Genomic DNA, 57,671 nt, shown 5'->3' on the forward strand with positions numbered 1-57,671 from the left:
TTCACCCAGCTGGAGGGGATGAAGAAAAAGGATACGCTCTTTCACCTGGTGACCCGCGATTATCAGGAGGCGAATCTGTGGGTGCAGCTGAAAAGCGGAGACAACAAGTACATGGAACAGGTGGTCAGGGATGTCGACGCCTTCGTCGTCGCCAACCCGCCGCCTTTCCCGGTTAAGCACGCCTGGGCCGGATTGACCTATCTTAATGTTGTCTGGCAGGATAAGATGGTTCGCGGCATGCTCTGGTCGCTGGGCAGTTCCTTCGTGGTGGTGCTGCTGATGATGGTGGTGCTGTTCCGCTCGCCGCTGTTCGGCATTCTTGCCATGCTGCCGTTGACGGTGACCATCGCTTTCATCTACGGCCTGATCGGTCTGGTCGGCAAGGACTACGACATGCCGGTCGCGGTCCTCTCGGCCATGACCCTCGGCCTGTCGGTTGATTTCGCCATCCATTTCCTGGAACGCGCCCGGCAGCTGCAGCGTAAACTCGGCAGCTGGCAGGCGGCCGCCATTGAAATGTTCAAGGAGCCGGCGGTGGCCATCAGCCGCAATGCCCTGACCATTTCCATCGGCTTTACTCCGCTGCTGGTCGCGCCTCTGGTCCCCTACCGGACCGTCGGCTTCTTTCTGGCGACCATCATGGCGGTTTCCTGGCTGGCCACCCTGTTTCTGCTGCCGGCCCTGCTGACCCTGTTCCGCCGCAAGGCCTTTGGTGAAACAGATGAGCAGAGCCTTGAGGAGAAAGGATAAGGACCATGAAACGTTACGGAATACTTGTTTTACTGCTGCTCTGGCCGGCGCTGGCGCTGGCCGCGCCGTCCGCCGACGAAATTGTCGCCCGTGCCAACAAGGCGGCTTACTATGCCGGAAAAGACGGTCAGGCCGAGGTCAAAATGACCATCTACGATGCCCACGGCGGCACCCGCCGGCGGGAATTCAGCATCCTGCGGCTCAATGTCGCCGGAGAGGATCAGAAATTCTACGTCTATTTCAAGAAACCGTCGGATGTGCGCAAGATGGCTTTCCTCGTCTGGAAGCACGTCGGCGGTGATGATGACCGCTGGCTCTGGCTGCCGGCGCTGAACCTTAAAAAACGGATTGCCCCGGGCGACAAGCGGACCAGCTTCGTCGGTTCCGACTTCTTCTACGAGGATGTCTCCGGACGCGGGCTGGAAGAGGATGTTCACCAACTGGTCAAGGAGACTGATGATCAGTGGGTGATCAAGAATACTCCCAGGGATCCGGACAGCGTCGAATTCTCCTGGTACCAGGTGTGGATCGACAAGGCGACCAGCCTGCCGGTCAAAGCGGAGTATTACGACAAGGAGGGCCGACTCTACCGCCGGGTCAGTGCCGAGAAGATCGAAACCATCCAGGGCCATCCGACGGTTGTCGAAGCGGTGGCTGAGGACCTGCTCGCCGGCACCCGCACCGTCAACCGTTTCAGTAAGGTGAAATATGATATCGGCCTGAAGGAAAGGCTTTTTACCGAACGCTTCCTGCGCCGTCCGCCCCGTGAGGTCACCCGGTGAAACTGAAAATGAATCCATGGGGACTGCTTCCCGTTTTACTGCTGCTGGCCGGGTTGATGCCGGGATCGGTGTCCACTGCCCGGGCCGGCCTGCTCGACGATGTCGACCTGCACGGGTTTTTCGACACCCGGGCAGGGATACGAACCACCAGCGATGTCACCCAGCGTCAGACCAGCCTGCTGGAGTCACGGCTGCAGCTCGATTCCCTCTACCAGGGAGATGCCCTGACCCTGCAGCTGCGCGGTGATTTCATTGCTGACGACGTTGAGCAGGATCGCAGCATCGACCTTGAACAGGGCCGCGGCTGGTTTGACCTGCGCGAGGCGAACCTGCTGGTTTCGCCGACCGACTGGATGGATCTCAAGGTCGGTCGGCAGATCCTCACCTGGGGGACCGGCGACCTGCTGTTCCTCAACGACCTCTTTCCCAAGGACTGGCAGGCCTTTTTTATCGGGCGCGACGTCGAATATCTCAAGGCGCCGAGTGATGCCGTGATGGCGAGTTTTTTTCCCGAGTGGGGCACCATCGATGTGGTCTACACGCCGAGTTTCGACGCCGACCGTTACATTCGCGGTGAGCGGCTCTCCTACTACAACCCGCTGCTCGGCCGGACCGCCGGTCGTGATGCCGTGGCGCGGGTCGATGAACGCAACGGCTGGTTTTCCGATGACGAACTGTCGCTGCGCTTCTCTCGCAACATCGGCAGTTTTGAAACCGCCCTCTACGGTTACCTCGGCTACTGGAAGAGTCCGGTCGGGTTTGATCCGGGCAGCGCCCGCAATACCTTTCCGCGCCTCAATGTCTGGGGTGCCAGTCTGCGCGGTCCGCTGGCCGAAGGCATCGCCAACCTGGAGCTGTCCTGGTACGATTCGCGCGATGACCGCGGCGGCAATGATCCCTTCGTTCCCAACAGCGAGCAGCGGCTGCTGCTCGGCTATGAACGGGATCTGGGGCACGATCTGACGGTCGGCGTGCAGTATTACCTGGAACATCTGGTGGATTATTCCGCCTACCGGAACAGCCTGCCCGCGGGTATGCCGGAGCGTGATGAAAACCGCCATCTGTTCACCCTGCGGCTCACCAAGCTGCTGTTGAACCAGAACCTGACCCTGTCATTTTTTGCCTACCTGTCGCCGAGCGACCGGGATTTCTACCTGCGCCCCAAGGCGAGCTACAAGCTGACTGACAACTGGCGCCTGAGCGGTGGCGCCAATTTCTTCGGCGGCAGCGATGATCACACCTTTTTCGGCCAGTTTGAAAACAATTCCAATGTCTACGCGGCTCTCCGCTACAGCTTCTGACAGGCTGATGAAAAATGCCCATCTGCTGTGTCCTCCCCCCGCGTCAACGACGTACCTTCCGCTACGCCTTTTGCCGCGGGGGTACGGACGCCTTGCATCTGGACATTTTTGCGCAGCCCGGGGAACGCAACTTTATCAACAACTTGCTATGGAGGTTTTCCCATGACCGTCAATCGTTATCTGCGCCTGATCGCCGGCTTTTTCGTCATGCTCAGTGTTGCTCTCAGCCAGCTGCACAGCCCCAACTGGCTCTATTTCACCGCCTTCGTCGGGCTCAACCTGTTCCAGAGCGCCTTCACCAACTGGTGTCCGATGATTACCATCCTGCGCAAGCTGGGAGTGCAGGACGGCTGATAAGGGGAGCCTTCAGAACAGGCCTCTTGCCGGGCGGGTGAGAGGCAACGAGCTGCCGCGGCAGGATAGCGATTCCGCAAGATTTCGTTGAGGTCGGGACTCCCGGTCATCGGCTTCCCCGTTGCGGCATGCACTTGCCGCTGAATCGGGTAGACTGGATGTCATGGCCGGAATAGACCTGATACACAGGAGTGCCGAAAAGCTGCTCGACAACTTTTGTCACCATCGGGTGGTGCGTCCGGAGAGACCGCGCGGGCGATTGACCTGGGAGCGGCTGAAGGACGGCTATCAGCTGGTCGAACAGTCTTTTGATGGTCGCAGGCTGCGGCAGGATGCCATCGCCCGTTTCATCTACCTGCCGGAGCTGCGCCAATGGACCCTGCATCAACAGACGCAGGATCACTGGCAGTTCTGTACCAACGTTTCCCCCAATCTCAACCTGCAGAAACTGCTCGACTTTGTCGATGCGGATCCCTTCGGCCAGTTCTGGCGGTAAAAACAGGGCTCAGGGCTCAGGGCTCAGGGCGAAAGGCGCAAAAAGGTTGCGGGGGGATTGCTCCGGCTCTGCGTCTCAAGGGAGTGTCAGCGTACGGGCGTGAGGTCGCCTTTCTCTCAGAGAGCCAGACCTACCAGTTGCCGCGCCAGTTCCCGGCTGAATTTCTCCAGCAGTTTCCCGTAGCCCTTGACCAGCGCCTCGGCCGAGGTGTCGGTCAGGGTGTCGTCGGCATCGAAGCGTCCCCGGGCGAGCTGTTCCCCCTTGCGGTTTTCAAGTTGCCAGTGCAGGGAGAGGCGTATCCGGCGAGCTTCCGCGTCGAGACGTTGCAGGTTGAGGGTCAGCCGGTAGTTGCCATTGCCGACGAGGAGGAAACGGGGCGTCAGGCGTTCGAGGTTTTCGGCGACCACCCGCCCGAGCTGCTCGCCGAGGGGTCCTCCCCAGCGGTCGAAGGGGGCTGGTTCGATGCGGTCACCGTTGCGTCGTACCAGCTGCGGGCGGTCGAGGTAGCCCGGCAGGGTTACCGGGCCGATGGTCAGTGAGGCGGCACCGGCATCTGGTTCGGGCACCTGCGGGACCTGGTCCGCAAGCGAGGGGATCAGGTAGTGGCGACTGGGCGAAGTCCCCTGCCCGACATTGACACAGCCGGCCAGCCCGAGCAGCAGCAGGAACAGCAATGGTCTCATGGTTTCTCCTCCAGGCCTCTGCCGCGCAGCAGCATATCGGGGTGCTCTTCCAGGGTTTCACTCAGAATCCGCAGTGCCCGTGCCGCGCGCCGCAGTTCCACCAGCGTTCGCCGCAACTCCGCTCCGAGGGCGGAATTTTTTTTCAGCATCGCCTGGGCCTCGCTGAGGGTGCTGGTGGCCCGATCGAGAGTCCCGTCCAGCTTGCCGAGAGTCTGCTGTGAGCGCTCCGCCATGCCGGCAACCTGTTTTGCCACGCTGTCGGCCGAGTGACGGACCGCCGTCGACGCGCTTCTGAAGTCCTGCAGGGCCGGGCCGAAGCCGGCGTTGCCCCTGGCAACCAGCTCACGCAATTCATCCAGACCGTGATTGAGCTTGAACAGGCTGTCGGCCAGGTCGGGGTTGTGGACCAGCTCCTGCAGGCCGTCGAGGGTGCTGGTCAGTTTGTCGGCAATTTCCTGAATCGGCAGGTTCTCGAAGGTTCGCGACAATTCTTCGAGCCCTGATGGAATGGTCGGAATCTCGGGATAGAGATTGCGGTAATGGGAGAGGACCACTTTGGTTTGCGGGTACATGTCAAGCTGGACAAAGAGCTGGCCGGTGATCAGGCTCTGCAGCTGCAGCTGGCCGCGCAGACCCTTGGCGATCAGCCGCGAAAGAGTGTCCTCGCCGCCGAAACGCGACAGCCCCTGCGGAGCGACCTCACCGTTGCTGTCGATGGCTTCAATGCGGTTTGAGTCGACTTCGATCACCACCGGGATTTTAAAGGTGAAGTCGGCGGGTTGAACGTGGACGCTGATATCTGCCACCGAGCCGATGCGGACACCGCGGAAGTTGACCGGCGCGCCGACAGAGAGTCCCTTGACCGAGCGGTCGAAGTAGAGCACGTAGCGTTGACGCTGGGTGAAGAGTCCCCCCTTGCCGAAGAAGACCAGGCCGACAACCGCCAGGACAATGGCGCCGAGGACGAAGGCGCCGATCAGTTTCGGGTCCGCACGTTTCATGATAGAGGTTCGATGTCTCTGCCACGCGTAAGAAATTCCCCGACCTTGAGATTGCCCGCGTCAAGCATCTGCTGTGGGGTGCCGGTCGCCAGCATGGTTCCGGTTTCACCGTCGAGGAAGAGCCCGTTGCCGGCAATGGTGTAGATGCTGGCCAGGTCGTGGCTGACCACCACCACCGTTGCCCCGAGGCTGTCCCGCAGTTCAAGAATCAATTGGTCGAGCCGGCGGGCGCTGACCGGATCGAGTCCCGAGGTCGGTTCGTCGCAGAAAAGGATTTCCGGATCGAGCGCCATCGCCCGGGCCAGTCCCGCCCGCTTCCGCATGCCGCCGCTCAGTTCCGACGGATAATAGTTCTGGAACCCCGCCAGCCCGACCAGGGCCAGTTTGAGGTCAATCACGTCGCGTATCTGCCCGGCGCTGAGGTCCGTGTATTCCTTCAGCGGCACGGCGATATTTTCCGCCAGGGTCATCGAACTCCACAAGGCTCCTCCCTGGTAAAGGATACCCCAGTTGCGCATGATGTGTCGTTTCCGGGAAGGGCTCTGCTGCCAGAAGTCCAGCCCGTTGTAGCAGATGGTTCCGCTCCGGGGTTTCTTCAGGCCGATCAGGTGCCGCAACAGAGTGCTTTTGCCGCAGCCGCTGCCGCCCATGATGACAAAGATCTCGCCGCGGCGCACGGTAAAAGTGAGATCCTGCTGGATCACCCGATCGCCATAGGCCATGGTCAGTCCGGATACCGAAATCTGTGGCGAGGTCTCCATCTCAGACCCCCAGCACCTGGCAGAGGATGGTGATCACCGCATCGGCGACCACCACCAGGACGATGCCGGTCACTACCGCGGAAGTCGCCGCCTGGCCGACCGCCTGGGCGCTGCGACCGCATTGCAGACCGCGCAGGCAGCCGGAGAGGGCGACGATGACGCCGAAGACCGCCGCTTTGACCACGCCGATGACAAAGTGCTGCAGGCCGACATTTTCCTGAATACGCAGGAAGAAGGGGGTCAGGTTGATATCGAGCATCGCCGCGCTGACCAGCCCGCCGCCGAGAATGCCCATGAACATACTGTAGATGCAGAGCAGCGGCAGCATGGTCATCAGCGCCAGCATCCGTGGTGCGACCAGGAAATCCATCGGCGGGATGCCCATGGTTATCAGCGCGTCGATTTCTTCGTTGACCTGCATGGTGCCGAGCTGGGCGGCGAAGGCGGCACCGGTGCGGCCGGCCATGATCACCGCGGTCATCATCGGGGCCATCTCCCGCGCCATGCCGAGACCGACCAGGTCGGCAACGAAGATGTCGGCACCGAACATGCGCAGTTGGACGGCACCGACAAAAGCGAGAATCATCCCCACCAGCAGGCTGATCAGGGTGACGATCGGCAGCGCCTGGGCGCCGCAGTCTTCAAGCAGTTCGAGCAGATCCTTGAAGCGGAAGCGTGGCCGACCGCGCAACAGGTTACCGGAGCAGAGGACCGATTCGCCGATAAAGCGCAAGGCGTCCTGCCAGGTCTGATGAAGTTCCAGGGTCACATTGCCGATCCGGGTCAGGATCGGGTCGGAACGCCTGCGGCGGCGGCGACCCGGTTGGGGGGGGACAGCTCCGGCCAGGTGCAGTAGCCGGCAGACGCCTTCAGGAAGGTCGCTGCAATCAACACAGATGGAATGGTCCCGAGCCCATTGGAGCAGTTTGAGCAGAAAGGTCAGTAGCCCTGAGTCCCATTGTCCCAAGGTCTCGCCTTCCAGCTTCAGGCACTGACCGTCGGCCAGCCCTTCGAGCCGGGAAAACAGCTCCTCGATGGCCGGGATGCCGTCAACAAAGCGCCAGTCGCCCTGCAGACGCAGTCGCAGCGGTTGCTGGTCGAAAAGCTGGTAGTTGGGGGGCTGGCTCATGGAATGTTCATTTCCGCTTCGGGATTGATTGCCATCCTTCTCCCTGCGGGAGGAGATACTGAAAACAGTTTAAAGTCTAACTGACTATTTATTCTAGCAAAAAAGCCCAGACACGTCGGTCGGGGCTTTTTTTGCGTCAGGCTGATGCTGCAGGCAACGGGGCAGACAGCCGCATTTCAGCTGTCATTCTAATCGGCGATTTCGAGTTCCCGCTTCTTGGTGTACAGAAAGCGGATCAGTTCATACTCGAACGGATTGCCGCTGCCGTAGTAGCGGAAATCGACGCGTTTGCGGGTGTCGATGGCATAGAGCAGGTAAAACGGCACATCCAGGTCGTTGTTTTCGAAGTTGAGGGGGTCGATGGCGTCAAAAACCAGGCCGTCAACAGCGATTCCGGTCGCGTCCCGCAGGTTGGAGGGGCCGAAGACCGGCAACACCAGGTAGGGGCCGTGGCCGACGCCATAATGTCCCATGGTCTGGCCGAAATCCTCGTTCTGGCGGTGGACGCCGAGGTGCGTGGCGACATCCCAGAGTCCGCCGATACCGAAAACGGTGTTGATAAAAAAGCGCTCGGTGGTGATGGCGGCCTTTTTGAATTTGAGCTGCAGCACCGAGTTGGTGAAGTTGTCCAGTTCATAGATGTTGTCGAAAAAGTTGGAGACGCGGTCCTCGGCGTAGTCGGGCATGATGAACTGGTAGCCGCTGATCACCGGTAAAAAGAGATACTTGTCAAAGTAATAGTTGAAGCGGTAGGCGCCGCGATTGAATCCTTCGAACGGGTCGGAGATCGTGGCCGCCGGTTTCATGTTCGGGCCGACGGTATTTTCAAGGGTACGCAACGGAGGCTGGGTGTCGGGTCCGGTTTTAGGTGCCGTGCTGCAGCCGCAGAGGGCCAGCAGGGTGAGCAGCATCAGGCCAATCAGCATTCTGGTCATCTTGGTGGTCATGATCAGCCCTCCTTCCTGAAGAAATCGATCATATAGCGCACCACGTCGGGGTGATTCATATTGCCGCAGTGACCACCGGTCGGATAGATCTGCGCCCGGTTGCCGAAAATATCGACCATCTTTTCGATCTCGCCGGGCGCCAGGATGATGTCATCTTCGTTTCCCAGCAGCCCGATTTTGCGGGCGCTTCTCAGGTAGGGGGCGATTGCCGTCAGTGACAGCTTGTCGATCAGTTGCTGTTCACTCAACTCCGGATGTCGCTTCTGCCAGTAGGGGAAGAAGTATTCGTGGAAGTAATCGGTGAAGCCGGTGCGGAACAGGACCTGGCTGTAGGGGGTCAGCGAGGTGCTGCTGTTCAGTCTGACCCCTTTCGGCACCACGTAGCCGCCGCCGTTCATGACATCGGCAGCGAAGATCATGCTTGATGAATCAACCCTGAAGGCAAAGCCGATCAGGCTGGCGAGAAAATCCTGGCGGGGTGGATAGCGACGATAGATCCGGTAGATGTATTCGCCGCTCAGGTCGACGAACCCTTCCGCGCGGCTGGCTTCCGAAAACTTGGCCAGGGCATCGTCAATGAAGTCGCCGAAATGTTCGATCCCGCCGGGGACATTGGCCAGCAGCATCTTGTCCAGGCGGGAAACCGAGCTGTAGAGATTGAGAGGCGGGTTGATCAGCAGTACCTTTTTGAAATTGAAGACCTTCTGTTCCTCGTCCAGCTTTGAGACGAAGGCGGACTGGATGCCGCCGAGACTGTAACCGGTGAGATTGAAGGACGACACCCTGATCTTCTTCTGCGCCTTCTTCCAGGCCAGCTGCATCACCCGGTAGAGATCCTTGGCGTCAGCCGGCAGGTAGCCGGGCATCATGTTCGACGAAGCGGTGATGACGAATTCCGAATAGGTCGGCGAGGTGATTGACAAGACGTGAAAACCAGCCTGGTAGAAGGCTCGCTGCAGGGCGACCATTTTCGGTGAATTGTAACGGGCGCCGGTTCCGGCGATGATGAAGATCAGCGGCGCTTCTTCTTTCTGGTAAACCAGGGAACAGGTCAGCCCGTCCTGGTACCAGAAGACATCGGGAATCTTGCGGTCGGGAAAGGGATAAACCTTGAAGACACTGGTCGGAACGTCCTTCGGGGCCTGGTACTGGTAGGCCGGCGGGGTCTCCATGACCGTGGCTTCATAGGGGCTGACATAGGGGAAGAAATAAGGGGTGGTTTCGACAGCGAAAACCGGAGTTTCCCACAGGCAGAGAGCGATCAGAGCGGCGGCAAATTTCAGATGCAGGACGTTCATGGCAGCAGCCCCTCCTTTCGATAAATCCGTTCGGCGGCCGGATGCAGGGGGAGAATGACTCCCTGCGTCAGCATTTTCGGTGTGAGACCGGCGAAGGCCGGATGCTGGCGCTGGAAGCGGCCGAAGTCATCAAGCAGGGTCTGCAGAACGGCAGTCACGGTTTCATCCGGAGTTTCTTTCGAGGTGAAGAAGACCGCCTTGACCCCGAGGGTCGGGACCGGAGATTGGTTTTCCAGAGCCGGATAGAAACCGATCGGAATCTCGGTCTGGATGAGGTAGGGAATTTTTTGTACCGCGGTAGCGGTTATCGCCGGGTCGATGCCGATCAGACGGATTTTTCGGCTGCCGAACGTTGCTTCGCGGACCGACAGGTTGGGATGACCGACGGTGTAGAAATAAGCGTCAAGAAAACCCTGCTGCAACTCCCGCGAGGCGTCGATGGGCGGCAACTCGACCAGCTTGAGATCGGTCTTCGGGTCGATGCCGTGCAATGCCAGTATTTGTTTTACATTTCCTTGGTCCGCCGATCCCGGTGCGCCGATGCTGACCGTTTTCCCTTTCAGATCGGCGATGGTGCGGATTTCCGCGTCGGCGGCGGTCACCAGTGTAACCGCTTCGGGGTAGAGCGCCGCGACCGCGCGCAGGTCGTCGTGCGGCGCCCCCTGCCAGGGCCCGGTGCCATGCTCTTCCTTGTAGAGCATGTCGGCCTGGGAGATGCCGAAGGCCCAGTCGCCGGCCAGCACCTTGTTGATATTTTCCACGGAGCCCTTGCTGGCCTCGGCATCAAGTCGGAAGGGCGGGTTTTTCGCGTTTCTGCGAAAGACCTTGGCGATGGCGTGGCCGGCGGCGTAATACACGCCGGTGATGCCGCCGGTACCGATGGTGATAAACGGTTTGCCGCTCTGCTGGGCAAACCCCGTCCCCGCCAGCATCAGGATGCCGAGCAGGAAAGCAAGAGCAAGGTGGCGCATGGCGGGACCTCCATAGGATGAAAGACAATGATCCAACGGGCAATGCAACGCCCGGAATATTGATTCAATATCGAATTGAAGCAGGTTTCAGGCTCAATTCAAGACAAAGAAGGTCATTTTTTTCAGCAGGCGCCGGTCAGCCTGGTCGACAATTGTCCAGCCGCGCTGTTCCAGCTCATGTTCCGCTGCCGAATCCATGGTTCCGGATATCCAGAGTTCCAGGCGGGCCTGGCCCGCGTCGTCGTCGGACGGCGCCTGGAACTTCTGTTCCTTGGCATCGAGTTTCTCGGTCCAGAAGACATGGTCGACCGGGGCGATTACAATCCGTCGCCCCGCCCTGTCCTGCAGGTTGAGGATGCCGGTGGTATCGAGGATGGCGGTCACCGTTTCGACATTGCGGTGATAACGGCCCATCAGCTGGGCCATGCTGCGGTAGTAGCGGGCGCTTGACGTACTCGGCAGCCCGGGCGGGGGAGAAGACCGTGGCCGGCAGGAGCGTTGCAAGGAGCAGGCGCAGCATGGGCCGATTCCTTTTTCGGGCCTTGCGCCCGGCTATTTGACCTTCTTCTCCAGTTCGGTCATCAGCTGATCGAGCCACTCGGCAATGAGCGGTTTGAGGGCTTCAACCGGGTCTTTTTCCCATGCCTTGGCTTCGACCAGACCCAGCGGCATGGCCCTGACCCGGGCGGAGACGATCTTGCCGCTGGCGGCATCAACGGCTTCGGACTCAAGGAACAGCATCGGTGCCTGGTCGCGGGAGCCGGCCGCCTCCTTGGCGGCGGTCGCCACCAGGGCGATCGGCAGGTATTGCCAGGCGGAAAGGTCTTCGGATGAACTGGTGACGCCCGAGATGGCGGCACGTACCGTCAGGGTTCCCGATCCCTTGCCCTGCAGGCCTCCAGCCAGGCGCTGGTTCAATTGCCCGGCGAGATAATCGGCGATCCGCTGCTGCTGGCCGGCGTCCAGTTTGGACTCGGCCAGCAGCTTTTGTGACAGCTGCACCTTCACCGGCACAAAAGTGATCTGCCCGTAGTTTTTCGGGTCATAGCCCTCGGCGTAGTAGCTGGCGGAATTACCGTCACCGTCGGCTTTCAATTGGCTGTAGTCGGAGAGGAACCCGGAGCGGGTTTCAGTGGCTTTGGGGGCTGACGCGCAACCATAGAGCAGGGCCAGAAGCAGCAGCGGGACAAAAATATTACGGAAAATCATGGGGAAATCCTTTCTTGGTGACGAATCGGGGGGATTTTAATCGTTCGCTCAGGTGAAAACGATTATCAATCACCATGAAAAGATAACAGCAAACAAGGGAAATTCAATTTTTAAAGTTAAAATTAACGGGTAATGATCGAAATCGGTTACAACAGCGGCGGCAGGTTCTGTTCTTCTCGGTGCGTTTTGAGATGGCTCCCGCTATTTCCCTGAAAACCTCGCCAGCACCCGTTCCCCGTCCAGCAGTTCAAGCTTTCCGTTCTTGAACCGGTAACCGGTGTGGGTCTGCAGGGCGCGGTTGAATCCCTGCTCGATGCCGGCGACCGGTTCCTCGCAGAAGCGCCGGGTGGCGGCCAGCGGGCCGAAGGCCAGACGCCCGTCCCGCTGCTCAAAGCTCCCCTGGAACCGGTTGCAGCCGTCGCTGCCCCGCACCATCCCGTCACTGAAGGCCATGGTCGGAGTCCCGGTTCCGGGCGGCAACTGCAGCGGGTGGCCATTAAGTTCGGACAGAGCCCACGAGGTGCCGTTCAGGTCGGTCCTCTCCGCCTGCGGATAGACGGTGCCGCAGGCGGAGAGGACCAGGGTCAGGAGCGCCAGAATGGGACCGGCGATCGTCTTCGGAGCGGGTTTTGGGAATCTCAATCGATCCCTCCCATGCACAGGTACTTGATTTCCAGGTAGTCATCGCAGCCGTACCTGCTTCCTTCACGGCCGAGCCCCGATTCCTTGATGCCGCCGAAGGGGGCGATAGTGGTCGAGATCAGGCCGGTATTGAGGCCGACCATGCCGTATTCCAGGGCCTCGCCGACCCGCCAGGCGCGGGCCAGGTCACGGGTGTAGAAGTAGGAGGCGAGGCCGAACTCGGTGTCGTTGGCCATCTGGATCGCCTCTTCCTCGGTGTCGAATTTAAACAGCGGGGCGACCGGGCCGAAGGTCTCCTCGCGGGCGACCTTCATGTCACTGGTGATATCGGCCAGCACCGTCGGTTCGAAGAAACTGCCGCCGAGAGCGTGGCGCCTGCCGCCGGTGACGATACGGGCACCTTTGCTGACGGCGTCCTCGATGTGTTCCTCGACCTTTTCCACGGCGCCCATGTCGATCAGCGGACCCTGCTGGACCTCTCCCTTGAGGCCGTCGCCGACTTTCAACTTTTTCACCGCGGCGGCCAGTTTCTCGGCGAAGGCATCGTAGACCCCGGCCTGGACCAGGAAACGGTTGGTGCAGACGCAGGTCTGCCCGGTGTTGCGGTACTTGGAAATGATCGCCCCTTCGACGGCGGCATCGAGATCGGCGTCATCGAAGACGATGAAGGGGGCGTTGCCGCCCAGCTCCATGGAGACCTTTTTCATCGTCGCGGCGCACTGCTGCATCAGCATCTTGCCGATTTCGGTCGAGCCGGTGAAGGTCAGCTTGCGCACCAGCGGGTTGCCGGTCAGTTCCCCGCCGATCGCTCCGGCCGAGCCGGTCACCACGTTCAGCACCCCGGCGGGGATGCCGGCCCGTTCTCCCAGTTCGGCCAGCGCCAGCGCCGAGAAGGGGGTGGCGCTGGCCGGTTTGACCACCATGGTGCAGCCGGCGGCCAGAGCCGCCCCGGCCTTGCGGGTGATCATCGCCGAGGGGAAGTTCCAGGGGGTGATGGCGGCGCAGACGCCGATCGGCTGCTTGAGGACCAGCAGGCGCTTGTCCTGCTGGTGGGCGGGGATGATGTCGCCGTAGATGCGCCTGGCTTCTTCCGCGAACCACTCGAGAAACGAAGCTGCATAGACAATCTCTCCTTTGGCTTCTGCCAGCGGTTTGCCCTGCTCGGCGGTCATCAGCACGCCGAGATCATCCTGGTGTTCGATCATCAGTTCCGCCCAGCGGCGGAGGATGGCTGAGCGTTCCGCCGCAGTCTGTTCCCGCCAGGCCGGCCAGGCGGCGTCGGCCGCCTCGATGGCACGTCGGGTCTCATCCGCTCCCAGTTTTGGAACCTTGCCGAGGGTCTCACCGTCGGCCGGGTTGGTGACCGGCAGGGTGGTGCCATTGTCGGCATTGATCCATTGGCCGTTGAGGTAGCATTGCTGACGAAGCAGATCGGCATCGTTTAATTTGAACATCATTTTCTCTCCTGTCTTTTCGGGGTATGGGGACAATGTTACCTGATTTCACCGGCATCTGCCGGGCGGTTTCGTGTGAGTATTCAGCTGATGGTAAAACAGGCCGTTACCATCTGGCGTAATTCTTCCTGCAACAGGGATTTTTCGGCCACGGCATAACGACGGTGCAGTTCCGGTGCGAGGTTGATGAAGAGATCGAGCAGGTGTGGATCGAAATGTGACCCACGGCCATCGCCGAGTATCCGCAGGGTGGTTTCCAGGGAAAACGGTTCCTTGTAGGGACGGCGGGCGCTCAGAGCGTCGAAAACGTCGGCAATGGCGAAAATGCGTGCTGAAATTGGAATCTCTTCTCCGGAAAGTCCCTGCAGGTAGCCGCTGCCATCCCATTTTTCATGGTGATTGCCGATCACCCGGGCGGCATCGTCGAGCCAGCGCGAACGGCCGACGATGTCCAGGCCGTAGCGGACATGGCGCTTCATTTCGGCAAATTCTTCATCGGTCAGGGGGCCGGGTTTGAGCAGGATCGCGTCATGGATACCGATCTTGCCGATATCGTGCAGGAAGGCGCCCTTGATCAGTTCCTGCATCTGTGTCTGTTCGAGCGCCAGTTGTTCCGCCAGGCGCATCGCGTAGAGGGTGACCCGGTAGTTATGAATGTCGGTGTCGCTGTCACGTTTGGCGATGGCGCTGCCGAGAACCTGGATCGTCTCCAGGTTGGCGGTCATCAGGTCGCCGGAGAGGTGATGAATCCGCTGTAGCAGTGACCGTACCAGCGGATGAATCAGGGCCGCCGTCAGCAGCACAATGGCAACCGAGAGCAGGCTGTTGCGCAGAATGCGGCGATGCAGGGTTTCCATGGCAGCTTCGGAAACCGCGAACAGGGATGCGGCATAGAGCTGCGGCTGACCATCAGGGCCGTCGAGGGGGCGGAGAATGAACAGGTAGGGATGGTCGGCGATCTCCCTGAAAGAGAGTCCCCGCTGCGCGGCTTTGGCGACGTTGGGCATCCGGGCGGGAAGGCTGACCAGGCGCGGGGTGTCGGGATAGCGTAATGATGCGACCCGGTTTCCGTTCAGATCATAGAGGGCGACCGCTTCGTTGCGGCCTTCCCGCAATGGAATCTGTCGACCGCTGAAAGTCCGCAACGCCTTCTGCAGTTGCTCAGGGTCGGGGCGGGACGGATTTCGCATCTGCCGGTTCAAGAAAATCTGAAAGCGACCGAACGCCTGGCGGGCGAGACTGTCGATGGTTTCCATGTAGTCATCGTGAGTCGTGCGGTAGCTCAACGCGCCGACCAGCAGGGAAACGCCGACGGCGACCAGGGCGATGCGCAGCCTCAGCGAGACGAAAAGACGGTTCCGGTTGAAGAGCAAGGAGCTGGCCAAGGACGACCTCCCCGGGGGTTGAAGCCTTCAGGTTGACGGTGAATCCGGGGTCAAACATCCGGATATCTGCCGCTGCCCGGACAGTCGGGCGGGCTATCCGGTTCGGCGACGGCACCGGTTCTCCACGAAGTCGATCACCTTCTGTTCCAGATGAACATTGTCGAAGCGGTTGATGCGCGGGATGCCGCCGGGGCTGACACAGTTGATCTCGACCAGTTTTCCGCCGATGATGTCAATGCCGACGAGGTAGAGGCCGTCCCGGATCAATTTCGGGCGGATGACGTCACAGATATGCCTTTCCGCTTCGGTCGGTTGATGGGCAAATTCATGTCCGCCGGCGCGGATGTTGGCGCGGAAATCGGTGCCGTGGGGCATCCGCCGCATGGCGCCGAGGATTTCCCCGTTCAGCAGCATGATGCGCACATCCCCTTCCGTGCGTACCGCGTCCAGGTATTCCTGCACCATCACCGGTTCACGACGGTTATAGGGTTCGTAGATACGCACATAGAAGTTGAGCAGTGAGTTGAGGTTCTCCGGGTCCCGGGCATTGACCTTGATCACCCCCTGGCCGCCGAAGCTGTTGAGCGGTTTCATTACCATGGTGCCGCCGAAGTCGTCGATCACCTTGCGCAACCGCGCCGGATCACGGGAAACATGGGTTTCCGGGATGATGTCGGGGAAATTGAGGGTATAGAGCTTGCTGTTGCCGAGCATCTGTCCGGCCAGACTGTTGAGAATCAGGATCCGATCTTCAACGGAAGAGAGCAGTTCCATCACTTCATGGAGCAACGGCGGGTTCTTGCGCAGGAAGAGAGCGTCGAGTTCAGCGACCTCTTCGAAGATCAGTTGTTCCCTGTCGACACAATCGATAGCCGCCCGCCAGTATTCGCGCAGAGCGAGACCCTCTTCGGCAACAATCTCTTTCATCCGGCCGACCACGGCATTGTCGCGGATGTAGAGATCGTGCGGCTGCAGGAAAAAAACCTGGTGACCACGTCGATAGCACTCGTACATCAGCAGCAGGCTGGTTTCGGTGTCGGGGTCGATATGTCCGAGGGCTCCCCTGAGAAAGGCGATGCGCATGATATTTTCCCCATCAAGCGAATCGGGTGACGACCCGATTCATGATATTTTCCTGAATCGGTGAGTTTCTGTTGGATGGAGAGTGCAAGTCCTTGGCCTGGATACGATTTTCAAAAATCGGAGGCGCACCCTCAGGTTCGCCGGTGATTTTTGGGAAGCGTAGACAGGTCAATGACTTGTGCTCTTCGCCGACGTGAAGCTCACTGATTCAGGATTTTAAAAGGCTTGTCGGGAACTATATCATGAAAAGAGGAATCAGCAGCCCTGTCTGCCGGGATCTCAGCGAAACAAAATGTCATAATGAAATGCCATAGTTGACTTGCCGGGCAGTATCGAGCAGAGTTAAGACACTTGTCTTCATCGGAGAGGCTTCGGGCAGGAACTGGTGCGGAGGCGGAAGGGGCAGACCGGTCTATGAAAAATCTGGTTGTTCGTTGGTTCAAGGTTGATGAGGACGAATTTGCCCAGTTCTTCTGGATGACCTCGCTGCTGCTTTTTATCCGTGCCGCCAGTATCCTGCTGAACAATTATGCCGAAACGGCTTTTCTGAAGCGTTTCGGGGTGGAGTACCTGCCGCTTATGACCGCGGTCAATGCGGTGGTCACCTTCGTCCTGATGAGCCTGCTCGGCAGTGCCCTGGTGCGGGGGCGCGGCGATCGCCTGATCGGGCGCTGCCTGATCGCTTTCAGCCTGGTGGTCGGGCTGATGCGGTTTGTGGTCCCCCTGGACCTGAGTCTGGTTTATCCGTTCCTTTATATTCTGAAGTCCCAGCTGGATGTCCTCCTGGTCTTCCTGTTCTGGAATCTGGCCAACGACCTGTTCAGTACCCGACAGTCAAAAAGGCTTTTTCCGCTGATAACCGCGGGCGGCATTGTCGGGGGAATCGCCGGCAGTTCCGTCACCCCGCTCATCGCGCAGCTGGTGTCTCTGGACAACCTGCTGCTGGTTTTTCCACTGCTCAGCCTGGCGGCGGTTTTGAGCGCCTGGCGCCTGGGGCTTGCCGCGCCGGGGGATTTGTCAGGCAAGGATCAGCAGCAGGCCGGTGACAGGACGTCGTTGCTGCAGGAGTTCAAAATGGTCGGGCCGCTGATCAGGTCCTCGACCCTGGCCCAGGTGCTGCTGGTCCTGACCCTGTTGCCGAATGTGGTTATTCCAATTCTGAACTACCAGTTCAATTTTGTTGTCAACCAGACCTTTCCCAGTGAAGCGGGGATGCTCAGCTTCTACAGTTATTTTCGCGGCGCGCAAAATCTGATTTCACTGCTGCTGATCCTTTTCGTCGGTCGGATCTACGGTCGGTTCGGTCTGCCGGTGGCGCTGATGTTCCACCCCTTCAACTATCTGATTTCCTTTTTCGCCTACCTGTTTCAGTTCAATATCTTCTCAGCGATCTATGCCGGAACGTCGGTGGGCGTCCTGCGCAGGACGATTAACGGTCCGGCTACTACGGTCCTCTATGGCCTGCTGAAACCGGAGAGTCGGGCGATACTGCGGCCCTTTTTACGAGGGACGGTGGTGCGTTGCGGCATCCTGATCGGCGCCGGAATCGTCTGGGGAGGAACCCAGATCGTCCATCCACGCTACCTTTCCGTGATCGCCATCGGTCTGGTTGCCGTCTGGTTGGCCGCCACGGTCCTGCTGAAAAGGCGGTATTCCCTGATCCTGCTCGATCTCATTCGGGGAAAACTGCCCGATTTCTACCGGATGAACAGAAGAGACCTGCAGAATCTGTTTCGCGGCGTTGATGTCGGACCGGTATTGCTGGAGCGGTTCCGCAAGAGCGAGGGCGACGAGGCGCTCTGGTACGCGGAAGCGCTGCATACCAACAAGGTCGCCGGCCTGGATGACGCCATCCTTGAGCGGTTGCCCGAGCTGGACACGGCCACCTGCGTGCGGCTGCTTCCCTTTCTTGAACAGCCGGACCGGGATCGGATGCTGGCGGTCTTCGGCCGACTGGCCGATCCCGGCCGATCAGAATTGCTGATCGCGCTTTCGCAGACGGTCAAACGGATTCTGGATGAGATGCCGGTGGTCGCCGAGCGTCGCCTGTTCGCCAGGGCGACGGATCCGGAGGTCAAGGCCTGTCTGGTCGGGTGGATGAAGAAAGAGGATCCCGACGGGTTGAAACGGCTGCTGGACAACTGGCTGGATTCGGAGAACCTTGCCGAACGACGGGCCGCGGTTGTGGCCATCAGGGATCAGCGTCTTGATGACTATGCCGATATCGTTTATCGCCTGCTTGACTCTGAAGAAGATCCGTCCCTGCTGGCTCTCGGCCTTCACGCCCTGGCGGATTTCGATTTTCCCGACCGGGCTGACAGAGTGCGTCCCTTTCTCAGGCATGCGGTGGCGCAGGTGCGGGCTGCCGCGCTTGAATCCCTTCCCCTTTCCGCGGAAAAAGATGTTCAGAGCCTGATCCCGCTGCTGGGGGATTTCGAGGGCCCGATTCGGAAGGCGGCGATAAGGCGCCTGAGCGGACTTGCCAGGCCGTTGCAGCCTGTACTGGTTGATGCCATGGGCTCGTGCAGCCGCCGGGTTCTGGATGGCCTCTTTCAGGTTCTGCAGGCCCTGGAAATCGATGAACTTGATATGGTCAGGTTTTGTCGGCGGCAGGTCACGGAGGCGTACCGGTTGGTTGATCTGGCCCGCTGGCTGGAGGGCACGCCGGCGTGTACCGCGCAGGAACTGTTGGTGATCCACCTGGAAGAATTGCGTCAGCAGCGGGTGGAAAATGTCATTCGTGGTCTGGCCGCGCGAGATGAGAGCGGGCAGATAGACACGATTCTGCATGGTCTCGCCGGGCAGGGTCGGGAGCGTGAGGACAGCCTCGAGGCCCTGGAATCGCTGGTTGATCAGCGTCTCTGGAAAATCCTTCTGCCGCTGCTCGAAAACTGGTCGACAGTCGACCGGCTGAAGGCGGGAAACCGATTTCTGCGCCATCTTGATCCGTCGAAAAGCCGGAAACAGGCTGTCGAAAGGTTGTTGCGGGAAGAAAATGCCGCGAGCGTGATTCTGACCCTCGAAATGCTTCATTCCCTGGGTCAGGTCGCGACTTTTCGGTCCCGTATTGAAGAGGTGGTGAACTCCGATAACGAGTTTGTTGCGGCCATGGCCGTAGGAGTCCTGAGCGCTCCGAAGGAGGAGGTTGTGAACGAAGAAAATACCAGGATGGATTTACCTGAACGGATGATGTACCTCCGCAAGGTCGACCTGTTTCAGGATCTTCCGGTTAACGAGTTGACGGCGGTTGCCATGGTGGCCGGCGAAGCGGAGTTTGTTCCGGATACCCTGATTCTCGGCGGCAGTCTCGGTTGTCGTGGCAGTCATCAAACCTGCGATTGTCTGCATATCCTGGTCAGTGGAGAAGTGGCGATTGAGCAGCAGCGGAGCGATGGTGAATCGGTTGTTTTTGCCCAGTGGGGGGCCGGACAGACTTTTGGTCTTGCCGCCCTGTTCGGTGTGCCCGAGATGTCCCTCAGGGTCAGAGCGATCACTGACGTGCTGGTTCTGCAGATCTTCCGGCAGGATTTTACGGCGCTGTGCAAGGAGTTCCCCGAGATCCCCCTGCGGTTGTGCCAGGTTCTCGCCGTCCGATTGGGGGGAGTTGTCGACGAGTTGAGTCGGGTGGCGCAGGATTGTAAGCAGGGGAACGGGGAAGAACCGCAAAGCTGTACCGGGCACCAGTGCGGCGAGGAGGAAAAAAAATGAAAAATACCGAAATTATCTATCACTATACCGCTCCGGAGCAGCTGACCGTGGAACAGTTGGATGAGGTCTGCCGCCTGGTTGAAGCCGGCGGCGGGGTAGACAGCCGCTGGCTTCGCCATAACCTGGAAAGAGCCTACCTGATCGCCCGGGCCGAAGTCGCCGGGGAACTGGTCGGCGTTTCCAGCCTGAAGCGGCCGCGCGCGGAATATGTGCAGCGCATCCGGGAAAAACTGGGGCTGGATATCGAGGGGTTCCTGGAGCGCGGCTATACTTCGATCCGTCCCGAATACCGGGGGCTCGGTATCGGCACCACCCTGCTGGGCGGATTGACGTCCCGGGCCGAGGGGTATCATATCTATTCACTGATCCGCGAAGATGATCGTGCCACCCAGACAATTGCGCTGCGCAACCGGACAGTGAAAATCGTGGTTTTTTTCAGTGAACTGACGGGCAAGGAGCTTGGCCTGTGGATGCCGGCCAAAACGGCTGCGGCCCTCGGCCTGAAACCGATTGCAGGAGAGAATGAATCATGAAAATCACCGATCTGCGCCGTGAGCGGATTGCCGACCGGGTTCGGGTTTCCGCCCGGGTGGAGTGGGAGGACTGTGACCAGCCCGGGAGAGACGTTTTTCTGGAAACGACGGAGCGTTGCGGGTCATCCCTGAACGTCAACCCGGATACCTTCCTGGTCGGCTGCCTGGTGCCGGCCATGCATCTTGGTGAAAAACGGGTCGCAATCGATGCGGCGGTCTGTCCCGAATTGCTGGAAACCCTCGAAACCGCCATGGCCCTGCTGCACACCTGGTACGGTTCACGCTACCAACCGCTGGTGATCGAGACGGCCGGGGTACGGATGCCTGCTGCCGACCGCCCGGAACGGGCGGCGATTTTTCTCTCCGGCGGCATCGATTCTCTGAGCGCGCTGCGCCGGAATCTGCAGCGTTATCCGGCCGGGCATCCTTCGCGGGTTCGAGACGCGTTCCTGGTTCATGGATTTGATATCGGCGGGGTGGTTGAGCGCGGGTTGAAATACCCGGTTTTCGACCGTGCGGTGCAGGCGATGACAACGGTGGCCGAGGAGGCCGAACTGGAACTGATCCCGGTCTATACCAATCTGCGGCATCTCTGTGACGAGCGCGAACTCTGGCTGAAAAAATTCCATGGTGCGGTTCTGGCCGCGGTCGCCCATGGATTCACCTCCCGCATTCACCGGGTTGAACTCGCTTCGACCTGGGATCTGCAGAGCCTGGCGCCAAGCGGATCCCATCCGCTGCTGGACCCGCTTTATGGCAGCAGCGAGCTGCGGATTTACCATCGGGATGTGGAGTTGCGACGGATTGATAAATTGCGGATCGTCTCGGATTGGGAGGTTGCTTTTCAGAATTTCCGCGTCTGTCTGCAGAATGTTCCCGACCGGCTGAACTGCGGCTGGTGCGAGAAGTGTGTCCGCACCATGACCGGGCTGGTTGCTATCGGCAAGCTGGCCGAAACCCGGGCCTTTGTCGAAGATGATGTCAGTCACGAACTGCTGGACCGGACGCAGATGGCGATCAACCACCGTGATCCCTTTTATGCCGAGCTGATCGAACCCCTGCGGCAGCAACAGCGTGATGATCTGGCGGATATTATCGTTGAAAAGCTCGCGGCGGGATCTGAAAGGGGGCTGTGACAAGACGGCCTGAAAATCGGGCCGCGATTCAGAGCAGGGCGGCCCGCGGGTGGGAGGGTTGCAGATATCCTTCCCGATAAACGGTAAAGATCTCGTCAATGGCTCGGGTCAGACCCTCCTGCAGCGCCGTGAAAATTTCCGGGTGAAGCGTCCCGCTGTGTTCGTCGCAGTAGACTTTCTTGATTTCGAGGCAGAGGGTCAGGGCCTGTGGCCAGGTTCGGCTGACCCAGTTGACAAAACGGCCGCGGCCTTCGAAGACGTCATTTTCCGCCACGCTGGTTGTGATCCCGGGCAGGTTGATGTCGGCCATCCCGGAGAGGAAATAATCCAGCAGCCGGCGGTGAGCGGTGACGTCGACACTGCAGGTGCCGAGGTTGAAGAGCGGGGTTTCGCGGGTGAGCTTCGAGCCGTTATAGGAATGCAGATCGAGTACCAGGCAGGAACCGTACCGGGCGATCAGCTGTTCAATCAGAGTGCCGACCAGCCGGTAGAAGCGGCGGTGGCGGGCGATGGCCCGGCGGCGGTCTGGGTGCTGCCCGTTGCGCCAGACCTTGCGGCCGAAAATTTCATTGGCCGTGGCATACGGCTCCGCCCGGTTCAGGTCGTAGAAATAGCGTGATTCGAGACCGGAGAAGACCAGCGGCAGGTTTTCCAGCAGGCGCGCGGTGTGCGGGTCTTCCTCGAAACGACGTTCGGTGGCGGAAAGCAGGCATTCATCTTCCAGGTTGGCGGGAAAGGCCGCGCCGTCATGCAGGGCGACGCAGACCAGCGGCAGATAGGTGTTGATCCTGACGGCGCAGATCCCGTCCACCGTCGGGGTGGAAAACGGGGTCTGGTGACGCAGATGACGCAGGGCTTCCGCCAGGCGGATCGGCGGTGCAGCAGCGGCGGCGTCCGGCGAAACCGGCACCAGTTCCGGACAGCATCTGTATTTCAGGTCATGGGGCATGGCCAACAATCCATTCCGCGCACTTAATGAATCACTCTAGCATATCAGAGCCTTGCGGCGGATGCTCGGTTTTTAACCGCCGGACAGGAATTCTTCATCCTGCAAGGCGTTTTAGTACGCCGGCTTGAAACTTTCAGCCTGGGCCATCAGCCAGTAACGGGCGTAGACCGGGTGTTCGGTTCCCTCCAGCAGTTCCCCCTTTTCGAGACGGGTATAGAGTTCGGCGTAGGTCTTGATGCCGACCGTTCCGGTACGTTGAAAGATGTGGGAGGGCTGCAGTTCGCGGGGATGATCGAGGCCGACGGCGGCGATGATTTCATTCAGGACGCGCAGACTGTTGCGGTGGTAGTTGCAGACCCGGTCGGCCTTGATGTCGGGATCGAGGGCTTTCTGCAGCTCCCGGTTCTGGGTGGCGACGCCGACCGGGCAGTGGTTGGTGTGGCACTCCTGGGCCTGGATGCAGCCGAGGCAGAACATGAAGGAGCGGGCAGCATTGGTGTAGTCGGCACCGAAGGCGAGAGCGGCACCGATGGAGCCGGCGGTGGCAATCTTGCCGCTGGCGCCGATCTTGATCCGGTCCCGCAGGTTGCAGCCGACCAGGGCGTTGTGGACGAAGGTCTGTCCTTCCCGCAACGGGAAGCCGAGCCGGTCGGAGAATTCCAGCGGGGCGGCACCGGTTCCTCCCTCGGCGCCGTCGACGACAATGAAGTCAGGCCCGGTGCCGACTTCGAGCATCGCCTTGCAGATGGCGAGGAATTCCCAGGGATGGCCGAGACAGAACTTGAAGCCGACCGGTTTGCCGCCGGACAGTTCCCGCAGCCGGGCGATGAATTCGATCAACTCCAGCGGGGTCGAGAAGGCGGAGTGATAGGCCGGCGAGACGCAGTCGATGCCCATCGGAATTTTTCGGGTCTCGGCAATTTCCGCGGTAATCTTGGCGGCCGGCAGGATGCCGCCGTGTCCCGGCTTGGCGCCTTGGGAGAGCTTGATCTCGATCATCTTGACCTGGTCATCGGCGGCGGTCTCGGCGAACAGGCCGGGATCGAAGCTGCCGTCCGCGGCCCGGCAGCCGAAGTAGCCGCTGCCGATCTGCCAGACCAGGTTGCCGCCCGGCTGTCGGTGGTAGCGGCTGATCGCTCCCTCGCCGGTGGTGTGGTAGAAGTTTCCTTTGCGGGCCCCCTTGTTGAGTGCCAGGATGGCGTTGGCGCTCAGCGAGCCGAAGCTCATGGCCGAGATATTGAAGATCGAGGCCGAGTAGGGCCGGCCGCAGTCGGGCCCGCCGATTTCAACCCGGGGAAGATCTTCGGCGACCGGGCGTGGTGCTATGGAATGTCCGACCCAGACATGGGTCGGGCTGTAGACATCGAGTTCGGTGCCGAAGGCCTTTTTGGCCTCGATATTCTTTGCCCGCTGGTAAACCAGGGACCGGAAATCGCGGTCGAAGGGTTTGCCCTCCTTGTTGCTCTCGACGATATATTGCCGCAGGGCCGGCCCCAGGCCCTCGATGAAGTAGCGCATTCGGCCCCAGATCGGATAGTTGCGCGGCAGACTGCGTTTTTTCTGTTTCTGGTCGTAAACACCCAGCAGCACCGCGGCGCCGAAGAGCAGGAATAAAAGGAAAAACCAGATGCTGACGAAACTGAGCAACAGGCAGAGCAGGGAAAGAACGATGCTGGCCTGAAAGGGGACAAGACGGTAGCGATAGTCCATGGGTGGTTTCCTCGTGCGGCAGTCAGGGTTTCAGCCCGTCCGTGAGAGATGAGGTGTCATTAAAAAGTTCCGGCGAAGGTCAGCAGGGCATTGGCAAAGGTTCAGGTCCCGGCATAGTCGAGTGCCGGCAACGGACTTTTGGCAGCTTCATTGACGACGTTGAGGGCCGGGGTGCTGGTCATGGCCCCGGTGGTGCAGCCAGGCAGCAGCCGGTACCCGGCCGAAAGTCGGGTGGACCGAGCGCAGACAGCCGATCAGGATACCGGAAAAGAGCCCCCCTCCGGTGCCGCCGAGACCGACGAAGAGGTTCCCACCTTTGACCAGGATACACCCGGCACGATAGGACGACAATGCCGAAGGCAACGGTCAGCAGGTCGGTTTCTTCGACCTCGGTGTCGAAATGACCGATTCTGATCGGCCAGCGGGGTTACTGGGCCAGAGGGACCCGCTTGGCCAGTTCCGCACGGGCGATGGCCTCCAGTTTATTTTCAATCTGCAGGTAGCGGAACAGTTTCTTGCCCGGCAGAACCTTGGAGAATTTCTGCATGTATTTTTTCAAGGTCGCGGTACGAGCTTCCCGGATATTGAAATATTCCTCGACAATCTTGGCGGCCTGATCGTCGGTCAGGGTCTGGTAGGTCGACGCGTAGGCGACAATCAGCCTGGCGGCCTGCTGGTTGATCATGAACTGTTCTTCCTGAAATTGTGTGAAGACCGGCCAGAAGGCTGTTGCTTCCTGGTCGGTAAGTTCGAGATTTTCCATCACGACCAGTTTCTTCTGGTCGAACATGATCTTTTTCTTCAAGGCATCCGGATTGTTGTCAGCCAGGGCGGACAAGGGTGCCGTCAGCAGAAAACAGGCAAATAACAGGGTTGACACGATACGCATGGAAATATCCTTTCTGACGAATAGGAGGTTGCGGAAAAATACGCGCCGGGTTTCTGCCCGGCGCGCGCTGATCAATCAGCTGTTCTTTTCCGGAGACGGCACTTTGAAGAAAATGCAGTAGAGCACCGGCACCACCAGCATGGTCAGCACCGTCCCGAAGGCCAGTCCGGCCATGATGGTGACCGCCATGCTGACCCAGAAGACGTCCTGCAGCAGCGGAATAACCCCGAGTACGGTGGTGGCAGCCGCCAGCACCACCGGTCGCAGACGGGAGATGGCGGCCATCATGATGGCGTCATACTGCGATTTCCCGTCGGCGAGCTGGATGTTGACTTCGTCGAGCAGCACGATGGCATTCTTGATCATCATTCCCGCTAGGCTCATGGCACCGAGCAGGGCCATGAAACCGAAGGCGGCCTTGAAGGTCAGCAGCCCGGCGGTGATACCGACCAGGGCGAAGGGAATGGTCAGCAGAATAACCAGTGGCGGCCGGAAGGCGTTGAACAGGGCGATGATAATGAACAGGATGATGCCCACCGCCGGGACCACCCCGGGCAGCAACGCTTTTTGCGATTTGGCCGAGTCTTCCGGCTCTCCGCCCCAGGCCCAGGAGTAGCCCGGCGGCATCTTGATCGCTTCGATCTTGTCCTGGACCCTGGCCAGCAGGGTCGGCAGGGTCACCCCGAGGACGGGGTTGGCCTGCACGGTGATCGTCCGGCGCCGGTCCCGGCGCCAGATCTTGGCGTTTTCCCAGCGCAGTTCAACACCGTCGACCAGCTGTGCCAGGGGTATGGTGCTGGTTGAGAAGGCCGGCTGGACCTGCAGTACGTCGAAGGACTCGACATTGTCGCGATCTTCTTCGGTGTGCCGCAAAATGATCGGCAGCAGATTGTCCTGTTCCCGGTAAAGGCCGATGGGACGGCCGTCGAAGGCGCGTTTGGTAGCGTTGGCGAGATCCTCGCGGCTGACGCCGGCCAGTCGGGCCCGTTCCTGGTTGTAAACCGGCACCAGGATGGGTTTCATCTGCCGCCAGTCGGTCTGCATCGCCGCGACCAGCGGTTCCTGTCGCAGGATATCGAGAACCTGGTCCGCCAGCCCGCGCAGGACATCGGTATCGGCGATCGCCGGGCCGCTGATGCGGAACTGGAACTTCCACGCCTGGACCACGCCGACCCCGTATTTCTGCATCTGCACCAGGGCGTTGGGATAGTGGTCCGCCACCCAGGGTGTCAATTCCCTGATCAGGCCGTCGATTTGTCTGAAGTTATTGAGATTGACGATCAACTGGCCGTAGGAGGGGTCGGCCGATTCCGGTTCCACCGGCAGGTAGAAGCGGGGGGGACCGGCACCGATGAAGGCGGCGACGCTCTCGACACGGTCATCTTCGAGCAGTTTTTTCTGTAGAATATCGAGGTTTTCGGCAACGTTGTAGATGCTGGTACCCTGCGGCGCATAGTAGTCGATCATGAATTTGCTCATCGACGAGTCGGGGAAGAAGGTCCGGTCGACATTTTTGAAGCCGACGATTGAAAGCACCAGCAAACCGATCATTCCGGCCATGAAGGGCAGTCGGAAACGGATCGCTTTCTCCAGCAGCCCGCGGTAGATGGTAAACAGTTTGCCGCCGTAGGCATCCTGCCCCGGTTCATTCATCTTGGGGTCGGGCAGCATGTCCAGACATTTGATCGGCGTCAGGGTCATCGAGATCACCCAACTGAACAGCAGCGAAATGCCGACCACCTGAAACAGCGAGAGACAGTATTCGCCGGTACTCTCCTTCGAGCCACCGATCGGATAGAAGGCCATCACGGCAATGATGGTCGCCCCGAGCAACGGCATCGCCGGGGCCCTGGCGGCTTCGATCGCCGCCTGAACCCGTTCCATTCCCTGTTGACGACGGACGACGAAGCCGTCAGCGACGACAATCGAGTTGTCGACCATCATTCCCAGGGCGATGACCAGGGCGCCGAGGGACATGCGTTGCAGGTCGATTCCCATGATCGCCATGACGATCATAGTGCCGAGGATGGTCAGGATCAGGTCAAGACCGATCAGTACGCCCATCCGCCAGCCCATGGAAACCGCCAGGACGATCAGGACGATGGCGACCGCTTCGGCCAGGTTGATGAAAAAGCCTTTCACCGAGGTATCGACAATATCGGACATCCAGTGAACGTGGTGCAGATCCAGGCCGATCGGCAGGTCGGCTTCCAATTCCGCCAGGCGTTTGTCGACCGCCTTGCCGACATCGACGATATTGGCTCCGGAAACGTTGGTGATTGACAGCGCGATGGCCGGCTGGCCGTTCAGTTTCATCATGGTCGCCGGCGGATCCTGGTAGCCGGTGTGAACCGTGCCGATGTCACGGATGCGGATCATCTCGTCTGTTCCGGTTTGCGACAGGCCTTTTTCGAAATTCTGCAGGCGATCGACCAGAGAGGGATGAATGGTCAGGTTGGCGATGTCTTCCGGGGAGGTAAACTCACCGGTCGGAGTGATCCGCAGCCGTTCGTTCTGGACGTCAACATAGCCGGCATCGACCACCATGTTCTGCTGTTTCAGGGTGTTGATGACGCTGGCATCGGACAATCCGAACTGACTGAGCTGAGTTTCGGAGGTCTCCAGGTAGATGACCTTCGGCTGCACGCCCCAGAGTTCAACCCGGGCGACGCCCTTGACCAGGCTCAGTTCCTTTTTCAGGTTCTTGGCGGCTGTTTCCATCTCTGCATAGCTGAAACCGTCGCCGGTAATCGCCATCAGCAGACCATAGACATCGCCAAAATCGTCGTTGACCACGGGACGTCCGGCTCCGGGCGGCAGCTGATTCTCAACTTCCCGCACCTTGCGGCGCATCTCGTCCCAGACCTGGCGCAGCTGTTCCGACCAGATGTCGGGTTTGATGTTGACCCAGATCTGCGAATAGCCGGGCGCCGAAAAGGACTTCAGGTAATCGACCGTTTTGAGTTGCTGCAGGGCCAGTTCGATCCGGTCGGTGACTTCCAGCTCAACCTCTTCGGCGCTGGCGCCGGGGTACTGGGTGACGATAACGGCCGTCTTGATGCTGAATTCCGGATCTTCCAGCTGGCCGAGACTGAAGAAGCTGGCGATCCCGGCGACCACCAGCAGGGCGGTGGCGAAATAGGAGACGGCCTTCTTTTCTATGGCAAGTTTGGCAAGGCTCACGCGCGCATCTCCTCTTTAATTCAGCAGTTTGACCTGCTGGCCGTCATCCAGGGAATGAGCACCGGCGGTGACGATCAATTCGCCGCCCTTCAGGCCTTCGAGAATGACTACTCCGTTCCTGGTGACCCGGCCGACCTTGACCGGCTGACTGTGGACCTTTTTGCTCCCCTCATCGACAATCCAGACCTTGGTGCCGGACTCGTCGTCCAGAATTGCGCTCATCGGGATCACCGGCCCGGAGTCCGCCCCCGCCGGCAGGTCGCCGGAAACCTTGTCGGCCCAGGCCTTGCCGGCCATGCCGGGGAGGATACGCAGACCTTCCGGCTGGTCCATGATCAGGGTGATCGGATAGGTGCGGGTGGTCCTGGAGGCCTCTTTGCCAATTTCCTTGACGCGGGCGGGGATATCAACCTCGGGAAAGGCATCGAAGCGGACGTAGGCCTTTTCAACCTCTCCCGCCAGCGAGATAAGGTTTTCCGGGATGTTGACGACGAACTCGATCTGCCGGGTGTCAACCAGGCGCACGACCGGTTGTTTGGACCGTATTTCCTGGAAGTTGTCGACGAACGTTTCAACCACGGTGCCGTCGAAGGGGGCTTTCAACCGGGTGTACTGCAGGGTGTCCCGGGCGGCATCAACCGCGGCTTTCAGGGACTGCACCTGGGCCCGGGCGCTGTCGAGCTCCCCCTTTTTGGCATCGATCATCGCCTGACTGATGGCGCCCGGATCTTTCTGCTGGATACGGACGACCCGCTGGTAGTCGTTCCGGGCCAGTTGCTGGGCGGCAAGCGTCTTTTTCAGTTGTCCCCGGACATTGTCGAGTTCCACTTCAAAATCGCGTGGATCAAGGCTGGCGAGGATGTCTCCCTTTTTGACTTCATCCCCGACTTTGGCGGGAAAGGTTTTCAGCTTGCCGCTGATCCGGAAGGAGAGGTTGACTTCCTGGGTCGCCCTGGCCTTGCCGGGAAAGGTCCGACCGGAGAGTTTCTCCAGACTGTCGGTCACGCGCATGGTTTTGACTGGGCGGATGGCCGGTTCCTTGACCTCTTCCTTCTTGCCGCAACCGGTCAGCGGGAGCAGGAAAAGGACCGTCAGGGCGGAGACCGTGATTTTGCTAGAGAGCTTCATGATTCACCTGTTCAGAAATGAAGGTTGAAAGAATGAAGGTTTTTCGTTCTCCGGGTGTTTACCAATCCGGCAGGCGCCAGGAGGGCTTCGTGTCCGGTTGCAGCAGTTTCCCCCAGTCGGTGCGTTCCGCCATCTGTTTGCGGGTTTCGTCATTGACCAGGGGAGTGTCGCCGCGGATCTGCCAGCCGCCGCCGAGGGCTTTGTACAGGCCGACCAGGTCAAGGACCACGCTGCCGTTGGTTTCGATATAGCGATCCTGGGCTGCCGCCAGCACCCGCTGGGTGTCCAGCACCCGTTGGTAGTCGACCACCCCTTCACGGTACTGGATCAGGGCGATATCGACCGAACGCTTCGAAGCGGCGACGCTGTCGGCGAGAAAGCGGGACTGTTCCTGGTCCTTGAGGAAGGCGATCATCTCATCCTCGACTTCCCGGGCGGCGCGCAGCACGGTGTTCTGGTAATTGACCGCCAGCTGCTGGAAGCGGGCGTCCTGGATACGGACCTGGTTCTTGATGCGGCCGTAATTGAAGATGTCCCAGCTGAAGGTCGGCCCGGCAAACAGCTCCAGGCTGTCGCCGTTGAACAGATCGCTGAAGCTGCTGCCGCCGATTCCACCGGCCTTGGTGAGGCCGGCGTTGCTGGAACGCAGGCCGATGGAACCGACCAGCGAGAAATGCGGGTAGAGGTCGGCCCTGGCAACGCCGATCAGGGCGCTCTGGGCGGCCGCCTGCAGTTCGGCGCGGCGGACGTCGGGTCGCCGGCGCAGCAGCTCGGCGGGAACGCCGACCGCGACTTCAGCGGGAACCTGGGGGATTTTCGGTGGTCCGGCGAGAAGGTCATCGAGATTGCTCGGCGGCATCCCGAGCAGGGTTGACAGGGCGTTGGTGGTCTGGCGCAGGACGGTTTCCAGTCGCGGCACCAGGGCCTGGGTGTCGCGCAGCAGGGACACTGCCTGCTGGACATCGAGTTCGGTGACCAGCCCCCCCTCGAAGCGTGCCCGGGCGATTTCCAGCGAGCGCTTCTGGATGGCGATATTTTCGTTGGCGATGGCAATCCGTTCCTGCAGCTCGCGAATCAGGGTGTAGCTGCGGGCAACCTCGGCGGTCAGGGCGACCAGTACGTCGTCGTAGCTGGCGATGGCGGCGATGTAGCCGGCATCGGCGGCTTCGATTCCGCGGCGGAACTTGCCCCAGAAATCGAGTTCCCAGGCGGCGTCGAAGCCTGCCGTATAGTCGGTATAGTTGAGATCGGCCTGCAGGGTGTTGGCACCGTTTTTACTGCCGTTGATGATGGTCGCGCCGCCGCCGACCCGCTGCTGCTGCGGGTAGAACTGGCCGGTGACCAGGCCGAGCTGGGCCCGGGCTTCGAGGACCCGCAGCCCGGTTACCTGCAGGTCGAGGTTCTGCTGATAGGCCTTCTTGATAAGGTCGTTGAGGACCGGGTCATTGAAAAGCTGCCACCATTCGGGACGCTGTTCAGCTTCCGGACGTAACTGGGTTCCCGTCTGGTCGAGCCAACTGTCCGCTACCGGGGCCTCCGGCTTGACGAAATCGGGGCCGACCATGGTGCAGCCGGCATTGAAGGTCAGCAGACCCAGCAGGAGCAACGGGATAATGTACGGAACTTTACGTCGGAATGGAGCCGCAACATCGGGACCGGACGAGGCGTGTCCCCCTGACAGACATGGCATCAACTTCGTCCTCCCCATGGGTTTCGGTTGAAACGAACTTGCAGACCAGCGCTTCAAATTAAAAACCAAATTTGACTTTTTTCAAGCTAAGCCATAAATAATTAAGTGGAATCTCCGGCGGGAGGATGAGTTCCCGCTGAAATTTGGTTAAACTGTGTGGCCGCTCAGTTCGAACGAAAAAAGCATGTTTCGGTGAGCCGTCACTCCGGCAGATCATTTGGTGGAGACATGCTGCTGGACCCGCGAATGGAGGGTAGACGGTTGACAACAGAGTTCTCCCGGACCCGTGCCGCGGTATCCTGGTATCGTCATCAGCGCTTCCTGGTCCTGTTGATTGTCCTCCTGGCGGCCATTGCCCTTTCGCCCCTGTTCGGCAACAGGAAGCTGCTGGGGCTGCTCTCGGATGTTTTTCTGACCCTGTTTTTTCTCGGCGGCCTCTGGGCGGTCAGTCAGCAGCGTGCCATTCTCCTGACAGGAGTTAGTTCTGGCCCTGCCGATGCTGGTCTATACCTGGTCCGTTCATTTCATTCACCTGTATTGGCTCACAATAATCGGCTGTTCGTGTGGAATCCTGTTTCTGCTGTTGCTGGTGGTCAGTATCCTGAAGTTCATTTTTCAACCCCGGCGGGTCACCCTGGAACTGATCCACGCGGAGGTTGTCGTCTACCTGCTGATCGGACTTTGCGGGATCTTCATCTATGGCCTGATCAAGGTTATGCATCCCGGTTCCTTCAGTCATGCCAATCCGAGTTCCTCCTCTTTCGTCTTTTCCTATTTCAGCTTCGTTACCCTGACCATCCTCGGTTACGGAGACATCTCCCCGATTGCGCAGGTGGCGCAATCTTCGGCGATTCTCGAGGCAATCATCGGCCAGCTCTACCTGACGGTGCTGGTTGCCCGACTGGTGGGCATGCAGATCGCCCAGGGGGATGCCGGGGAGGATTGCTCCCGTGATCACGGATGCGGGTTCGACATTATCCGCTAAACTGTTAAGCTGAGCCGGTCGAGTTCATCACTGAGCCGGAAAAAGGAAGGAAACCCATGGATGACCTGAAAAACGAGATTGACTGGAGCCGCTATGAGGCGGTGCTGTTTGACCTGGATGGAGTCCTCACCGCGACCGCGAAAATCCATTCCATCTGCTGGAAGCGGATGTTCGATGCCTTTCTCAAACGGCGCGCCGCTGAACGTAATGAATCCTTTGAGCCCTTTGACGCCGATCAGGATTACAAGGCCTACGTCGATGGCCGGCTGCGTTACGACGGGGTCCGTTTTTTTCTCGCTTCGCGCGGTATCGAACTGCCGGAAGGGGCGGTGGACGACCCGCCGGAACGAGAGACGGTCTGCGGTCTCGGCAATCGCAAGGATGCCATGGTCGGTGAGATTCTCGCCGCCGAGCAGGTCGACGTGTTCGAGGGGTCTATCCGCCTGGTGCGCTGGCTGCTGCAGCAGGGGATCCGTACCGCGGTGGTGTCGGCGAGCAAGAACTGTCCGGCGGTGCTGCAGGCGGCGGGGATCGCCGAAATGTTTGAGCAGCGGATCGACGGCCATGTCGCCGAAGCCCTCTGTCTTCCGGGCAAGCCGGCTCCCGACACCTATCTCAAGGCCGCCGAGATTCTCGGTATCGCCCCGGAAAAAGCGGTGGTGGTTGAAGATGCCATCTCCGGAGTGCAGGCCGGTCGGGCCGGGGGGTTCGGCCTGGTGATCGGTGTCGATCGACATGGTGATGCCGAGCGACTGGCCGACCATGGTGCCGATATCGTGGTCAAGGATCTTGGCGAACTGGTCCCGGAAACAGCGAATCCGCAGGAGTTCTGAACGATGATCCGCCACGAAACTCTCAATCCTCCACCGCATCTCTATCCGATCAACGAGTGGAAGATCATCGAGACCGCCTACTATGAGCCCTTCCTGGCCCAGACCGAGACGATTTTCGCCATCGGCAACGGCTACCTCGGGATGCGCGGCAATCATGTCGAGGGCCGCCCCAGTTTTCAGAACGGCACCTTCATCAACGGTTTTCACGAGACCTGGCCGATCGTTTACGGTGAGAAAGCCTACGGCTTCGCCGAAACCGGCCAGACCATGCTCAACGTCACCGATGCCAAGCAGATCAAGCTCTATGTCGATGACGAACCCTTTTATCTGCCGACCGCCAGCCTGCAGCTCTACGAGCGGGTTCTCGACATGCGGGCCGGGACGCTTGATCGCGAAGTGTTGTGGGAAACCGCTTCGGGCAAGCGGGTGCTGATCGAGAGTCGGCGGCTTGTTTCTTTCGAACACCGCCACGTGGCGGCAATCTCCTACCAGGTGACGGTCCTCAACGCCGAGGCGCCGGTGGTGATTTCCTCCAAGGTTCTTGACGGCCAGGCGAACCAGGCCGGGGCGGATGACCCGCGTCAGGCCCGGGGGGTCGGTTCCCAGGTGCTGGTCCCGCAGGAGCGGTCCCGCAGGGACCAGCGCCTGATGCTGGCCCACCGGGTGGCCAACAGCGGCATGACGCTCGCCTGCGGGGTTGACCACGTGTTGCAGACCGATTGTCGGTACCAGGTCGACTCGGAGTGGTTTGAGCAGGGCGGCAAGGTGGTTTTTTCGATCACCGCCCGGCCGGGGCAGCCGATTCAGCTGTACAAGTTCATCAGCTACCACAGTTCACGCAGCGCGCCGACCGCCGAGCTCTGTGAACGGGCCGACCGGACCCTGAACCGTGTTCTCGCCGGCGGGTTCGACAGCCTGGTTAAGAGCCAGCGGGCTTACCTTGATGATTTCTGGGCGCGCAGCGATGTCGAAATTGAGGGTGACCCCGCGCTGCACAAGCGCCCCGCGGGAGAGATGCAGCAGGCCCTGCGATGGAATCTGTTTCAGATTCTGCAGGCCTCGGCGCGTGCCGAGGGCGCGGGGATTCCGGCCAAGGGCCTGACCGGTCAGACCTACGAGGGTCATTATTTCTGGGATACCGAAATTTACGTGATGCCGTTTCTGACCTACACTGCCCCGCGAGTGGCGCGCAACCTGTTGAAATTCAGGCATTCAATGCTCGAACGGGCTCGCAAAAGGGCTCGGGAAGTGAACCAGGAGGGAGCACTTTTCCCCTGGAGGACCATCAACGGTGAAGAAGCGTCGGCTTATTATGCCGCCGGCACCGCGCAGTACCATATCAATGCCGATATCGTCTACGCGTTGAAGAAGTATGTCGAGGCGAGCGATGATATCTCCCTGCTCTACAACGAGGGGGCCGAGATTCTGGTGGAAACCGCCCGCCTCTGGTACGATCTCGGCTTTTTCAATCCGCGCGAGCAGGGGCAGTTCTGCATCCATGGCGTCACCGGGCCCGACGAGTACACCACGGTGGTCAACAACAACACCTACACCAACCTGATGGCGCGCATGAACCTGCTGTTTGCCGCCGAAACCGTGACCCGCATGCGGCAGGAAGCTCCCGACTACTACGCCACCCTGAGGCATCGTACCGGGCTGCGGGAGTCGGAGATCTGTGACTGGGGCAAGGCGGCGGCGCGCATGTATATCCCCTATGACGAGGAGACCGGTATCCACCCGCAGGATGACAATTTCCTCGACCGGGAGATCTGGGACCTGACCAAGACGCCGAGGGACAAATTTCCGTTGCTGCTCTATTACCATCCACTGGTCATCTATCGCCATCAGGTGATCAAGCAGGCGGATATCGTGCTGGCCATGTTTCTGCTCGGCAGCGAATTTTCCGCCGGGGAAAAGAAACGTAATTTTGAATATTACGATCCCCTGACCACGGGGGATTCCTCCCTCTCGGCCTGTATCCAGAGCATTGTCGCCGCCGAAATCGGCGATATGGAAAAAGCCCTGCGCTACGCGCGGTACGCGGTGCTGATGGATCTGGCCGATGTCGGCGGCAACGTCCGTGACGGCTGCCATATCGCTTCGATGGGCGGCACCTGGATGGTGGTGGTCTACGGTTTTGCCGGCATGCGCGATGATCACGGCGAGATCAGTTTTCGGCCTCACCTGCCGCCGGCGATCCGCAGGCTGCGTTTTTCGCTGACGATCCGTGGTCAGCTGCTGGATATCGAGATGAACCAGCAGCAGGTGACCTATCTGCTGCGTGACGGGAAGGGGCTTGATATCCGCCATGAACAGCAGGCCCTGACCCTGATTCCCGACCAGCCGGTGAGCTTCCCCCTGGCGCCGGTCGCAGCAGCCTGAGGTTTTCTCCCATGGCTCTCAAGTTTCGAGGCAAGCTGCTCACCCTGCTGCTGGTCATCGCCTTGGCCCCGCTGATTCTCAGTTCGGTGCTGCATGGACTGTCGATGCGGCAGCTGGGTCGTCAGCTGGCCGCCGAAACCCGTACCTACCTGGAGCGCAGCGCCCTGGAACACCTGCAGAGCATGGTTGACAACTACAACCTGCTGCTGCAGCGGGACCGGACCTTCCTGACCGCCGCCCTGAACTTCCAGGTCCGGGAGGTGGAGCGGCGGCTGGCGGCGAAGGAGCCGTCGATGCCGGCTCTTCAGGCCAGCGTCAGTGTCGCCGATTTTGACGCCGGCCGGGGCCCGTCCGATCTGGCCCCCTCTGAACGACACCTCCATTTCGGGCGGAATGGCGAGCTGACGCCGATGCCGGTCAGTTTCAGCGTGCAGTCCTACCATGTCGCGCCGGGCGGGTCATCATCCGCTGACGGTCTGGCACGCTTGGGGGACATGCCGGAGGTCTACAATTTTTTCCGTCGGCTGCGTCCCGACCTGTTTCAGTGGCAGTATACGTCTCTGCAGAGCGGCCTGCATACCAGCTATCCCGGTCATGGCGGCATCCCGGCCGACTTTGACCCCCGCACCCGTCCCTGGTATCGCCAGGCCCGGGAGGCCGACGCGCCGGTGCGGCTGATGCTCGGGGACGCGACCACCCATCGGCTGATGCTGGTGCTGGCGGCTCCGGTCCACAACCCGGACGGCAGTTTTGCCGGTGTGACCGGGATCGACATCGCTTCCGATCGACCTCTCAGTGACTGGCGGCTGCCCGAAGCATGGGCCCAGGCTGCCGATACCATGGTCCTCAGTTTTCACCCGGACGCGGCACTGGACAAAAAACTGGAGATCATGCTCCACGGCAGGGAAGATACGCGTCGCTACCTCTGGCGGCAGGCCGAGCCGAAAAACTATCTCGTTTCCGCCGACCGGGAGAAGATGGCAGCCCTCTGTGATGACCTGGCCAACGGGCAGGGTGGGGTGCGCAAACTCAGTTATCGTGGAGAACAGGCTTACTGGGCCTATGCGACAGCGGCTCCGGGGGAGCCGGTGGCACTGGTCGTGGTTCCCTATGAGCTGGTCACGGCTCAGGCTGAAAAGGCCGGGAGCTATGTCCTGCAGCAGGTGGTGCAGGGGTTGCGGGTCGCCGGGATTCTGCTGCTGGTCGTTATCGCCTGGGTGGTGGTTACCGCAGTTCTGCGGGCGCGGGCCGTGACCCGGCCGGTGGCCGGTCTGGCCGCTGCCGCCGGGAAGCTGGCCGAGGGGGATTTCAACGCGCGGGTCGAAATCCGCACCGGGGATGAATTCGAAGAACTCGGGGAGGCCTTCAACCGGGTCGGTCCCCAGTTGCAGGAACGACAGCAGATGAAGCAGTCGCTACTGGTGGCACGGGAGATTCAGCAGCTGCTGTTGCCGGACAAGATCCCCGACTTCCCCGGGCTGCAGATCGCCGCCGGCATCAGCTACTGTGATGAAATCGGCGGCGATTACTATGATTTTATTCATTCGGACGAAAATAGCCTCGGAGTCGTGGTCGGCGATGTGGTTGGGCACGGGGTCGGTGCCGCCCTGCTGATGGCCTCGGTCAGTGGAGCACTGCGTTCTTCGGTGGCTTCCGGAAACGACAATCTCGAAGCGCTGTTTGATCGGCTCAATCACTATCTTTCCGAGGATGTCGGTGACACCCGTTTCATGACCCTCTTCTATGCCCGTTTCGATCTCGCCCGGCAGTCCCTCTGCTGGATTTCGGCGGGTCACGGTCCGGTTTATTACTACCGTGCCGATTGTCGGAGCATCGAGGAGCTGTCGGTGGTCGGCGTGCCGCTCGGCATCATGAACGATGCCGACTATCCCGAAAGCTGTCGCGAGGCCCTGCGTCCGGGGGATGTGCTGGCAATCGGCACCGACGGTATCTGGGAAGCGCGCAATGCAGCCGGGGAGCAGTTCGGTGAGGATCGGTTCCTGGAACTGCTGCGGGATAACGTCTCTGCTCCGGCCGAGGAGATTTACCGGGTCATTATCGGCGCGGTGCATGATTTTCTCGGCAAGAAGGCGCAGGAGGACGACATTACTCTTGTGATCGTCAAGGCAACCTGATAATTTTCATGAGGGGATCCTGAATTGTCGGATTGATTCAGGTCTGTGGGTTTCTACAAGGAGTTGTGATGATGTCCCGTTCGTTCTTTTTCCGTCTGACGCCGGTCCTTGTGCTGTTGCTGCTCGGTGGTTGTGCCCCGAAGCCGGAATATTCGCAGAATTTCAGTCCGACCACCGATTTTTCCCGTTTCAAAACCTGGAACTGGGAGGACGAGAAATCGGTGCTGGCCGACAACCTCCTTGGCCAGGATCCGATGCAGCGACTGGTGCGCAAGGCGGTGACTCACGAGCTGGAATCCCGGGGGCTCAGGCTGGTGATGGAAAACCCCGATCTGCTGGTCAGTTACCGGGGCAACGTTTTCAAGGCGGTCTACGCTAATCCGAAGGCGACCGGTTTTACTTCGCAGGTGGCCTGGGAACAGAACGACAGCGGCAGTTGGTTCCGTCGCTCCTCGCGCGAAGGAGTGCTGACCATCTTCCTGCTCGACCCGCAGACCAGGCAGCCGGTCTGGTCGGCGACCGGCCGCGAGCCGATTGCTGATGAAAGCGAGGCCCGGCGCAAGATTCCAGGTGTCGTGCGGACCCTGCTCTCATCCTTTCCGCCGCAGCGCCGATAGATCGATGCGTCGGCCGGCGGGGATGCCTTGTCTGTTGCTGGGCGCCTGCAGGATACCGGTCGGCCCTCCTTTCATTCGATCCCTTCCTCCGGGGACCACAGCCCCTTCCTTTCTCGCTTCATGACCGGTTTATTGAGGTCGGTGACCTTATTTCTCCCGGCAGCCCGGCGGTGCGGTGATGGCCGCCAACCTTCCCCGGTCACTGCAGGTAGCGGATAATTTGTTATTCTGGAGCGAACCGGGCGATTTTTATCGGCGTTTCTTTGCTGAATCCCGGGATGCCAATCTCTCTTCCGGCGACCGTCTGTTGCTCCGGACCGAAAGGTTCGGCTGTCAGCGGTTTAAGCCCCTTTTGAATTCGATTGACGGGGAATGTCCTTGTCCGAGTTGATGGCCTGTCATGAATGCGATCTGCTGACCCGGCTGCCCGAACTGCCGCCAGGGGGGCGTGCCCATTGCCCGCGTTGCGGCTGTCTGCTGCAGCGTGATCGGCCGAACAGTATCGAAAAAACCCTGGCGCTGTCTTTTGCCGGCCTGGTCCTCTTCATCGTGGCGGTCAGCTTTCCTTTTCTGGCTATGAAGGCGGGTGGTTTCGAACAGCACAGCAACCTGCTGACCGGGGTCTGGCTGCTGCTGGAGCAGAAGATGGTGCTGCTCGCCATGGTGGTGCTGCTGACCTGCGTTCTCTTTCCCCTCGCCGGTATTCTCGGTCTGCTCTACGTGTTGCTGCCGCTTCACTTCGGCCGTCGACTGCCGCGGGCGGAAGTGGTCTTTCGCCTGGTCAGCCACCTGCAGCCCTGGAGCATGATGGAGGTCTTCATGCTCGGCATTCTCGTCTCGCTGGTCAAGCTGGGGCACCTGGCGGAAGTGATCCCGGGGATCTCTCTGTGGGCCTTCGCGGTGCTGATCTTCGTTCTCGCCGCCCAGACCGCGGTGCTTGATCACCATCAGGTCTGGGAACGGCTGGAGGCCTTGCGATGAAGGCCGCCAGCATGACCGCGCGGCGGCAGAACCTGGTCAGCTGCCACAACTGCCACCTGTTGTGCGATGCACCTGTTCCCGTCGGGAAACAACAGGTTGCCTGTTGCCCTCGTTGCGGAACGACGCTCCACAGTCGCAAGCCGAACAGCCTGATGCGGACCTGGGCGTTGGTCTTCGCTGCCGTGATTCTCTATCTGCCGGCCAACCTGCTGCCGATCACCATCACCCGTGCGATCGGCATCACCCAGTCCGATACCATCATCAGCGGCGTCATCTACTTTCTGCACAGCGGCATGGTGCCGATCGCGCTGGTGATTTTTATCGCCAGTGTCTTTGTGCCGTTGATGAAACTGCTGATCCTGATTTACCTGCTGATTTCGGTACAGCGCCGTTCGCGCCGGAGGCTGGTCGACCGAACCCGCCTCTATCGCCTGACCGAACTGGTCGGTCGATGGTCGATGGTCGATGTCTACGTGGTCACCATTCTGGTCGCCCTGGTCAAACTGGGCGCCGTTGCCCGGGTCGATGCCGGACCGGCGACACCCTACTTTGCCGGAGTGGTGATCATTACCATGTTCGCCGCGGAGAGTTTTGATCCGCGCCTGATCTGGGATGTGATGGAGGATGACGAATGAGCGAGGAAAAAACGGAGCAGCCGGTTGTCCGGACGGCCGAGGTGCGTACCCGCAAAGGGTTCTCGATTGTCTGGCTGGTACCTCTGGTTGCCCTGGCGATCGGCGGCTGGCTGGTTTTCAAGGCGGTTTCGGAGCAGGGACCGCTGGTCACCATCCACTTCAAGACTGCAGAAGGGCTGGAGGCCGGGAAGACCAAGGTCCGGTACAAGGACGTCGAGGTCGGCAAGGTCGAGGAGATCGATCTGGAACCGGGACTTGACGGGGTGGCGGTCAAGGCGCGGATGAATCCCAGTGCCAAACCGTACCTGACCGACAAGACCCGTTTCTTCGTGGTCCGGGCGCGGATCGCCGCCGGTGAGATCTCGGCCCTCGGCACCCTCCTGTCCGGGGCCTATATCGGTGTCGATCCGGTTAAGGAGGGGAAGCTGACGAAGGTTTTCGAAGGGCTTGAAAAGCCGCCGGTGATCACCACCGACCGTCCCGGGCGCAAGTTCATGCTGCGTTCGGAAAATCTTGGTTCCCTGGATATCGGTTCGCCGGTCTACTTCCGCCAGATCAAGGTCGGCCAAGTCATCGACTACGCTTTCAATGATGTCGGCGACGCGGTCAATATCGAGGTTTTCATCAATGCTCCGCATGACCGGCGAGTCACCCGGGCGACCCGTTTCTGGAATGCCAGCGGTGTTGACATGACGTTGAATGCCGAGGGCATAAGGATCAACACCCAGTCACTGGTTTCCATTCTTCAGGGGGGAATTGCCTTTGCCACACCGAAACGTCTGGTGGCAAAAGAGCCGGCTCCGGAAGGCTCCCGCTTTGTTCTTTACCCCGACCGGCAGAGCATTCAGGAACGGGAATACACCATCAAGAACTACTACCTGATGTACTTCGATCAGTCGGTGCGTGGTCTCAGGCCGGGTGCGCCGGTTGAATTCCGCGGTATCAAGGTCGGCGAGGTGGTCGATGTCCGGCTGGTGATCAACGCCGAGGAACTGAAGGCGAAAATCCCGGTGCTGGTGATGATCGAGCCGGAACGGATGGAGTACCGCCGCAATGATGAGCCGGCCGAACGTTCTTATGATCAGCTCAAGGGGTTGGACGCCGTCAGCAGGGACAGAGAAAAGGAACTGGTTCGCCGGGGTTTGCGGGCACAGTTGAAGACCGGCAGCCTGCTGACCGGAGCGCTCTATGTCGACCTGGACATTCACCCGGAGGCGAAACCGGCCGAGATCTATTACGATGGCCTCTACCCGGTTTTCCCGACCGTCCCCGGTTCGCTGGAACAGCTCACCGACAAGTTCGAGCGGATTATGGCCAGGGTTGAAAAAATTCCCTTCGACAGTATCGGCCGCAACCTTGATCAGACCCTGGCAGCGGCCCGCAGCGCGCTGCGGAAGATCGACCGGACCACCATTCCGCGGGTTAACGCGGTCCTGCAGCAGGTCGATCAGCAGACGGTTCCCGACCTGAACGCGACTTTGCGGCAGCTGGATGAAACCCTGGCGGATATCAAGGCAACCCTCGGCAGTGATTCGGCCCTGAATTACAATGCCCGTACCGCCCTTGATGAACTCGGTAGCGCGGTGCGTTCGATCCGGGCCCTGACCGAGTACCTGGAGCGCAATCCTGAAGCCCTGATTTTCGGCAAGAAAGAGGAACAGAAATGATCAAGCTTTTTATCCACAAGATATCCGTATGGCTTCTGTTCGGGCTGGTTATCGGTCTTGCCGGCTGTGGCGGGCATTCGCCGAAAACCTCATTTTACAAGTTGGTTCCGTTGGCTGAACTGGGTGAATTGGACGAGGCTGTGCCGCATTATGACTTCAGCGTCGGCGTCGGGCCGATTACCATTCCCGACTATCTCAAAAGACCGCAGATCGTAACCCGTGAGAGTAACAGCAGACTGCAGATCGCAGAGTTCCACCGCTGGGCCGGTCTGCTGGAAAAGGATATTGCCGCGGTCATGGTCGATAATCTTACGGATCTGCTCGGCAGTGAGAGGGTGGTAACCTATCCTTGGGATCGTCTGGCCAGGCCCGACTACCGGGTGGTTTATGATATTCAGCGTTTCGATGGAACCCCTGGTGTCGAGGCGGTCCTGAAGGTTCGCTGGACGGTTTTCGATACGGTTGCGGGCAAGGCGGAGAAGGTTCTCGGAAAACGCTACCGGCTGCCGCTGGAGGACCCCGGTTATGAATCGCTGGTGAAAGCTGAGAGTGAACTGCTTGGACAGTTCAGTCGGGATGTGGCCGCTGAGCTGTTGCAGAAGAAACTGTCGGATTGAGATGGATGTCCGTATTCGGATGTTTTTCGGGCCGTCTTCTTGACTGAAGGATAAATTTAGTTACCATTCATGAAATTGATATTGATTTACCTGACTCCGTGAGTCCCTTTTCGGTGGGCGGCACCAGACATTGACCTGAACTTCCCAAAATTACCCGTGAACCTGTGGGGGCGTTTCAGATTTTTGAAGATTTCATTCAGGACCGGCACTTGCCCTTTCCGTCCGACAGGAACTCGCTGAGTCTGGTATTGACCAGAACATTTCGGGCGTCTTCGTGCTAGTACCATGTAACCCATAATCTTTCGCATCTTGCTGGTTATTTTCCGCGTCAACTGCGTTGCGCTTCACCGCTTCATAGCTACGGCTATGCAGCGGAAAGCGCGCCTTGTCGACACGGAAAATCCCGGCGCAATATTACGAAATCCTATGAGTTACAGGGTACTAGCTGAAGAAATGGGGACGTTCATTCTGAAAGGAGCATGTCATGCGGATGGAGAAAACAATGAAACAGATGTTGATTACCCTGGTGGCGCTGGTTTTTCTGGTCGGTGTTGCCGGATCGGCGCTGGCCTTCGTTGACAGCGAAACCGGTGAAGGCGGGGTGCGGGGGGCGACTCAGATGGCTGCCGGTGCCGGTCTCGTCATGGTTCCCGATTACGAGGGCTCGGACGATTACACTGCGAGGCCTCTGCTGCTCTTTCAGTCTCATTACAAGAGCGGTCGTTTCGTTGATCTTTTCGCCAACCGGCTGCGGGTCAACCTGCTGCCGAACGCGCAGTATTATCTCGGTCCTGTGCTGCAGTACCGGGCCAAGCGGGACAATGATGTCGATGACGATCAGGTGAGCCGGATGAAGGAAGTCGACACCGCCATCGAGGCCGGTGTTTTCGGCGGGTTTGCCCTGAACAACTGGATCGTCAGCATTCAGTATGTCCTCGATGTCTCCGATGCCCATGACGGCAGCCTGGTGACCCTGAGCGGGGGTTATCGTTACGTGCCCAGCCGGGACCTGACCCTGATGCCGACCTTGTCGGCCACCTATGCCGACAGCGATTACATGCAGACCTACTTCGGCGTCAGTGCCGGCAACCGCGGCACGTCCACCCTGCCCAATTTCAAGGCCTCTTCCGGCCTCAAGGATGTGACCGCCGCCCTGCTGGTCGACTATCATCCCTGGCAGCACTGGAAACTGGTCGGTGGCGCCGGCTTCAAATCCCTGCTCGGTGATGCCTCCGACAGCCCGCTGGTTGACCAGCAGGGTTCCGATTCGCAGCTGATTGTCGGCATCATGGCCGCCTACCAGTTCTGAAAATCCATTCGTATTCCAGTTCCATGTGAAAGACCGGCCCGAGTTGTCAGACAACTCGGGCCGGTTGCCTTTTGGCCGGCGACAAACCTGCTTCTCAGAGAGGATGCAGGGGCTGCTGCGGCGAAATAAGCGGAGCGTTCCATTGAAAATATGCCGGAAGCGGCTAGAATGTCAAACATGCCAGGACAGCTTTTTCTTTATTTTTTCAATAAGATAGATTGAATCAACGAGTTCATTTGAAACGGGTCAGTGTTTCAGGAGACCTGTCCCTGAGCTTGACAGGCAGAAGGTTCGATTTTGAAGTTCTTTTGGGGGCGCATTTTCGTTCCGGTTCTTTTGTGGACGGCTCTTTTTCCCGGATCCGCGGTTTCGGCCGATGTCCGACTGGTCGTCAGCGGGGTCAAGGGAGCGTTGCGCAAGAATGTTGAGGCGGCGTTGCAGTTGCCGAGCGGGCTGGTCCACGACGGCCGGACCAATCGTCGCTGGCTGGAGCGCCTGCTGCAGAAGGCCCCGGCGGATGCCCGCAAGGCCCTGGAACCGCTCGGTTATTATCATGGTCAAGTCAAGGCGGAACTGGTCGGGGGGCGGGAGCGGGAGGAGTTGCGGGTGCAGGTCGATCCCGGTGAGCCGATTCGCCTGGGTCGGGTACGGGTGACGGTGACCGGACCGGGTGCCGAACGGTTGCCGTTGCGACGGATGGTTGCCGGTTTTTCGCTGAAAAGTGGCGATCAGCTCAATCATAAGGCTTACGAGGATGCCAAGCTGGCCCTGCGGGTGGCCGCGGTTGATCTCGGTTATCTCAAGGCGAAATATCGGCGCAGCCGGGTCGAGGTTGACGTCGAAGCTTATCGCGCCGATGTCGATCTGGAGCTGGAGACCGGTCCGCTGTTCTATTTCGGTGAGATCAGTATTGAGGGAGGCGATTCGTTTCCTCCCGATTTTTTACGGCGCTATCTTGAATTTTCCGCCGGTGATATCTTTTCCAATAAACAATTGAGCCGTACCCGGATCAATTTTCTCAAGGCCGACCGGTTTGATGATATCCAGCTGGTTCCTGAAATCGAGCTTGCCAGGCGGCAACTGGTGCCGGTCCGTATCCGCCTCAAGGAAGGCGCCCGGCGCCGGCTGCGGGCCGGGGTCGGTTACGGGACCAATACCGGCGCGCGCCTGACCCTCAACTACCAGGAGTTGAATCTCTGGCAGCGCGCTCACCGTTTCGAGGCCGATTTCAGCCTGGCACAGAAAACCCAGGCGCTCATCACCCGCTATACCATTCCCCTGCCGGGGCATAAGGAGAATTCCTGGGGGATCAACGCCGGACTCTCCAAGGAAGATATCGATGTCTATGAAACCGAGATTATTCATCTGGAAGGCGAGCGGGTTTTCGGCCTCGGCAGTGATGCCGTCATTTCGTTTTCCCTTCGGCAGCAACGTGAGGATTACACCATCGGCCGGCGTTCCGATATCTCGACCCTGCTGCTGCCGGGAATCCGTTACCAGCGCCGACATTATGATGACCCGGTCAATCCGAACCGGGGGGTTCAGTATCGCCTGGAGCTGACCGGCAGTCACGACGCGTTGCTTTCCGACAGCACGCTGTTGCGCTTTACCGGGGGCGGAGCGCTGATGCAGCCGTTGGGGGAGGACTGGACCCTGTTGCTGCGCAGTTATTTCGGACTGCTGGCCCATGATGGTGATTTCAATGATGTGCCGGTTTCGATGCGGTTCTTCGTTGGTGGCGACAATGGTGTGCGCGGCTACGCCTACAAGTCCCGCGGGGCGACCGATGAAACCGGGCGGGTGATCGGTGGTGACGGTCTGGCCGGAGGAAGCCTGGAGGTGGAATATGCCTTCAGCAAACGCTATGGGGCCGCCCTCTTCTATGACGTCGGAAGCGCTTTCATGGCTTTTCAGCAGGTGCGTTTTATTCAGGGGGCCGGTGTCGGTGCCCGTGTCTATACCCCGGTCGGACCGATCAAGATCGACCTGGCACGCCAGCTTCATGAGCCGAACCCGGGCTGGCGCATTCACTTCAGCGTCGGGTTTGACCTGTGACGCGGCGGTTCAAAGGCCTGTTCGCGGCCCTGACGCTGTTGCTGTCGGTGCTCGTTGCCGGCGGCTGGCTGCTTTACAGCTCTTCCGGGGCCGGCTGGCTGCTGCAGCGGATTGATGGTTTCGGCGGTGTCCGGATCGAGGTTGGTTCGCTGCAGGGGCAACTGGCGACGGGGCTTGACCTGCAGGGGGGGCGGGTCGCCTGGGATGGTGGCCGGCTGGCATTCGCGGAGTTGCAGTTCGGCTGGAACCCGTGGGCACTGTTCGGTGGCGGGGTGGATATTGAACAGCTGCGGGTGACGGGTCTTGATCTGTGGGTCGATACGACCGCGACCGATTCCGACCCCCTGACGGCACTGCCGCTGACGGCCGACCGGCTTGAACTGCCCTCTCCCTGGCCGCTGCCCGCCTGGCTGCATGGCGAGATCAGGCAGCTGCGGCTGAGTCGTTTCAATTATCATTCCGGCGACGGGGTGACGGTGATTGCCGACCGAATCGAAGGTCGACTGCAGTTGCGTGACCGGCAACTGCAGATCTCTCCTGCTGTTTACATGTCTCCCTACGTTGAGCTTTCCGGTGACCTGCGTTGGGACCTGCGGACCATGCGTCTTGACTACCGGGCTGAAGTGGTCCTGCCGGAAGAGCTGGTGTCCGGGGAATCTCTGGGAAACGTCGGGTTGTCGGCGACCGCGACCGGGAGGCTTCAGGTTCAGGGTGACTGGCGGGCCTATCGCGGCACCCTGCTGTTGCGGAACGGTCCGACCCGCCTGGCGGGGGACGTATTCGGTAATCTCGACGGGGTCTGGTTGCGTCATCTTCAGGGGGACTGGCTGCAGGGGCAATTGGAGCAGGGACGGCTCGATCTTGACTGGCGCCGGGATTTCCGCATGGACTGGCGGGTGGCGGTCGGGCACCTCAACCCGGCTGAAACTGTCCTTGGCAGGGCCGGCGATCTTTCCTTTGCCGGCAGCGGCAGTCTCCGGGTTCCGGAGACCGCTCCGCTGGTGATTGCGGCGGCCGTCGACAACCTGCACGGACAGCTGCAGGGATATCCGCTCACCGGTCATGGCCGAATCCGCCTGGTTGGGGAGGAGCTTTCCTTTGAGGATCTGCAGTTGCGTTCCGAGGGGCTGGTGCTGAGTGCCGCGGGTGACCTGGCCGAGCGTTTCGATTTCCAGCTCCAGGTGGCCGATCTTTCCCGTTGGATCGAAGGCGCTGCCGGGAAGATTGTCGGCAGCGGCTGGTTGCGGTTTGACGACGGCGGGTGGGCCGGCGACGGCGAGCTGTCGGGACAGCAGCTGCAGTGGCGGGGGCTGCGGATCGGCGATCTGCAGGTGAACGCCGCCCATCCCGGGGCGGAGGCTGCGCTGAATGTCAACATCAGGGCTGCGGATATCGATCAGGGAGGGTTGCAGATCTCAACCCTGAATGCTGTTGTTGCCGGTCTCACGGAGGATCATCGGCTTGATTTGCGGCTGGAAGGTCCGGAGGGATCCCTGGCTTTGTCGGCGGTCGGCAGTTGGGACGGAGAGGAATGGCGCGGTACCGTGGAACATTTCACCACCAGACTGCTGGATGGTGCGGCGCTGATACTCCAGCATCCGGCTGCGGTCCGCTGGAGTACGCGGCGCTGGGCGGTTGCCCCGCTGCTGGTGACCGGTGCTGCCGGAGAGAGTCTGCGACTGGCGGGACACTACCAGGTTGAACGCCGTGACGGCGATATCTCCGGTTCCTGGCGCAAGCTGCGACTGGAGCGCCTGGCGTCGTTGCTGCCGGAACAGATCCTGCGGGGGGAGAGTTCCGGTTCCTTCAGCCTGCAACTGCAGGCCGGTCGCCCGGTCCAGCTCGCATTGAAGATCGATGCCGCCGGGGAGTTGCGCCATCAATCCTGGGACGAAGCGCTGCGGGAGTTGCATCTCGACCTTGATTGGCATCAGCGTCGGCTGGTTTTCAGTGTCCGGGCCGTCGGCAGCAGGGAGGCTGGGCTGGAGTTTTCCGGTGACGCCCGGCAGCCTCTCGGCCTGGATTTCCCCGAGGAGGGCCAGTTTCATTTTTCCGCGGTCAGGTTGCGGCTTGCCGCCCTGCGCCGCTGGCTGCCGGCGGAGCTGTCGGTGCGGGGTCAGGTCGCCCTTGAAGGAGAAGGTCGCTGGCTTGGCGGCGGACGTTTCCGTTTGAGCGGGCAGGCAACCGGCAGCGGCGCCGAATTGTCCTGGCGTGACAGTCGGGGTGTGCTTCATTCACGGTTGAAGGAAGCCGGTCTGGAGTGGCAGTGGCAGGAGAAGACCCTGCGACTGGGGTGTCGACTGGTCCTGAACGATGGGGGAGGATTGCATGGTGAGTTGGCTCTGCCTCTGGCCGCCGCCTGGCCGCCGGTTATCGATCGAGATGCTCCGGTGACGGGTGCCGTCAGTGGAGAACTGGCTGAAACCGGCATGCTCGAAGCCCTGTTGCCGATGCCGATCGAGGAGCTGAGCGGCCGGCTGGTCCTTGACCTGGGACTGGGCGGCACCCTGCATCGTCCCGCGCTGCAGGGGCGGATCGGTCTGCGGCAGGCCGGAGCCTACCTGCCGCAGCTTGGTATCAGCCTGCGGCCGATCGAACTGGATATGCGGCTGAGTGGAGATCGGGCCGAAATCGAGACGTTGCGCATCGTGTCCGGGGCCAGCGTCCTGCGGGGTCGCGGCTGGTTGAAGCTCGGGGGAGAGGGAGGCTTCCGCTACCGGTTGGAGCTTCAGGGGGATAATTTCCTGGCCGCCGATTTACCGGAACTGGTCGTCGAGCTTTCCCCCGAGATTGAACTCAGTGGTGACGCTGAGCGGCTGCAGGTCACGGGACAGGTGCTGGTGCCGCGGCTTGAGCTGCGTGGGGTCCGGGCGGCGCCCGAGGTTCCTCCCAGTCCTGATGTGGTGGTTCTGCAAACGGAATCACCGGTTGCTGCCGACGCGACAGCATGGCAGCCGGAAGTGCTGTTGAAGGTGGTACTCGGTGATCGGGTGACGGTGGCGGCGGGGGGCGTGAACGCCCGTCTTGGCGGGGCTGTCGATATCAGCCTCGCGGCCGGCGGAGTCCCCCGGGCCGATGGCGAGATTCATATTGTCGAAGGAGATTTCGCGGCCTACGGGGTACGTCTGAAGATCCGTCACGGGCGGCTTCGCTATCGGTCCGCACCGCTGAATAACCCGTCCCTGGATATTCTGGCGATGCGCGATCTGGGGCAGCTTCAGGCCGGCGTACAGATCGGCGGCACGGCCAGGAGGCCGCGCATCACCCTCCATTCGCGTCCGGCGATGCCGGAAAAAGATATCCTGCTGGCGATTGTTACAGGTCGCCGGGCGTCTTCAAGTGGCGGTGATGAAGGGATGCTGATGCTCGGCACCGGAGCCCTGATGGCTCCCGGCGAATCCCTCTTCTCCAAGATCGGCCTGACCAATATTGATCTCCAGGGGCTTTTTTCCGGAGAGGGCGGGCTGCGGCTGCGCCATCGCCTGGCCGAGCGCTGGGAGGTCGAGTCGGTACTCGGTATCAACAGCGGTATCGATCTCTTTTACCTGATTGAATTCCATTGAACGGGATTCTGGAGACTGATGATGGACCCTCTCTGGTTGACCATTGCTTTCGGCGGCGGCTACCTGCTGCGCCAGGTCGGACTGCCGCCGATGGTCGGATTTCTGATCGCCGGCTTTGTCCTCAACGGACTTGGAATCCAGGGAGGGGATCTGCTGCGGACCATGGCCGATCTCGGCGTCACCCTGCTGCTTTTCAGTATCGGTCTCAAGCTCGATCTCCGCAGCCTGTTGCGGGCGGAAATCTGGGCCGGGAGCAGCCTGCACCTGTTGCTCAGCGTGCTGTTGACAGGGCTGTTTATTCTGGCATGCGATGCTTTGGGGGTCGGCCTGTTCGCCGGACTTGATTTCCAGGTTGTGTTGCTGGTTGCCTTTGCCCTCAGTTTTTCCAGCACCGTTTTCGCGGTCAAGGTGTTGGAGCAAAAGGGGGAGATGGCGGCCATGCACGGCCGGGTGGCGATCGGTATCCTGATCATGCAGGATGTCTTCGCGGTTCTCTTTCTGACCATTTCCGCCGGCAAGGTTCCTTCCCCCTGGGCCCTGGCCATTCCTCTCCTGCTCTGGCTGCTGCGTCCCCTGCTGTATCGCCTGCTCAATCGCTGTGGTCATGGTGAACTGCTGGTGCTGTGCGGATTTTTTCTCGCCCTGGTGGCCGGTTATTCCGGCTTTGTGCTGCTTGGTCTCAAGGGTGATTTGGGAGCGCTGATCATGGGGGTGCTGTTGTCAGGGCATTCGCGCGCTTCGGAACTGTCCAAGTCGCTGCTCGGTTTCAAGGACCTGCTGCTGGTCGGATTTTTTCTCAGCATCGGTCTTTCCGGTGTTCCCGACGGTGCCACGCTGGTCACCGCCCTGCTGCTGGTATTTCTGTTGCCGTTTAAAACCGGCCTCTATTTTCTCCTGTTGACCCGGTTCCGGCTGCGTGCCCGTTCCGCTCTGTTGGCTTCCTTCAGCCTGGCGAACTACAGTGAATTCGGATTGATCGTCGGCGCCATCGCGGTTTCATCCGGTTGGCTCGACAGCCAGTGGTTGGTCGCCGTGGCCATCGCCCTGTCGCTCAGTTTTGTCCTCGCCGCTCCCTTGAACAGTGCCGCCGCCACCCTTTACGAGCGTTGGCAGGAATCCCTGAAGCGGTTTGAAACCAGAACCCGGCACCCGAGTGACCAGCCGCTTGAGCCGGGAGAGGTTTCCATCGCGGTGTTCGGCATGGGGCGTATCGGGACCGCGGTTTACGACTATTTTCACAAGCGTTATGCTGACAAGGTGGTCGGAGTCGATTACAACAAGGAGAAAGTCACGCGGCATTGTCGGGATGGGCGTCATGTCATCTACGGCGATCCGACCGATCCCGATTTCTGGGCGCGGATGCCGCGTGACAATCGGGTCGAGCTCTGCCTGCTGGCGATGCCGAAGCACGTGGCCAACATCTCTGTGGCCGCGACCATGCGGGGACGCGGTTACCAGGGCCGGTTGGCAAGTATCGCCTATTTTGCCGATCAGATCGATGAGCTGGAAACTCTCGGTGTCGCGACCTTTGATTTCTATGCCGAAGCCGGCAGCGGTTTTGCCCGCCATGCTGATCAATTGTCGGCTCGGGATTTAGCGGACTTTTAATCCGGCGGGTCTTGGCTAACGGTAAAATGCTGGTAACCTTTGAATTTCAGCTGTCTCCCTTCTTGACCGTCAGGAGTCGATCATGAAAACAAGCGTTGTCCGGAGCAGTCTTTTTCTCTCATTGAGTTGTTTTTTTCTGCTGGCCGGTTGCGCGCCAAGTACTTCGGGTAATGTCTATACTCGCGACCAGGCCCGTACCAGCCATTCTGTCTACTACGGCACCATTCTGCGGGCCGATCCGGTGACCATCGAGGGCAAGTCCTCGGCCGTAGGGGCGATTGCCGGTGGAGCCCTGGGCGGTGTTCTCGGCAATGCGGTCGGGAGTGGCAAGGGCCGCAATCTTGCCACCGTGGCCGGAGCCCTGGGCGGTGCGGCCGCCGGGTCGGCGATTGAAAAGAAGACCACCACCGTGCAGGGGGTGGAACTTGAAGTTGAACTGGACAACGGTGAGCTGCTTGTGGTTGTCCAGGAGGCCGATGCCGCTTATCGGGTCGGTGACCGGGTGCGGGTGATCAAGGATGCCCGGGGCACGACCCGGGTTCGTCAATAGCGGGCTGATGAAAAACGTCCATTGCGGCGTTGTTTTTCCCCCGCGTCAACGACGTACCTTCTAGTACACCTTGTTCCGGGGGTTGCGGACGCCTTGTGACTGGACATTTTTGCCCAGCCCGGGGAATATGTCTTTTTCAACCCCCTGATAGTTCTTGGTGCCCGTCTGCACTTGGCTTGCCCTTTCTGAGGAGTTTTTAATGTCGTCCAAGCTAGAGGAATTTCTGCAAAAGGAATCGTCCGTCGGCATTCTGCTGATGGTGGCAACGGTGCTGGCGATGGTTTGTGCCAACAGTTCGCTGCAGTCGGTTTACGAGTACATTCTCAACACCCCCTTTGAGGTTCGCCTCGGGCGGTATATTCACATTGCCAAGCCGTTGTTGTTGCTGGTCAATGACGGCCTGATGGCGATTTTCTTCCTGCTGGTCGGGTTGGAGGTCAAGCGGGAAGTGATGGTCGGCCAGCTTTCCAGTCGCGCGCAGATCATTCTGCCGGGTATCGCCGCCCTTGGCGGCATGATTGCTCCGGCTCTCTGCTACGTGCTGATCAATATCGGTGATTCCGCCGCCCTCAATGGCTGGGCGATTCCGGCCGCCACCGACATCGCCTTTGCTCTTGGAGTCCTGGCACTGCTCGGCAAGCGGGTTCCGTCTTCGCTGAAAATCTTTCTGCTGGCCCTGGCGATCATGGATGACCTCGGGGCGATCATCATCATCGCGCTCTTTTATTCCGGTGACCTGTCCATCAGCATGTTGTGGATGGCGGCTATCTGCCTGGTGGTCCTGTTCCTGCTGAATATCTTCAAGGTGGAACGGATGGCGGCCTATATCACCGTCGGCGTCTTCCTGTGGATCTTCGTGCTCAAGTCGGGAGTTCACGCGACTCTCGCCGGGGTTGCCCTGGCCTTCGCCATCCCGCTGAAAAGCAACCGGGATGAAAGTTTCTCTCCGGCTGGAAAGCTGGAGCATGATCTGCACCCCTGGGTCAGCTTTCTGATTCTGCCGATCTTCGCCTTTGCCAATGCCGGTATTCCCCTTTCCGGCATGGGATTGGGCGACCTCTTTCACTCGGTTCCGCTCGGTATCATGGTCGGCCTGGTGGTCGGCAAACTGGCCGGGGTCTATGGCTGTTCGATTCTGGCGGTCAAGACCGGGTTGGCGGCGATGCCCGAAGGTGCCACCAATCGCCACCTGTTCGGGGTCGCGGCTCTCTGTGGAATCGGTTTCACCATGAGCCTGTTTATCGGTGGCCTGGCTTTTGAACATGTCGGTGGTGATGCCGAGGCTTATATGCTCAGTCATCGCCTCGGTATCCTGACCGGCTCTCTGATTTCCGGTCTGCTCGGTTATTTTATTCTTCTGACCGGTGGCCGTGCCGTTTTGACGGACAAAAACCCATCGCCAGTTGCCTCGTCACCGGTACAGACAGCGGCCGATGATTATTAAGCGGGTTCGGCCAGTCTCCAACGGGGGGAAGGTCGAATTCCACCTGGTTGTCTGGCTCTGTCTGCTGCTGGTGGTGCTGGTCGGGGGGCTGCTCGGGGTCTTCAGCTTTCTTGGGCAGAGAGCCCGCGGCGAAATGACCATCAGTATGGTGCGTCAGGCCGCCAGCGTGGCATCGCGTCGCTTTCAGCGGCAGATCGAAGGCAGTCATCGACTGCTGGAAACGCTCAGCGGCTGGGGGCGTGAGGGGTTGCTGGTTGATCAGGACGTCGACGGCCTGCGCCGGAAACTGCTGCCGCTGGTGGAAAATTTTCCGGCGATAGCCGGGCTCTCCCTGGCGGATGATGAGGGGCGGGATTTTTTTCTTGCCAGGGACCAGGGCGGTTGGCTGGTTCGTCATTCACGAGGAGTGGGCGCTCCACAGCATTGGCAGTTCTGGAAAGGTGGGGCATTGCAGCGGCAGTGGGATGCCACAGAAAATTTTGATCCGCGGCAGCGTATCTGGTATCAGCCGGCCCGCAAACAGCCGGGTACCGTTGTCTGGAGCGGCCTCTACCGGTTTCATACTCTCAAGCGTTTCGGCGTGAGTGCCTCTATTGCCTGGCAGGGAAAACAGGGCTTCCAGGTCGCCGCCGTCGATCTGTTGATTGATGACCTGGTCAAGGCCCTGCGGGTTCCGGAGTTGGGGGAATCGGGGGTGGTCTTTTCCGTTTCCAGGGATGGCCTTCTCAATGACCTTGCCTCGGGACCAGTCGGTAGTGAAAACCGACAGTTGCTTGCTGCCTACCGGAAGGTACGTCGTCCCGAAGACTCGGTGACCTCCTTCAGCTTCCTTGGGACCACCTGGTATGCCGGGGAGGAGCAGGTGGCTCTGGATAACGCCCGGGTCAGGATTGGTATCCTGGTTCCTGAAAGTGAAATCAATCCCGGCTTAAGCGGCGTCCGGCGTCAGTTTCTTGCGGTTGCCGCTGTTATTCTGCTGATCGGCATCCTCGCAATGTTGTTCGTTCTCAGGCGTTTTCGGAGGCATTTTGTCCCGGCGGTCACCCGGCCGGATGCCGCCTGGCTGCAGGCGGTGATCAGCGGCGGGGAAAATGTCCGGGTCGAATTCAAATCGACCATGCGCATGAACCTCAAGTCGGGGCGGGCCGGCAAGGAGATTGAACTCGCCTGGCTGAAAGGGGTGGTCGGTTTTCTCAATACGGCCGGCGGAACCCTGCTGATCGGTGTCAACGATGATGGTGACATCGTCGGCCTGGAGGCTGACGGGTTTCAGAACGAGGACAGGTGCCGACTTCATTTCAAAAACCTGGTGGCCCAGCATATCGGCCTGGAATTTTCGCGTTGTCTGCATTTCGATCTGGTCGAGCACGACGGCAGGCAGGTGGCGGTGGTTCAGGTTGACCGCTCCTCGGAACCGGCTTTTTTGCGTCAGGGCAAGGAGGAAGATTTCTATATTCGCAGTGGCCCGGCCAGTGTCAAGCTGACCGGACGGCAGATGCTGCAGTATCTTTCCAGAAAAACCCGCAGGACCGCAAACCATTTTGACCCGACGAGATGATGTCAGTGGTCGAGGGCCTGATTGTCAGGTCAGATCAGGCTGGCGGTGCAAAGGAGTCAAGTTATGATCGAAGGACTTTGGACGGGGGAGTGGGACTCGACAGTCCTCGGCCAGTCCGGGGAAGGAGCCGGGGTGTTCATTTTTCGGGATGGGCGTATTTACGGAGGCAGTGCCCGTTATTATTTCTTCGGTGAATATCACCTTGCCGGTGAGCAGGTGAGAGCCACGCTGCTGATTTCCCATTACAGTGGCCCTCCGAGTGGGCTTCTCGGACCGGTGGACGAGGGACAGATCTGCCTGGTCGGGACTCTGGCTGGAGATGAAATGGTTCTCAAAACCGGAGAGCAGGACGAGGCTTTCAGTCTCGCGGCGCGGTTGGTTAAACGGACCGGGATCAGCCGGTAATCCTTTTCTGCATCTTGTCGAGATAGCGGTCAAGTTCGCTGATGCTGGAAAAGACCTGCTGCGAAGGCAGGGCATTGATGATCTCGAAGACCTTCTTGATCTGCGGCTGCAGGTTCATCATCATAAGGTTGCCGGAGACCTCCTTCAGTCCCTTCTTGGTCTTCAGCACCACCCTGACGCCGGCGCTGCTGATATAATCGAGGTTTTCAAAGTCAAAAATTATCGCGGTTGGAGTGGTTTCCAGCAGGCGGTTGGTTTCGGTTTCCAATGATCCGGCGGTATTGGTGTCGAGAGAACCGTTCAGTTTGATGATAAAGATCCCGGCAAGTTCTTCCCGAGTTTCATATGTCAGGCTCATCAGTGTTGTCCTCCTTGTAATTCCTTAAGTATATCAGGAAATTCGTTTCTGCATGGTGAGGATATTTTCTCCATCGGCATAACGATAGGCAAGGTTGTCCATCATCTGTCGCAGATAGAAAATTCCCAGTCCTCCGACCTCCCGCTCGTCGAAAGGTATTTCGAAATCCGGTGATCTTTCCTGCAGAGGGTTGAAGCGTCGACCGTTGTCACGCAGTTCAATATGGATGATGCCCTCCCGGCAGTGCACAACCAGGTGAATGTGGCCTGTGGCAGGCGTCAGTTCTCCATGTTCAATAATGTTGACGACCGCTTCTTCCAGTGCCATGGTCAGTTCGAAACGGGTATCACTTTTCAGGCCCATGCGATCGGCAAAGGTTGTGATCACCTGTTTGAGTCGTTCGATTTCCGCGTGATCGATCGTGATGTCCAGTTCAATCCGGTTCATGGTTTTTCCAGCATAGCCTGAAGCTGAAAGAGGTCAAGCTGCTGGCCGTTGCAGAGGAACCTGTTAAAATCCAAATAACCGTATCCATGGATAAACCTGAATCAGTGAGTTTCTGTTGGGTGGAGAGTGCAAGTGCTTGGTCTGCAAGAGATTTCCAAAAATCTGAAGCGCACCCATAGGTTCGCTGGTGATTTTTGGGAAGCTCAGGCAGATCAATGACTTGTGCTATCCGCCGACAAGGAACTCACTGATTCAGGATAAAGAAAGGATGAGGAAATCCCATGACCGAAGGCCTTTGGACTGGCGAATGGCGCTCCAATATAACGAATTTCGAGAATCACGGTGCCGGCACCTTTCTGTTCGCCGACGGTGTTGTTCATGGTGGCGATACCGGATATTTCTATGTCGGCTCTTACCAGAAAAAAGGGCATGAACTGCAGGGTGAGTTTCACTTTCAGCACTACAGTGGCGACCCGATCGGAATTCTCGGTTACGCAACCGAAGGGATTCTGGTCTTCGCGGGAGTCATTCTGGGGAACCAGATGACCATCGAGATGAAGCTCAAGGACCTGCCCACTGTCCGGTTGGCCGGGGTGTTGACTAAGCGCATGGATCTTGGAGAGTCTCTGCAGAGTTCCCTCGCGGCCCTGGACCGTTTGCCTCCCGGCTGAAGGTTTTGCAGTTCCGGTTTTTCCGGCATTTTCTGTCGCAAGCAAAAGGGCCGTCCGGAAGGACGGCCCTTTTGCTTGACGGTATGGTATTCCCCGGCGTCAGTGGGCTTCGTCGTCGGTGATGAAGGCCGGGAAGATCATGTTGATAAAGTAGAAGATGACGAATGGTGTCACCGCCACCAGCAGAGCTCCTCCCAATCCCTCTTTGAAGGTTTCCATGTCGTAAGGAATGATCGGCAGGTGATATTCCATGAAGCCGTCAAAGGTCAGCGAGAAGGCCTGTCCGCCGATAACAACATTCCAGCGCATCATCAGCACGCCGAACAGGACCAGGACGCAGGCGACGCAGGCACGACGGGTGGTCAGGCCTGGAAGCAGCAGCATGATAAACGGCAGGGCGTTGCCGAAGCCGTACTGCAGAACAAAAATTTTGAAGAAATCGCGCTGGTAGATGACCTCACGCACGATATCCCAGGATCTGACCGCGGTATAGCCGCGGAAAATGATATCCAGCAGTTCCAGGGTGATCGCCAGGGTCATGAAGATCAGCAGGTACTTGGAGGTCATCTTGGTCTCGTAGTCCTGCATGCTGTGCAGCCCTTCGGGGGTCAATTCGGTGGCACCGGCCCAGTGGTCGGGGAGGAAATGGGTTTTGCCTCGCGGTAGCGCCCAGCGTCTCAGCCCCATGAAGATGGCGTAACAGAGGATACAGAGGGCGATTCCGGAGACCACCGCCGACATAATGAAAATAACCGGCATCAACGGCGTCATCCACAGGGCGTTGGCCTTGACCGAACCAAAGATAAAGCCGGCATAGCCGTGGAGGAAACAGGCGACGGGGATGCCGAGTCCGGCGAGAAACTTGACCGCCTTGTGGTCGGCTTTCAGGGCTTCGGGGCTCAGATCGCGGGCGCCGAGGGAGATGATCTTGTAGATCGGCAGCAGTATGTTTTCTATCCCTCTGCGCTCCTTTTTTTCCAGCCGGTTGATACTTTCAACAATGAACTGGCGGTAAACAAACCAGATTTCCGATCCGACAATGCAGGCGTAGGTCATGAAGACAATACCGAAAGCCGATATTGCCGATGTGAAGTGTGGTGTCATCATGACATGGATGCCGCGAAGTGGTTGCTGCAGGTGCAGCAGCAGAGGCATCATCGCCACCGGCAGCAGGGCGAAGGAGAACACCAGGGCGAAGCGCGCGATCTCCTTCAGTTTCTCCACTCCGAAGACATGGTAGAGGGAGGACAGGACAAAGGCGCCGGCGACCAGACCGGTCATGTACGGATAGAGGACGATCTGGATCGACCAGTAGACATATTCGTTGGGCAGGACGAAAAGTTCTTTGACCGTCCAGGCTTCGCCGTGGACCATCATGTGGGCAACTTGTTCAACCATGGCTAATGCACCTCCTTGTTCAAACCAATGTAATAGACATTCGGTTTGGTGCCGTATTCAGCGCGCAGAATACCGACCCGTTCATTGAGGACCGCCTTGGCCACCGGATCGTTGGGGTCGCGGAGGTTGCCGATTGTCCGGGCGCCGAACGGGCAGGCCTGGGCGCAGGCGGTGTTGCCGCCCTTGCTGATGCGGTGGTAGCAGAAGGTGCACTTGTCGGCGGTATGAACAACAGGATGGAAGAAACGGACGCCGTAAGGGCAGCCCATGATGCAGTAGCC

General features: G+C 59.7%; 49 protein-coding genes and 1 pseudogene (2 of these 50 only partly in view). 26 read left to right on the plus strand and 24 right to left on the minus strand.

The window, feature by feature from the left end:
* The 5 genes from B5V00_RS17285 to B5V00_RS07240 all read left to right on the plus strand — a co-directional run.
* On the plus strand, positions 1–750 hold the final stretch of the coding sequence (locus B5V00_RS17285) for an efflux RND transporter permease subunit (protein WP_085010100.1). 2,199 nt of this gene lie to the left of the window's left edge; the window shows 750 of its 2,949 coding nt (coding positions 2,200–2,949); its start codon lies off the left edge, out of view; its stop codon occupies positions 748–750.
* 5 nt (positions 751–755) lie between these two features.
* Positions 756–1,532 (plus strand): outer membrane lipoprotein-sorting protein, encoded by a 777-nt coding sequence (locus tag B5V00_RS07225; protein ID WP_085010101.1) that lies wholly within the window; start codon positions 756–758, stop codon positions 1,530–1,532.
* A gap of 8 nt (positions 1,533–1,540) precedes the next feature.
* A complete protein-coding gene (locus B5V00_RS07230) occupies positions 1,541–2,833 on the plus strand; it encodes a hypothetical protein (protein ID WP_085010168.1) in 1,293 nt (430 codons plus the stop codon).
* Between the two features lie 162 nt (positions 2,834–2,995).
* Positions 2,996–3,187 carry a YgaP family membrane protein gene (locus B5V00_RS07235; protein WP_085010102.1) on the plus strand — a complete coding sequence of 64 codons (192 nt, stop codon included), beginning with the start codon at positions 2,996–2,998 and terminating at the stop codon, positions 3,185–3,187.
* A gap of 163 nt (positions 3,188–3,350) precedes the next feature.
* Positions 3,351–3,683 carry a DUF3024 domain-containing protein gene (locus tag B5V00_RS07240; RefSeq protein WP_085010103.1) on the plus strand — a complete coding sequence of 111 codons (333 nt, stop codon included), beginning with the start codon at positions 3,351–3,353 and terminating at the stop codon, positions 3,681–3,683.
* A gap of 116 nt (positions 3,684–3,799) precedes the next feature.
* On the opposite strand, the gene B5V00_RS07245 is transcribed toward B5V00_RS07240, so the two are convergent.
* The 13 genes from B5V00_RS07245 to B5V00_RS07305 form a co-directional block, all read right to left on the minus strand.
* On the minus strand, positions 3,800–4,366 hold the full coding sequence (locus B5V00_RS07245; protein ID WP_085010104.1) for a PqiC family protein: 567 nt from the start codon (positions 4,364–4,366) through the stop codon (positions 3,800–3,802).
* Entirely contained in the window at positions 4,363–5,367 is a 1,005-nt protein-coding gene (locus tag B5V00_RS07250; RefSeq protein WP_085010105.1) for an MlaD family protein, read from the minus strand. Before B5V00_RS07250 ends, B5V00_RS07245 begins: the two co-directional genes overlap by 4 nt.
* Entirely contained in the window at positions 5,364–6,128 is a 765-nt protein-coding gene (locus B5V00_RS07255; protein WP_216355467.1) for an ABC transporter ATP-binding protein, read from the minus strand. Before B5V00_RS07255 ends, B5V00_RS07250 begins: the two co-directional genes overlap by 4 nt.
* 1 nt (position 6,129) lies before the next feature.
* Positions 6,130–7,257 carry an MlaE family ABC transporter permease gene (locus B5V00_RS07260; RefSeq protein ID WP_085010106.1) on the minus strand — a complete coding sequence of 376 codons (1,128 nt, stop codon included), beginning with the start codon at positions 7,255–7,257 and terminating at the stop codon, positions 6,130–6,132.
* A gap of 188 nt (positions 7,258–7,445) precedes the next feature.
* Positions 7,446–8,204 (minus strand): MlaA family lipoprotein, encoded by a 759-nt coding sequence (locus B5V00_RS07265; protein WP_085010107.1) that lies wholly within the window; start codon positions 8,202–8,204, stop codon positions 7,446–7,448.
* A 2-nt stretch (positions 8,205–8,206) separates the two neighbouring features.
* Positions 8,207–9,502 carry an alpha/beta hydrolase gene (locus tag B5V00_RS07270; protein ID WP_085010108.1) on the minus strand — a complete coding sequence of 432 codons (1,296 nt, stop codon included), beginning with the start codon at positions 9,500–9,502 and terminating at the stop codon, positions 8,207–8,209.
* On the minus strand, positions 9,499–10,473 hold the full coding sequence (locus B5V00_RS07275; RefSeq protein WP_085010109.1) for a TAXI family TRAP transporter solute-binding subunit: 975 nt from the start codon (positions 10,471–10,473) through the stop codon (positions 9,499–9,501). The genes B5V00_RS07270 and B5V00_RS07275 overlap by 4 nt, the downstream gene beginning before the upstream one ends.
* Before the next feature lie 93 nt (positions 10,474–10,566).
* Complete coding sequence (locus tag B5V00_RS07280) at positions 10,567–10,887, minus strand: hypothetical protein (RefSeq protein ID WP_139800695.1); 321 nt, start codon at positions 10,885–10,887, stop codon at positions 10,567–10,569.
* Between the two features lie 138 nt (positions 10,888–11,025).
* Entirely contained in the window at positions 11,026–11,682 is a 657-nt protein-coding gene (locus B5V00_RS07285; protein ID WP_085010111.1) for a DUF3313 domain-containing protein, read from the minus strand.
* Between the two features lie 201 nt (positions 11,683–11,883).
* Positions 11,884–12,324 (minus strand): META domain-containing protein, encoded by a 441-nt coding sequence (locus B5V00_RS07290; RefSeq protein ID WP_172399647.1) that lies wholly within the window; start codon positions 12,322–12,324, stop codon positions 11,884–11,886.
* Positions 12,321–13,778, minus strand: coding sequence for an NADP-dependent succinate-semialdehyde dehydrogenase (gene gabD / locus B5V00_RS07295; protein WP_085010170.1), 1,458 nt, complete (start codon positions 13,776–13,778; stop codon positions 12,321–12,323). The genes B5V00_RS07290 and gabD overlap by 4 nt, the downstream gene beginning before the upstream one ends.
* An 83-nt stretch (positions 13,779–13,861) precedes the next feature.
* On the minus strand, positions 13,862–15,163 hold the full coding sequence (locus B5V00_RS07300) for an HD-GYP domain-containing protein (RefSeq protein WP_085010113.1): 1,302 nt from the start codon (positions 15,161–15,163) through the stop codon (positions 13,862–13,864).
* Between the two features lie 93 nt (positions 15,164–15,256).
* Entirely contained in the window at positions 15,257–16,246 is a 990-nt protein-coding gene (locus tag B5V00_RS07305) for an ATP-grasp domain-containing protein (protein WP_085010114.1), read from the minus strand.
* Between the two features lie 414 nt (positions 16,247–16,660).
* On the opposite strand from B5V00_RS07305, the gene B5V00_RS07310 reads away from it, so the two are divergent.
* Genes B5V00_RS07310 through B5V00_RS07320 form a run of 3 tightly spaced genes read left to right on the plus strand, consistent with a single transcriptional unit; the run spans position 16,661 to position 21,623 of the window.
* Positions 16,661–19,954, plus strand: a complete 3,294-nt coding sequence (locus B5V00_RS07310; RefSeq protein WP_085010115.1) for an Npt1/Npt2 family nucleotide transporter — start codon at positions 16,661–16,663, stop codon at positions 19,952–19,954.
* Positions 19,951–20,487 carry a GNAT family N-acetyltransferase gene (locus tag B5V00_RS07315; RefSeq protein ID WP_085010116.1) on the plus strand — a complete coding sequence of 179 codons (537 nt, stop codon included), beginning with the start codon at positions 19,951–19,953 and terminating at the stop codon, positions 20,485–20,487. The genes B5V00_RS07310 and B5V00_RS07315 overlap by 4 nt, the downstream gene beginning before the upstream one ends.
* Positions 20,484–21,623: a hypothetical protein gene (locus B5V00_RS07320; RefSeq protein ID WP_085010117.1), complete on the plus strand. Its 1,140-nt coding sequence runs from the start codon at positions 20,484–20,486 to the stop codon at positions 21,621–21,623. Before B5V00_RS07315 ends, B5V00_RS07320 begins: the two co-directional genes overlap by 4 nt.
* A gap of 28 nt (positions 21,624–21,651) precedes the next feature.
* Here B5V00_RS07320 and B5V00_RS07325 read toward each other — a convergent pair whose 3' ends face one another.
* From B5V00_RS07325 to B5V00_RS07350, 7 genes and pseudogenes are all read right to left on the minus strand, one after another.
* On the minus strand, positions 21,652–22,572 hold the full coding sequence (locus B5V00_RS07325) for an N-formylglutamate amidohydrolase (RefSeq protein ID WP_085010118.1): 921 nt from the start codon (positions 22,570–22,572) through the stop codon (positions 21,652–21,654).
* A gap of 111 nt (positions 22,573–22,683) precedes the next feature.
* The gene (locus B5V00_RS07330; RefSeq protein WP_085010119.1) at positions 22,684–24,282 is read right to left on the minus strand and encodes an FMN-binding glutamate synthase family protein; all 1,599 of its coding nucleotides are present in this window, start codon (positions 24,280–24,282) and stop codon (positions 22,684–22,686) included.
* 101 nt (positions 24,283–24,383) lie between these two features.
* A pseudogene (locus B5V00_RS17570) lies at positions 24,384–24,497 on the minus strand (aspartate-alanine antiporter-like transporter); the annotation flags it as partial.
* A 212-nt stretch (positions 24,498–24,709) separates the two neighbouring features.
* Positions 24,710–25,171, minus strand: a complete 462-nt coding sequence (locus B5V00_RS07335; protein ID WP_085010120.1) for a hypothetical protein — start codon at positions 25,169–25,171, stop codon at positions 24,710–24,712.
* Positions 25,172–25,246: 75 nt separating this feature from the next.
* Positions 25,247–28,354 carry an efflux RND transporter permease subunit gene (locus tag B5V00_RS07340; protein ID WP_085010121.1) on the minus strand — a complete coding sequence of 1,036 codons (3,108 nt, stop codon included), beginning with the start codon at positions 28,352–28,354 and terminating at the stop codon, positions 25,247–25,249.
* Between the two features lie 15 nt (positions 28,355–28,369).
* The gene (locus B5V00_RS07345; protein ID WP_085010122.1) at positions 28,370–29,482 is read right to left on the minus strand and encodes an efflux RND transporter periplasmic adaptor subunit; all 1,113 of its coding nucleotides are present in this window, start codon (positions 29,480–29,482) and stop codon (positions 28,370–28,372) included.
* Between the two features lie 58 nt (positions 29,483–29,540).
* Complete coding sequence (locus B5V00_RS07350; RefSeq protein WP_139800696.1) at positions 29,541–31,172, minus strand: efflux transporter outer membrane subunit; 1,632 nt, start codon at positions 31,170–31,172, stop codon at positions 29,541–29,543.
* Positions 31,173–31,668: 496 nt separating this feature from the next.
* Between B5V00_RS07350 and B5V00_RS07355 the strand changes: the two genes are divergently transcribed.
* From B5V00_RS07355 to B5V00_RS07435, 17 genes are all read left to right on the plus strand, one after another.
* Positions 31,669–32,157 carry an ion channel gene (locus B5V00_RS07355; RefSeq protein WP_085010123.1) on the plus strand — a complete coding sequence of 163 codons (489 nt, stop codon included), beginning with the start codon at positions 31,669–31,671 and terminating at the stop codon, positions 32,155–32,157.
* A gap of 56 nt (positions 32,158–32,213) precedes the next feature.
* Positions 32,214–32,990, plus strand: coding sequence for an HAD family hydrolase (locus tag B5V00_RS07360; RefSeq protein WP_085010124.1), 777 nt, complete (start codon positions 32,214–32,216; stop codon positions 32,988–32,990).
* 3 nt (positions 32,991–32,993) lie between these two features.
* Positions 32,994–35,372, plus strand: coding sequence for a glycoside hydrolase family 65 protein (locus B5V00_RS07365; RefSeq protein ID WP_085010125.1), 2,379 nt, complete (start codon positions 32,994–32,996; stop codon positions 35,370–35,372).
* An 11-nt stretch (positions 35,373–35,383) separates the two neighbouring features.
* Positions 35,384–37,507, plus strand: a complete 2,124-nt coding sequence (locus B5V00_RS07370) for a SpoIIE family protein phosphatase (RefSeq protein ID WP_085010126.1) — start codon at positions 35,384–35,386, stop codon at positions 37,505–37,507.
* A 68-nt stretch (positions 37,508–37,575) separates the two neighbouring features.
* Complete coding sequence (locus B5V00_RS07375; RefSeq protein WP_085010127.1) at positions 37,576–38,124, plus strand: DUF4136 domain-containing protein; 549 nt, start codon at positions 37,576–37,578, stop codon at positions 38,122–38,124.
* 378 nt (positions 38,125–38,502) lie between these two features.
* Positions 38,503–39,105 carry a paraquat-inducible protein A gene (locus B5V00_RS07380; protein WP_216355468.1) on the plus strand — a complete coding sequence of 201 codons (603 nt, stop codon included), beginning with the start codon at positions 38,503–38,505 and terminating at the stop codon, positions 39,103–39,105.
* Positions 39,102–39,740 carry a paraquat-inducible protein A gene (locus B5V00_RS07385; protein WP_085010129.1) on the plus strand — a complete coding sequence of 213 codons (639 nt, stop codon included), beginning with the start codon at positions 39,102–39,104 and terminating at the stop codon, positions 39,738–39,740. The genes B5V00_RS07380 and B5V00_RS07385 overlap by 4 nt, the downstream gene beginning before the upstream one ends.
* Positions 39,737–41,407, plus strand: coding sequence for a PqiB family protein (locus B5V00_RS07390; protein WP_085010130.1), 1,671 nt, complete (start codon positions 39,737–39,739; stop codon positions 41,405–41,407). Before B5V00_RS07385 ends, B5V00_RS07390 begins: the two co-directional genes overlap by 4 nt.
* A complete protein-coding gene (locus tag B5V00_RS07395; protein ID WP_085010131.1) occupies positions 41,404–42,024 on the plus strand; it encodes a PqiC family protein in 621 nt (206 codons plus the stop codon). The genes B5V00_RS07390 and B5V00_RS07395 overlap by 4 nt, the downstream gene beginning before the upstream one ends.
* A gap of 502 nt (positions 42,025–42,526) precedes the next feature.
* Positions 42,527–43,333: a MipA/OmpV family protein gene (locus B5V00_RS07400; protein WP_172399648.1), complete on the plus strand. Its 807-nt coding sequence runs from the start codon at positions 42,527–42,529 to the stop codon at positions 43,331–43,333.
* 297 nt (positions 43,334–43,630) lie between these two features.
* A complete protein-coding gene (locus B5V00_RS07405; RefSeq protein ID WP_085010133.1) occupies positions 43,631–45,388 on the plus strand; it encodes an autotransporter assembly complex protein TamA in 1,758 nt (585 codons plus the stop codon).
* A complete protein-coding gene (locus B5V00_RS07410) occupies positions 45,385–48,951 on the plus strand; it encodes a translocation/assembly module TamB domain-containing protein (protein WP_085010134.1) in 3,567 nt (1,188 codons plus the stop codon). Before B5V00_RS07405 ends, B5V00_RS07410 begins: the two co-directional genes overlap by 4 nt.
* 18 nt (positions 48,952–48,969) lie before the next feature.
* Positions 48,970–50,559, plus strand: coding sequence for a cation:proton antiporter domain-containing protein (locus tag B5V00_RS07415; RefSeq protein ID WP_216355469.1), 1,590 nt, complete (start codon positions 48,970–48,972; stop codon positions 50,557–50,559).
* Positions 50,560–50,641: 82 nt separating this feature from the next.
* Positions 50,642–51,109 (plus strand): outer membrane lipoprotein, encoded by a 468-nt coding sequence (locus tag B5V00_RS07420; protein WP_085010136.1) that lies wholly within the window; start codon positions 50,642–50,644, stop codon positions 51,107–51,109.
* A 199-nt stretch (positions 51,110–51,308) separates the two neighbouring features.
* Complete coding sequence (gene nhaA / locus B5V00_RS07425) at positions 51,309–52,553, plus strand: Na+/H+ antiporter NhaA (protein WP_085010137.1); 1,245 nt, start codon at positions 51,309–51,311, stop codon at positions 52,551–52,553.
* On the plus strand, positions 52,543–54,111 hold the full coding sequence (locus tag B5V00_RS07430) for an AlbA family DNA-binding domain-containing protein (RefSeq protein WP_085010138.1): 1,569 nt from the start codon (positions 52,543–52,545) through the stop codon (positions 54,109–54,111). Before nhaA ends, B5V00_RS07430 begins: the two co-directional genes overlap by 11 nt.
* 63 nt (positions 54,112–54,174) lie before the next feature.
* Positions 54,175–54,516, plus strand: a complete 342-nt coding sequence (locus B5V00_RS07435) for a GrlR family regulatory protein (protein WP_085010139.1) — start codon at positions 54,175–54,177, stop codon at positions 54,514–54,516.
* Here the strand turns inward: B5V00_RS07435 and B5V00_RS07440 are convergent.
* Both B5V00_RS07440 and B5V00_RS07445 read right to left on the minus strand, forming a co-directional pair.
* Positions 54,506–54,874 (minus strand): STAS domain-containing protein, encoded by a 369-nt coding sequence (locus tag B5V00_RS07440; RefSeq protein ID WP_085010140.1) that lies wholly within the window; start codon positions 54,872–54,874, stop codon positions 54,506–54,508. The genes B5V00_RS07435 and B5V00_RS07440 overlap by 11 nt on opposite strands.
* A 33-nt stretch (positions 54,875–54,907) precedes the next feature.
* Positions 54,908–55,321 carry an ATP-binding protein gene (locus B5V00_RS07445; protein ID WP_085010141.1) on the minus strand — a complete coding sequence of 138 codons (414 nt, stop codon included), beginning with the start codon at positions 55,319–55,321 and terminating at the stop codon, positions 54,908–54,910.
* Positions 55,322–55,602: 281 nt separating this feature from the next.
* On the opposite strand from B5V00_RS07445, the gene B5V00_RS07450 reads away from it, so the two are divergent.
* A complete protein-coding gene (locus B5V00_RS07450) occupies positions 55,603–55,992 on the plus strand; it encodes a GrlR family regulatory protein (protein WP_085010142.1) in 390 nt (129 codons plus the stop codon).
* A gap of 99 nt (positions 55,993–56,091) precedes the next feature.
* Here B5V00_RS07450 and nrfD read toward each other — a convergent pair whose 3' ends face one another.
* Together nrfD and B5V00_RS07460 are read right to left on the minus strand one after the other, a co-directional pair.
* A complete protein-coding gene (gene nrfD, locus B5V00_RS07455; protein ID WP_085010172.1) occupies positions 56,092–57,366 on the minus strand; it encodes an NrfD/PsrC family molybdoenzyme membrane anchor subunit in 1,275 nt (424 codons plus the stop codon).
* 26 nt (positions 57,367–57,392) lie between these two features.
* On the minus strand, positions 57,393–57,671 hold the end of the coding sequence (locus B5V00_RS07460) for a 4Fe-4S dicluster domain-containing protein (RefSeq protein WP_085010143.1). It continues 495 nt past the right edge of the window; 279 of the gene's 774 nt are visible here — the last part of the coding sequence; the start codon falls outside the window, past its right edge; its stop codon occupies positions 57,393–57,395.

Origin of the sequence: Geothermobacter hydrogeniphilus, from assembly GCF_002093115.1 — a bacterium.
GTDB lineage: Bacteria > Desulfobacterota > Desulfuromonadia > Desulfuromonadales > Geothermobacteraceae > Geothermobacter_A > Geothermobacter_A hydrogeniphilus.

What these genes read in the sequence shown, in the direction of transcription:
- B5V00_RS07265 (WP_085010107.1), bottom strand. Translation starts at nt 8,204, where the DNA reads ATGACCACCAAGATGACCAGAATGCTGATTGGCCTGATGCTGCTCACC.
- B5V00_RS07415 (WP_216355469.1), top strand. Translation starts at nt 48,970, where the DNA reads ATGATGGACCCTCTCTGGTTGACCATTGCTTTCGGCGGCGGCTACCTG.
- B5V00_RS07395 (WP_085010131.1), top strand. Translation starts at nt 41,404, where the DNA reads ATGATCAAGCTTTTTATCCACAAGATATCCGTATGGCTTCTGTTCGGG.
- B5V00_RS07280 (WP_139800695.1), bottom strand. Translation starts at nt 10,887, where the DNA reads ATGGGCCGTTATCACCGCAATGTCGAAACGGTGACCGCCATCCTCGAT.
- B5V00_RS07450 (WP_085010142.1), top strand. Translation starts at nt 55,603, where the DNA reads ATGACCGAAGGCCTTTGGACTGGCGAATGGCGCTCCAATATAACGAAT.
- nhaA (WP_085010137.1), top strand. Translation starts at nt 51,309, where the DNA reads ATGTCGTCCAAGCTAGAGGAATTTCTGCAAAAGGAATCGTCCGTCGGC.
- gabD (WP_085010170.1), bottom strand. Translation starts at nt 13,778, where the DNA reads ATGTTCAAATTAAACGATGCCGATCTGCTTCGTCAGCAATGCTACCTC.
- B5V00_RS07335 (WP_085010120.1), bottom strand. Translation starts at nt 25,171, where the DNA reads ATGCGTATCGTGTCAACCCTGTTATTTGCCTGTTTTCTGCTGACGGCA.
- B5V00_RS07275 (WP_085010109.1), bottom strand. Translation starts at nt 10,473, where the DNA reads ATGCGCCACCTTGCTCTTGCTTTCCTGCTCGGCATCCTGATGCTGGCG.
- B5V00_RS07225 (WP_085010101.1), top strand. Translation starts at nt 756, where the DNA reads ATGAAACGTTACGGAATACTTGTTTTACTGCTGCTCTGGCCGGCGCTG.
- B5V00_RS07365 (WP_085010125.1), top strand. Translation starts at nt 32,994, where the DNA reads ATGATCCGCCACGAAACTCTCAATCCTCCACCGCATCTCTATCCGATC.
- B5V00_RS07270 (WP_085010108.1), bottom strand. Translation starts at nt 9,502, where the DNA reads ATGAACGTCCTGCATCTGAAATTTGCCGCCGCTCTGATCGCTCTCTGC.
- B5V00_RS07420 (WP_085010136.1), top strand. Translation starts at nt 50,642, where the DNA reads ATGAAAACAAGCGTTGTCCGGAGCAGTCTTTTTCTCTCATTGAGTTGT.
- B5V00_RS07370 (WP_085010126.1), top strand. Translation starts at nt 35,384, where the DNA reads ATGGCTCTCAAGTTTCGAGGCAAGCTGCTCACCCTGCTGCTGGTCATC.
- B5V00_RS07355 (WP_085010123.1), top strand. Translation starts at nt 31,669, where the DNA reads ATGCTGGTCTATACCTGGTCCGTTCATTTCATTCACCTGTATTGGCTC.
- B5V00_RS07360 (WP_085010124.1), top strand. Translation starts at nt 32,214, where the DNA reads ATGGATGACCTGAAAAACGAGATTGACTGGAGCCGCTATGAGGCGGTG.
- B5V00_RS07435 (WP_085010139.1), top strand. Translation starts at nt 54,175, where the DNA reads ATGATCGAAGGACTTTGGACGGGGGAGTGGGACTCGACAGTCCTCGGC.
- B5V00_RS07240 (WP_085010103.1), top strand. Translation starts at nt 3,351, where the DNA reads ATGGCCGGAATAGACCTGATACACAGGAGTGCCGAAAAGCTGCTCGAC.
- B5V00_RS07260 (WP_085010106.1), bottom strand. Translation starts at nt 7,257, where the DNA reads ATGAGCCAGCCCCCCAACTACCAGCTTTTCGACCAGCAACCGCTGCGA.
- B5V00_RS07445 (WP_085010141.1), bottom strand. Translation starts at nt 55,321, where the DNA reads ATGAACCGGATTGAACTGGACATCACGATCGATCACGCGGAAATCGAA.
- B5V00_RS07390 (WP_085010130.1), top strand. Translation starts at nt 39,737, where the DNA reads ATGAGCGAGGAAAAAACGGAGCAGCCGGTTGTCCGGACGGCCGAGGTG.
- B5V00_RS07440 (WP_085010140.1), bottom strand. Translation starts at nt 54,874, where the DNA reads ATGAGCCTGACATATGAAACTCGGGAAGAACTTGCCGGGATCTTTATC.
- B5V00_RS07310 (WP_085010115.1), top strand. Translation starts at nt 16,661, where the DNA reads ATGAAAAATCTGGTTGTTCGTTGGTTCAAGGTTGATGAGGACGAATTT.
- B5V00_RS07235 (WP_085010102.1), top strand. Translation starts at nt 2,996, where the DNA reads ATGACCGTCAATCGTTATCTGCGCCTGATCGCCGGCTTTTTCGTCATG.
- B5V00_RS07385 (WP_085010129.1), top strand. Translation starts at nt 39,102, where the DNA reads ATGAAGGCCGCCAGCATGACCGCGCGGCGGCAGAACCTGGTCAGCTGC.
- B5V00_RS07350 (WP_139800696.1), bottom strand. Translation starts at nt 31,172, where the DNA reads ATGCCATGTCTGTCAGGGGGACACGCCTCGTCCGGTCCCGATGTTGCG.
- B5V00_RS07285 (WP_085010111.1), bottom strand. Translation starts at nt 11,682, where the DNA reads ATGATTTTCCGTAATATTTTTGTCCCGCTGCTGCTTCTGGCCCTGCTC.
- B5V00_RS07430 (WP_085010138.1), top strand. Translation starts at nt 52,543, where the DNA reads ATGATTATTAAGCGGGTTCGGCCAGTCTCCAACGGGGGGAAGGTCGAA.
- B5V00_RS07255 (WP_216355467.1), bottom strand. Translation starts at nt 6,128, where the DNA reads ATGGAGACCTCGCCACAGATTTCGGTATCCGGACTGACCATGGCCTAT.
- B5V00_RS07250 (WP_085010105.1), bottom strand. Translation starts at nt 5,367, where the DNA reads ATGAAACGTGCGGACCCGAAACTGATCGGCGCCTTCGTCCTCGGCGCC.
- B5V00_RS07305 (WP_085010114.1), bottom strand. Translation starts at nt 16,246, where the DNA reads ATGCGCATCGCCTTTCTCAGGGGAGCCCTCGGACATATCGACCCCGAC.
- B5V00_RS07245 (WP_085010104.1), bottom strand. Translation starts at nt 4,366, where the DNA reads ATGAGACCATTGCTGTTCCTGCTGCTGCTCGGGCTGGCCGGCTGTGTC.
- B5V00_RS07230 (WP_085010168.1), top strand. Translation starts at nt 1,541, where the DNA reads ATGAATCCATGGGGACTGCTTCCCGTTTTACTGCTGCTGGCCGGGTTG.
- B5V00_RS07320 (WP_085010117.1), top strand. Translation starts at nt 20,484, where the DNA reads ATGAAAATCACCGATCTGCGCCGTGAGCGGATTGCCGACCGGGTTCGG.
- B5V00_RS07330 (WP_085010119.1), bottom strand. Translation starts at nt 24,282, where the DNA reads ATGGACTATCGCTACCGTCTTGTCCCCTTTCAGGCCAGCATCGTTCTT.
- B5V00_RS07345 (WP_085010122.1), bottom strand. Translation starts at nt 29,482, where the DNA reads ATGAAGCTCTCTAGCAAAATCACGGTCTCCGCCCTGACGGTCCTTTTC.
- nrfD (WP_085010172.1), bottom strand. Translation starts at nt 57,366, where the DNA reads ATGGTCCACGGCGAAGCCTGGACGGTCAAAGAACTTTTCGTCCTGCCC.
- B5V00_RS07315 (WP_085010116.1), top strand. Translation starts at nt 19,951, where the DNA reads ATGAAAAATACCGAAATTATCTATCACTATACCGCTCCGGAGCAGCTG.
- B5V00_RS07325 (WP_085010118.1), bottom strand. Translation starts at nt 22,572, where the DNA reads ATGCCCCATGACCTGAAATACAGATGCTGTCCGGAACTGGTGCCGGTT.
- B5V00_RS07375 (WP_085010127.1), top strand. Translation starts at nt 37,576, where the DNA reads ATGATGTCCCGTTCGTTCTTTTTCCGTCTGACGCCGGTCCTTGTGCTG.
- B5V00_RS07400 (WP_172399648.1), top strand. Translation starts at nt 42,527, where the DNA reads ATGAAACAGATGTTGATTACCCTGGTGGCGCTGGTTTTTCTGGTCGGT.